We start from the raw sequence: 56,684 nt of genomic DNA on the forward strand, positions 1-56,684 counted from the left end.
CCTCGCCCCGCAAGTACGCGAGGAAGCCCCGGGCAGCGAGGGTCTCGGAGTGGTCGGGGCCCAGCACCCGCTCGCAGTCCGGAAGGAGCTGCTCGTAGGCCGTGAGGGCGCCGTCCACATCCCCCGCCTCGCCCCGCAAGTACGCGAGGAAGCCCCGGGCAGCGAGGGTCTCGGAGTGGTCGGGGCCCAGCACCCGCTCGTAGTCCGGAAGGAGCTGCTCGCCGGCAGTGACGGCGCCGTCCACATCCCCCGCCTGGGTACGCAAGCGCGCGAGGTTGTTCCGGGCAGTGAGGGTGCCGGGGTGGTCGGGGCCCAGCACCCGCTCGTAGTCCGGGAGGAGCTGCTCGTAGGCCGTGAGGGCGCCGTCCACATCCCCCGCCTCGCCCCGCAAGTACGCGAGGTTGTTCCGGGCAGTGAGGGTGCCGGGGTGGTCGGGGCCCAGCACCCGCTCGTAGTCCGGAAGGAGCTGCTCGCCGGCAGTGACGGCGCCGTCCACATCCCCCGCCTGGGTACGCCAGTACGCGAGGTTGTTCCGGGCAGCGAGGGTGTCGAGGTGGTCGGGGCCCAGATGGTGCTGGGTGGTGCTGGACAGGTGCTGGAAGTGGCGGAGGGCGGCCGCGGTCTGGCCGGCCTCGCCGAGGCTCAGGCCGGTGTGGAAGAGCAGGAGGTGGGCGTCGGGTAGGTGCAGGGCATCCTCGGAGTGGAGGGTGAGTGCTTCGCTGTTGGCTCGCAGGGCCTGGGCGAGGGCGGTGTCACGTTCGATCTCGGGCCAGGCGGCGATCAGGGCGTCGGCGGCCGTGCGGACGATTTCGTCGTGCCGGTCGGCGGGGAGGGGGTCGCGGATGGCGCGTTGGAGGAGCTGGTGGACGCGGACCGTGTGGTGCGGGCTGCTGAGGGTGTGGTCGACCAGGCTCAGGCGGTGCAGCGCACGCAGGGCCCGTGTGGCGTCTGTGGCCGTGATCTCTGCGGCATGTGTCTGCCCTGGGGTGGCGGTGCGGTGCTGGGCGAGGTGGTTGAGGGCCGGCGGGCTGGTTAGGACGCTGGCGGGGATGCCGTTGGGGTCGAGCATCGCGGCGAGCTGCAGCATGGGGCGGGCCAGGCCCGTCGGCGGGAGCCGGTCGGCGCACTCCAGGGACAGGGACCACGCGGCGGCGACGGTGGTGGCCTGGTCGTCGGGCAGTCCGGAGGGGTCGGGCAGCACGTCGGTGAGGGTGCGTGTGCGGTCGGCCAGCTGGTGTCGGTAGGTGGCGCTGTCCAGGCCGACGTCGAGGAGGTAGGCGGCGGCCTGGGAGAGTGCCAGCGGCAGGTATCCGAGGTCGTAGGCGAGGCCTGCGAGCTGATCGGCGGGCTCGTGGCGGTCGTGCGTGGTCAGAGCGGTGGTGAGGTAGGCGGTGGCCTCGTCCTTCGTGAACAGGCCCACGGGCACGAGGTGGCGGCCGTGTCCGGTGAGGGCGGCGTCGCGGCGGCGGGTGGTGACCAGGGTGCGGCCGTGAGCGCTGGCGGGGGGCCACAGGCTACGCAGGTCGGCAGGGTCGACGAGGTCGTCGAGCACGACCAGCCAGCGGCGTGCGGTGCCGGGTTTGGGCTCCAGCCAAGCCAGGAACGCGCGCGCGGCGGGCTCGGGGTGGGCGGGGTCGGCGCCGAGCACCTCGACCGCGGCCTGGGCGTAGCCGGTGACGACCGCGTCGCGTGAGGTGGCGGTGACCCATACCAGCAGGTCCAGCTGCCCGCTCTGCCACAGGGTGCGGGCGTGGTGGGCGGCGAGCTGGGTCTTGCCGACTCCGCCCAGGCCGGCCAACACCTGACACAGCACCGTGGTGCCGCCGCTGTCCACCGCGTGCTCCAGATGCTGGGCGGTGGCGCGGTCCTGGAAGCCGTCGGCCTGCCGGGGCAGCACGCCGACCTGGTGCGGCCAGGTCACCGGGGGACGCGGGGCGGCGTGATAGTCGACCTTGTCGGCCCGGCCGACGGCGAAGCTGTGATCGAGGGCCGTGACACTTCCCGGCCTGCCGATGGGCCCAGGTGTCGAGGTGGGGCTGGCCGGTCCGCTCAGTCCTGGGGCGGATCCGGCGTCGGAGGGGGGGCGACGTGTGCACCCCCATGGAGAACCCCGGTCGCGATTGAGCTGTCCTGCGCGTGGATGTTCACGTCGTGGCCTGCGCCCAGTCCGCCCTGCCCCACCGTGACAACGTTCTGCGGGACGTGCTCGGCCAGCAGGTCGCGCAGCTGGTCGGCGGCGTGGTCGCGTTCTGCATCGTCCAGGTTCTCCAGCATGGCCTCGATGCGGGCCTGCCAGGAGGCCTCCTGGCTGATCCGCGCCCGTTCCGCCTGGGCCGGGTCGGTGGTCTGCAGGGCGGCTGCGGTCTGGTCGAGGCGCTCAAGTTCCGCCTGTTCCCGCTGGGTGTCGCCCCGCCCGAACCAGCCCGCTACCGCCTGGCGGAACCCGTTCCACACGTCCGTCCCCGCGGCCTGCACCACCGCGGTGCCACCAGCCGCAGCCAGTGCTACTAGCGCTTCCACCAGCATCTTCCGCCCTCCTCACTAGAGCGGTCTCTCCTGAAAACCGTAACGCCGCACGAGATGCCCCGCACGCAACGCCCTGCGGGAGCACCCCCGTGCACCATGCCGAGGGTGAGCTGCGCTGAGCCGCAGCCATACGGTCTTGGGCCCACCCGCAGGGTTGACGCCCCGCGAGATCACCGCCGTTTGCGGCTGGTGACACAGTTCTTACCAGCGCCCCGTCTGACACGGCGGCACGGTCAGCGGACCGAACGGCTGCGGTCAACCCTGGCCGCGGTCGGCCTGGCCCTCGCGGGCCGGGCCGGGGCCCGCATCGCCCGCGTTCTCGGGGTGTCCGTCAGCGGCAGCACGGTACTCCGGCTCACGGACACGCCGAGGACCCAGCCAGCCGGGCGCCGGCCCGGCCGGCCAGGGCGAGACCGACCGAGGCCAGCGTCGAGCGCAGCCGCTCGGTGCGCTGACCGTGCCGACGGGTCAGGCCGGGTATCTGCTCCACAAAAGTCCGGCGCGAGCACAAGGTGTTCCGGCACCGGAACCGCCGAACCCGGAGCTGGAGTACGACGCTTCGTCCGGCGCTCGCTACGTCGGTGGGAAACCGCAGGTAGGAGCTGTGCACCCGGGTCGACCAGGCCCCGCACCCCGGACAGACGGCGCCGGCCGTGGTGCAGTGCGCGTCGACGCGCACCATCTCGATATTCACGTCCACCGACAGCACCGCGACGTCCGCGATCGACGGGAACAACAGCTCCTTCAGCCGAAGCACGACCTCTTCCACGGCCCAAACTTTGAGCCCAGCCGCCTCGATGACGGCTCATTTTCGGGCGACTTCGATGCCGCCCTGGCTATGTACACGAGTAGCGACGTCGTTTTGACACGACATTGGGAGTCGCACGCTCGCGCGAATAGGCGGTGTTCACGAAAACGGGAGGCAGTCGTCCTGGGCTTCGATCCACGGCCACTTGAAGTCCACGTATGGCGAGAAGGCTCGCACTGGCCTGCCTGAGTGTGGCGCAGCTCCGACTCCTCGGCGGACAGCTGTGCCGCCAGATCAACGACAAGCTCGGCACCGACGCCGTAGCGCGATCCGCGTCCTGCCCGTCGCGAACCTCGGGGCTGAACCGACCGCTGTCCGGCCGTCCGAACCTATGCGGCCATCGGCACACGTTGCCTATCGCGCTGTTTGAGGACCGTCGGATGCCCCTTGCCGATCCGTAACATCCGTTGGCAGCCCGTCGACTACAACCAGGTTTGCCAGGGTGCGCACTGTGGTCCACTATCCGAACACTACTGTCCGATATTCGGTCACTATTCGCCAGGCTTCGCCAGGGCACGACCAATGGTTCGCCACCTGCTGTCGGGTGTCAGGTAGAGGTGAGGCGTCCCAGTCTGAAGGTGGGGCGTGTCTGCTAACTGGACTCGTCGGGAGGGAGGTGAACATGCGGAAGCGGATCGGCCCAGACATCCGAGCGCAGGTGATCATTGCTGTGCTTGGCGCGGTCACATCGATCGCGGGGTGTGTGACGCAGTTCGCGCGCTAGCAGCGCTGTGGGCATGCGAGGTACCGGACGGCAAGTCGCGGCCTGTGTGAAGCGGGCCCGACCGGCACATGATCGGCCGGACCCACCTCAACGCCCCGCACACCTCGGCCGGGGTTCTGGTGGCACCCAGAACCCCGGCCGCACTCGCGTACAGCCTCCGGCAGGACCGGAGAGGCGCTTCATGTCCCAATTATTGCGTTCCTCCGACGAATAGCCCCCTGGCGGAGGCTGGCTGAGACTGGCGAATGAAGTGCCCATCACCGGTCAGGGGCTGCCTCGGGGAACCTGGGGCGCTAAGGACCAGCCCGAGCCTCGGCCCCTGGGGGCCGCTAGGCGGTCGGCACCTGAGGCGTCATCTCCCGCTCGCCTTAGCTACTGGCCGGTCAGCTGCCCGATGGTGTTCGAGCTGGAATTTCGGGGCCTGATCGCCAGGAGTGACTCCCGAACTCATCGACATGGATCATGGCCGCCGCTCTGAGGCGACCCCCGAAGTCGCGAACAAGCGACTCCCGTTCTCGCGTCCAAAGCCACCGCCCTGAAGGGCTCTGTCGACACTCAGAGTGGTCGTTGCACGGAAGCTGTGCCAGAACCTTCTCGGGCTCTGGCTCAACTTCTGTGGTGACGCCTCGACGCTCGGTGCATCGGGTCCCGCGCACTGGCGAACCGGCAGGTCACCAGGTTCGCCGGCCGCTGGCGCGAGTACATACAGCCCAGCTCCACAGAAGTTGAGCCAGAGCCCGTTCTCGTGAACATCGGAGGCGGGTGGGTGCCTCCCGAACTGCTGTCGACACGCTGCTCTACGACGTGAACAGAGCCACTGAGGCGAGTCAGAACGATCTGGGCTTGGCCGTGGCCAGCGCGATCCACTGTCGTAGGGCTTCTGCTCCGGCCTGGTCTCGGGTGGCGTGTACGGGCAGGGTGGAGGTGCGGATTGAGTCCGCGGCCCAGCCGTTCCAGCCGGAGCGGCGTCCCATCTTGTAGGCGGGCTCGACGTGGCCGAGGACCACGCCGGCTTCGGTGACGACCTCGTAGTGGCGGGTCTCGCGGTCCCGGAGTACGAGGTGCGCGTCGGCGATGAATTCGCGCGCCTGCTTCTGGGACATCGGCCGCTTCGGCTCGGTGGGTTCTGTCATCGGGCGCTCTCCTCGGCGCGAGAGGTGGGTACCGCTTGGCTGGCGGCATCCCAGGGGATTCCGCGGCCAGATGTGGCGCGCAGGGCGGCGGCGCGGGCCTTGTCCTTGGCGATCCACTGGTGGATGTCGGCGGGGACGGGGCCGCCCTCGCGGATGAGCCGCTCGTACAGGGCCACCCGGCGGTCGCACAGGTCAGCCTGTGCCTGCGGGTCGGGCACCAGTTGGTCGTGGAGCAGGCGGCTGCCCACACGGTCGGCCAGCACCATCATGGAGATGGTGGAGTGCCGGGTCAGGCCGCCACTGACCGGGTGCACCTGGTCGCGCCAGTGGTCAAGCGGGCTGCTGTGCTGACGCAGAAACGTGTCCAGGTTCCGGGCGGTTTCCTCGGCGGTGCCGTACGCGGGGTCGATGTCCTGGGCGGGGGCGTAGCGGGCGCCGTAGGGGATGCGCTCGTCGTCGGCGGTGCCGTCGGGGAGGAGCTTCGCCGGCTCGTCGAGCGGCGCCCGCCATTTCTTGACGTGCTCGGCGAAGCGGGTGTGGGCGGACTGGCGGGTGATGTTCAAGGCCTCGCCGATCTCCTCCCAGCTGGTGCCGCGCTCGCGCTCGTAGACGGCGGCCCAGCGCTGGACGTCCTCCGCGAGGCGGATCAGGCGGGCCGCTTCACGAACGTAGTCGCCGGGTCCGACAGAACTGGAGGCGTCGTCACCGGTGGCCATGCCGCCGAGGGCGCACTCGGCGGTCTCGCGCAGGGCGTAAGACAGCATCAGGCGCGCGAGCGCCGTCTCGGTGAACGGATGCGGGGGCGGTTCGGGCGTCACGTCGCCCGTCGGGCTGGTCTCGGTCATGGCGTCACCATAGGGCTGCCGAACCCTCTTTGTCAGACGTTCTCTGACGCTTCGTAGGCGTCAGATTGAAACTGACCGAATCTGTCTGTCTGATGAAAGTTGACGATCGGGAGACGTCGCGGATGATCTGACATGCCTGTGTCGTCATGTGCGGACTGACGCACTGAGGCGTCACGCGAACGTACAGGATAATTACGGTTATCCTGTCAGGATGCTGACACCGGATCAGGATGTACTGGAATCAGGTGAATCGCCCGACACACCGGATTCGGAGGTGGCCCGTTCGCCCCGGTCGACGCTCGCGACCGTCCGGCGCGATCCGCGCGACCTGTGGCCCGAGCACGCGAGGAAGCTGTACGACCATCTGCTCGCGCTGTACAGCGAGGGCGATCCGCTGCCGACGCTCGCCGCGTCCTGGATCGCGCACCAGCGGTCGGTGAACACGCAGAAGTCGTACGCCCGCGGGTTCAAGGTGTTCGAGGAGTTCGCCCGGGAGCACGGCACCCACCCCATGGCCGTGAAGTTCACGCTCGCCGACGGGTTCCGGCTCTGGCTGGAGACGACCCCGACGTGGGTGCGGGTCAAGGGCGGCCGACGGGGCGAGATGGCCCGTACCGGCAAGCCGTACTCGGACGCCTCTCGGGCCAACTCCCTCTCCGCGGCCTCCTCGTTCTTCGCCTTCCTGGACAAGGTCAGCGATGACGGCGTGAAGAACCCGTTCGACGCCGTCCAACGCCCGTACCTCGATCCGGACTTCTCCTCGACGCCCGGCTACACCGAGCAGGAGTGGGCAAAGCTGCTGGTCACGGCCCGCGACGAGCATCGCATCGCGGCGTACCGCAAGCGGACCTACGCCATGCTCCTGGTGCTCTACACCTGCTGTCTGCGCATCGACGCGCTGCTCAACGCCCGCGCGGAGGACCTCTCCTACGACAAGGGGCACCGGGTGCTGCTGCTGGAGAAGGTCAAGGGCGGCGGTCGGGCGAAGAAGCCGGTCCCGCCGGCGGCGTGGGACGCCCTTCAGGACTACCTCGGCGGCCGGGAGACGGGGTGGCTGTTCTGCACTGCCAGCGGCGGCCAGCTCGACGAACCAGCGGTGTGGCGCACCCTCCAGTCCATCGCCGCGCGTGCCGATCTGCCGAAGCGCGGCCCACACGGCACCAAGGTCGACGCCATCACCCACGCCCTGGCCAGGCCCGACGCCCGCCCGGACAAGGTGCAGCGCTGGGCAGACCACAAGGACTCGCGGACCACGCAGCGCTACAACGCGCGGAAGGAACTCCTGGACGACAGCCCGGGCTACGGGCTCGCGGCCGATGTCGCCGGGGCGCTGGCCCACGAGGACGGTTGAGTACGACGCGGTGCCCCCAGGGGCTCTGAGCTGGGTACTCCCCAGCTCAGAGCCCTCTTAGGCTGGGCGGACGTCCCTCAGCCCTGCTTGCGGGTACACCGCATCGCCGAGCCTGGTTACCGCGTGCCCTTCAAAAGTGCGGACATCATAGAGATGGGGCCGATGGGCGCCTCGCTGGAGAGTGCAGGCAGTGGCGTACGAGGTACCGGCTAGGTCGCGGTAGTCGATTAGCAGCTGCGCATGTACGGCGAACACAGCATTGTCAAAGACCAGACTCTGAACCTCGCCGGATGCCAGAGCACCGAGTGACCAGGAGCGGGGGCTGATGCCACCCTCGGCTCCAGGCTGCTCTAACTGGGCTCGCACATGGAGGGCCGGGCCGCGCCCAGCGTTATGGAGCCGCACAGTCAGCGTCCGCTCCGTCGAGTTGAATTCGAGACCAGCGACGCTGTATAACCCACCCCCCAACCAACCCAGCACCTGGCCTTCAAACAAGGGGCCTTCGGACTGACTGACGAACCTGTCGCCGGCGGGCAGCAGGACCGGGCGCCACTGTGCCCGCCGGTCAGCCTCGCCCTCTTGGGCCAGATCCCGAGTCTTGGCAGCCACGCGCCAGGTGAAGAACGCCAGGCAACCAGTGACGATGGCGAGCAGCACCGTGGAAAGTGCGACCAGAGCCTCCCAGTTCAGGTCCCACGTGTGAGCTTCGGTTGCCGCCTCAGCAAGCCTGATCACGGGCACCTCCTTCCGACCTGTGCACGGTATTCCCGGCTTGGCGCGCCGACACGCTGGCGCACGACATGGACTGAGGCGGAAGAGGTACCACTGGAAACCCTGGACTGCAGAAAACCGCAGCTCAGAGGCCTTCTCGCGCCGGATATGGCACATTATCCGAGCCGATCGACGCCCGGCTACCGAGTCACCCGAACGAGTGCAGAATTCTCGCCAGATTCTCCCCGACTCTAGACGGAGCGGGCTCGGCCCGGCATGCTCGTCCCATGCAGAACCAAAGCAAGAACCGGGCAAGAATTCACCGGAGGCCTTCGTGAGGATCACCATCGAAGGCGCCTCCCCGGAGTTCGAGCGGAAACTGCTCGACCTGTGGGCGGAGCACCGCCACGAGCTCACCCTGACGGTCGACACCGAGTGGAACGTCGAGCGCGCCGTGCAGTATCTCGCGTCGCTGCCGGCCAACGCGCTCACCTTCGCCCGGCTCGTCGTGGAGGCCGACGGCGACAAGAGCGCCGAGGAACTGCGCGAGGCCTTCGCCGGTGACCTGCGCGGTCCGACCATCGCCCTGTCCCGGGCCGTCACCCGAGGCGAGCGGCGGAAGTGGTGGCCCTCCGGCCTCGACGCCCCGGTCTTCCCTCACTACGACCCCGACCACGTCAGCTGGCAGAAGGCCATCGCGTACCGGATGACCTCGGAGAACGTGGCCGTCTTCCGCGACGCCTTCCACAGCATCTTCAACCCCAAGTAGAGGAGAAACGCCCATGTCACACCCGCAGTTACTCACCCCCGAGCGTCACCTCGTCTCCGCGAAGCGGGGGCTCGGCCTGCCGGTCATCGTCGCCATCTGCGGCTCCACCCGCTTCATGGACGCGATGACCGAGGCGGATCTCCAGGAGACCGCCGCCGGCCGTATCGTCGTCCGCCCGGGCTGCGACATGAAGCAGCCCCACGCGCTGTGGGGCGACCCGGCGGACGCGGAGGACCTGAAGCACCGCCTCGACGAACTGCACCGCGCGAAGATCCGCCTCGCCGACGAGGTGTTGATCGTCGGCAACTACATCGGGGACTCCACCCGCTCGGAGATCGACTACGCCCGTGCCAAGGGCAAGCCGATCCGCTACACGCACCCCGAGGTCGACCCGTACGGCGACGCGCTGCCGCCGGTCCCCTGCCCGATCCCCGTGGTCGGCTCCAGCGGCAACTACGCCGTGGTGGGCGTCGAGCCGGTGCCCGGGCTGCGCGTCTTCGAGCTGCCGGGAGACCTCCAGGAGGAGGGCGACGGCGCCGCCAACCCCTGGCGACTGACCCACCACTCCGGCCTGGGCCTCGTCGCCTTCCCAACCCGGGAGGACGCGCTCCGCGGCGCCCGTGAGGTGGCCGACTTGGCCGACTGGACCCGCACGCCGGAGGAACTCCGCGCTGACGCCGAGTTCGACCGCGAGGAGTACGTCGACCGCGTCCTGCACCGCACGAACGGCCTGCTCATCCCCAGCAAGGGGGCGGCGCTGTGAGCCTCGACGACCCCGTGCTGGCCGCCGAGAACCTGTGGCGTCGGCTGGTCGAGCACCAGCCCGCCGTCGCGGCCGCCCTCGGCCTGCGCGTACGAGAGCTGCCGCAGGACTGGCCGCAGCGCGAGCTCGGCGTCTTCCGCCCCGAGGCCGCGTTCCGCCTGGAGCCGTCCGAGCAGCACCAGCGGGTGGAGATCGAGCTGTACGACACCGACTGGGAGAACTGCGGCGCCTGCTCCGAGGCCTCGGATCCGTGCCGGTTCCACACGGGCTTCGAGACCGGCTACAAGGCGCTGCACCAGCCGCTGCTCGACGCCATGGCGCTCGACCAGGCGGTCACGGTGGCCGCCGTGCTCCAGCGGCTGGCCGAGGATAACGACCCCGACCACGACACGGACGGCGACCCGCAGGTCGCGCCGGAGAACACCGGAAAGGCACAAGGATGAACGACACCACGGAGAACAACCAGCCGCATCTGGAACCCCGCCCGCTCTTCGTCGCCGTCGGGCCCGCCGGTTCGGGCAAGTCCACCGCCGCCGCCTGGTTCCCGGCAGATGCCGTGGTGTGCCTGGACGAGCTGCGCCGCGAGATCAGCGGGGTCGGCGCGGGCGACCAGTCGGTGACCCCGGCCGCCGTCGCCCGGCAGAACAGCCTGCTGGAAGAGCACCTGGCCGCCGGCCGCACGGTGTTCGTCGACTCCACGAACGTGGAACCGCAGGTCCGCGCGGGCCTTCTGGAACTGGCTCGTCGCCACGGACGCCCGGCCTTCGCTCTGCGCTTCCCGGCGGACCTCGACACCTGCCTGACCCGCAACGCGCTGCGGTCGGCCGACCGTCGTGTCCCCGAGGCCACGCTGCGCTGGCAGCACGACCTCGCCCGAGAGGCCACTCCGGATGCCCTGCTTCGGGAGGGCTTCACCGCCGTGCACGACATCGAGCACACGCCGACAGGAGTCACCAGGTCCACCGACGACGTCCTTGCCCCCGAGCGGATCGCGGATGCCGTCGCCGTACTGCGCAAGGCGCAGGAGGGCGACCAGGAGGCACAGGAGGACCTCGGCAACTACTTCCCGGAGTACGAGGGCCTGGTGATGCAGACCGATCACCTCCGCTACCTCGAACTCGCCGCCCGGGCCGGTCTGGTGGCCACGCACCTCCTGATCATGCACATCGACTCCGACACGTGGGGGGCGTCGGTGGACACCTACACCTCCGACCTGGGGAGGCCGCTCGCGTCCGTGAGCCTCGGGGACTACCCCAGCAGGACCGAGGCGGTCCGGGAGACGGTGCGGGCCGCGACGGACAACGGGTGGATGCTCGCCCCCGAGCACGAGTGGGCCGACTTCGACTGCGGCGGCGGGGAGATCCACATCCCGATCTACCCGCGGCCGGTCTCCGGGTGAGTCCGGTGACCGACGCACCGCGCCTGGACCGGGCGGAGAGCTACGCGGAGACCGTGCACCGGATCTACAGCGACCGGCGGGCCGCCCCGCCGACGCGGGAGCTCCTGCTCGCCGTGGGGTACGGATCACACCCGGTGGCTCCGGCAAGACCTCCTCCAGCGGAGGCATCGCCATCCCCTCGGGCTACACCCCTATCGACCTGGATGGCGGCCCCATCGCGGCCGACGAGGACCAGCAGCCGTGAGTACTCGCATCCCGCGCAACGTTGTGCACCACATCGAATCCATTTCGAGCTGAGTACGTGTAGGACCACCTCACCGCGACACCAGCCCATCCCGGAAGGATGAACCCCATGGCCAACACCACCGACCCGTACGAGAACACCCCGACCGCCATGGTCTACGACGTCTTCGCCGAGACCGCCAACGAGCTGATCGGCCTGTGCACCCACCGCTCGGACGCCGCGACGGACGAGGAAGAGCGCGAGCGTTGGTGGCAGCGCGTCCTCGCCGTACGCGACGAGCGCCGCGCAGTGCAGGCTCAGGACCGGCAGGCCCTCCTGGAGCACATCTCCTCCTGGAAGGCAGACATTGAGACCCTGAAGGCCGCCCGGTGACCAACCCCAGCTCCTACTACCTGACCGAGAAACAGTTACGCTCCCGCTTCGACGAACGGGTACGGGAGTTCGTCTTCGGCGGCTTCCAACCGCAGGCCGACCCGCCCCTGGTCCTGCTGGGCGGCCAGCCTGCCGCCGGGAAGAGCCAGGCCATGGCCGCCACCGCACAGCGACACAGAGGCACGATCGTCACCCTCACCGGCGACGAACTGCGCCCCCTGCACCCCCGCTACGCCGAACTCCTCGCCGAGGACGCGCAGACCCGAGAGACCGCGTCAGCACAGGCCTCGGGGGCCTGGGTCCGGATGAGTATCGAGTACGCCCTTGAGCACGGCTACGCCCTTCTGCTGGAAGGGGTCTTCCGCGACCCCGCCATGACGATCGGCACCGCCGAGAGGTTCGCCCAGGCCGGACGTCCTGTCGAGCTCGTTGCGCTCGCGGTCCGCGAGGAACGCAGTCGCCTTGACGCTCTTGACCGGTTCCTGGAAGGCGGCCGGTGGACGCCGCCGGAGCTCCAGGACCTCGCGTACCGGATGGTGCCCGAGACCGTGGCCGCCGCCGTGCAGAGCCCCGCCGTCAAGCGGATCGTCATTACCAACCGATCGGCCGCTTTCCTCTACCTCGGCGAACGCGGTCCGGACGGCCGATGGCCGGAGCCGCCGGCCGCTGTCCAGTCGTTTGAGAACGAGCGCGCGAAGCCGTTCCCCGCTCAGGAAGCCCTCCAGTGGCTCGCGAAGCGCCAGTCGGTCCTCATCGAGATGGCTGCCCGTGGTGAGACGAACGAGAAGAGCCGCCCCGTCCTCCAGCGGCTCGCCCAGGACGCCGCGGCGGTCGCGGCCATGGCATCCCCCGACCCTACGAGCCCGGCCCGCCAGGCATTCATGGCTGCCGAACCGCTGCTGGCTCTCCTCACCGAGACATCCCTGGCCGATGCCCCGGCGCCTCTCCCGCTTGTTGTCGACCTTCCGCTCACCATCCAGGGCCGCGAAGAGTCCGCGCGCCGGAACCACCTCCCGGCCGCAGCGCGGGAGGCAGAGGACAAGGTCCGGAAGCATCTCGCCGACGCCTGTGCGCGGCTCGCGGAAACGCGGGACACGGCCCAGGGAAAGCCGGAGGCACGCAGACCCAGCCCGAGCGCGGCCCGGTCCCGCTCGACCACAACCCGAGGCCGCCCCTCGCCGCCGGCCCGCACGGAGACGCCTCCGGGTACTGGCCCGCAACCGCCCACTCCCGAGCACCGCAAGGGCAGAGGCAGATAGATCAGCGTTCGACGCCGACTTCCGGAAACCGGTCGATAAGAGGCCCGCGGAACCCTGAATTTCAGTGATCCACCGTTCGGGCGGGAAATCGTGGATATGCTCTAACTCTTGCGCCGATCCAGCACGTTTAGGCGTGTCAGGTGCTGCCCCTCGGTGGGTGGTCCGGGGGCTATACCGCCGGGCCGCCACTACGAGAGGCCGCACCCGGGTGGCTTCTCCTGAGGGGGAAGGGGACACACCGCATGTGTTCCGCGCAGGATGGCAGTACACGAGGTCGCGGCCGATGGAAGCGGGTATCTGCCCAGTTCCTGAGGGTCCTTGCCGCGGTTAACCCGCTCGTGTCGCTGCTGGCGGTCAGCGTCGAGGTGCTGACCCGGTAGCCGCCCAGGCCTGCTAGAGACAGGCCCGGGCGGCAGTCTGAGGGGCCCGTCGTGACGAATGTTGCGGCGGGCCTCCGGTCATTTGGCGACCCGGGCCACATGCAAACTATTTCGTCGCGCGGAGCCATTCAATTCGCGGCGCGTAATCAAAGTACACACTGGAATGCCAATAGGCATCATTCGCGGGTACATCGGAGGGTGAAATGTTGTCCACTTCACCCCGGTCTGTTGCGTGACGTCCGCCCTTCTCAGGTACATCTGAGATTAGGCGAGGGGGACGGCGAGCGGGCGATGAGGTCCGGAGACAGTGCGGCGGCGTCATCAGCGAGGAAGCGATGGGTGGCGGCGACGGCCCTGATGAGCTTGGGGAAGGTGACGCGGTCGAGGCCTCGCCCGAGCCGGGAGACGAGCACGGGACCGGTGGTCTCGGTGGAGTCGGGCGGTCTCCAACTCCGTACGGGGAGGTAGTCGTCGAGGGCCCAGACGACGGGGAGGGGGATCGGTGTGGGGGCGGCGACGGCGGAGGCGGAGTTGTTCTTCGCCGGCAGGCGCCAGGTGGGCGTGTTCTGGTCGTCGCGCTGGATCTGCAGGAGGGAAAGGCCGATCGCCTGCCCGGGGCGGAGGCCAGCGAGGCTGAGGTAGACGGCGAGGCGGGCGCGCTCGGGCATGGGGCCGCGGTAGCCGTCGGCGGCTGAGCGCAGGGCCTCCATCTGGTCGCGGGAGAGCAGTTCCTGCTCCTTGGCAGCGATGGGGCCGACGAGCTGAGAACGTCGCGGGAGACGCCAGGAGGACGCGCCGAGGGCGTCCTCACAGTGGGCGTAGTACGAGCGGACGGCGCTCGCGGCGCGGGCCCGTGCGGCCTCGCTCATGGTGGTGCCGTCCTGGTTGGTGAGGTGGTCCACCCAGGCGCGGATGTCATCGGGGGTGAATTCCCAGATCCGGGCGCCGATGTACGCGAACCAGGACTGATCGTGTGGCGGCTGTCCGGGCGGATAGACCGGCCACTCGGCGAGCGCGGCCTTGTACCGGTAGACGGTGTCGTCGTCCCATGCCTTGCCGGCCACGGGCTGGCCGTCGGCGCGGACGTAGCTACCAGCGAGCCAGGCGTCGAGGATCGCGCGGGGGTCAGGGCTGATGCTCACCTCGCTGAGCGTAGCTGTGACGCTGGCTCGCGCTAGAACGGTCACCACTCCGTCCGGTGTGCGGGCTAGGTGTGCGACTCGATGCCAGCCGTGGTGATCTCAGCAGGGTTGCTGAGAGACAGGCCGCAGAAGGGGCAGGAGAATGACTCGACGGCTCCGACGCCGATGATTCCCCCGGGGTGTTCGCAGACGTCTTCCCATTCCTCGCACTGGCAAGGGGCGGCGACGAGGTCCCCGTACACGTTGCCGGCGTAGCCACACGCTGGGCAGTCCCGCCACCATGCGTGCTCGTCTTTCGCCTGGCCGCTTCTGAGCCAGCCGGCGGCGTCGAGCTTGACCAGGCTGTGAACGATGGTCTGATCAAGGTCGAGGTACTGGGCGTCCACGCATCCGGCAATGACGCCCGAGGCGATCATGACCTTGACTGTTACAGCGGTGTGGGCGTGCTGTGTGCCCCCTGGGGCGGCGGGCGAAGTGTCGAGCGGGTGGGTGAGAGCTGGGATCACTTCGTACTCTGTGAGGAGTTGGGCGGCGGCGTGGCGGGCTGCGGTCCCGGACGTCCGAAGCGCGGTGATCAGTGCCGCGTTCAGGGCGGTTCGGGCGACATCTTCTTGGTGTTCGCGTGGTCTTGGCGTGGACGTCCAGGAGGCGGCCTCGGTGGCCGCGGTGACGGCGGCGGAGACCATGGTGCGAGTTCTGGCCCGTTCGGCGAGCGCCAGCGCCTCGGCGGCGGCTTCAATGGAGGGCCGGTCGACTGGTCCTGTAGCGGCGGGCATCGCAGCGACCTGCGGCAAGTCCGTGCAGACCGTTTCGTATTCGCCCCAGAAGTCACCGGGGTCAAGGCCGAGCTCGGCGCGCACGGACTCGGCGACCTGGAGTCCTGTCTCAAGGGTCTTCCTGGCGGTCTGGCGGTCGAGGTAGGCGGTGTGGGCGACGCCGTTGCGGGAGTCGGCGAACGGTTTGAAGGCCTGTTCGGTGATGGGCATCCGGCCGTCCATGAGGATCGCTGCGGTCCTGAAGGCGTCGAGGAGGCCGATGGTCCTCGCATGGGACAGCGGTTTGACGTCCTTCGCTGCGCCGCGTCCGACGGCGTGGAAGCGGAAGGACGGATCGCCCTTCTCGGAAATCAGGAGGGGGTTGTGGTGGCATAGCAGCGCCTTGAGGATCTGCTCGCATCCGATACCGGCGTGAAGTGCGGAGAAGGCCTGGTTCCCTGCACGCCATGAATCAAGGCTGGCGCGAAGGAACTGGCCGGCCATGTCGGCGAACTGCTCTTCGTTCAACTCTCTTCCCCCTCCTCTCAATCCTGTCTTAGAGGGCGGACGGGCGTCCACGGAATGGGAGGTCGGGTTAGAGCTCGCGCTTCGAACTTCACGGAGCAGACAAGAGGGCAGCGCTCCGCGCTCGTCGCTCAGTTGGTGGCGATCAGGGGCCGTGCCGCGGTCTTCAGGTGTGCGGCTCCGAGCGCTGTGTCTGTCCGGGCACGGAGCCGTTCCACGACCTGGAGGTGTATCAAGGCTTCCTCACCGGCCTGCGGCCTTCCGCGTACGACAAGGGCGACTGTGCAGTGGTAGAGGCAGAGCAGGGCGAGGCTGGCCGGCTCTGGGATTCCGTCGACACCGGGGCCTGCTCGCAGTACGTCTCCTCGGCGTGTGGCGGCGGTGTTCATCGCGATGCCCTGAGCCCCGGCGTGTGTCTCTGCGGACGCCCATTCGAAGTACGGGTGGAGGTGGGCGATGCCCGCGAGTCTGGCTAGGTCCTGAGTGGTCTTCTGCTTCGGTTCGCCGGGCAGGGGGTCTGCCCAGCCGAACTGCCTCCCGATGCTCTTGCCGTGGGTCGTCTTGGCCTCGTCGGAGACCAGTCTGGCCAACGCCATCTCTTCGTCGGTGAAGGGGTGCTGCCCGAGCGCCTCGGCGTGGTTCTGGTAGGTCTCCATCGACTTGTACGCGGCGACATCGTGGTGAGCCTGGTATCGGTCGACGAGGTCGTCGTGCTCTGGGCGGCGGCCGTACGCGCCCAGCGTGTAGGCAACTACGGCAAGCTCGTAGAGGAGTCGAGCTGGCTTGAGGGCTCCATGGGCGTGTCCGGCCTCCAGGAGGCAGTGCACTTCGTCGGCTGCTCGACAGGCTCGGGCGTGGATCTGGGTGAGGACACCGGTGAGAGGATCGCGCGGCTGGGGAGCGCTTCGGTTGATCGTGGCGCCCAGCTCGCGGGCGTACTCCATGGTGAGGTGGTAGAGGTCGAGGCCCCGGCCCCAGTGCCGGCGGAGGCCGCTTCGGAACTGGGCGCGGCGTCGCCAGCGGCGGGCGAGTGTGTGGGGAGCTTTGCGGATCTCGCGCGCGACAAGCTCTTCCAGGAGTCGCCCGAACTCTTCGTCGTTCATGACGATATGAGATGCCTGGCTGTGTCCACCCGTCAATGAGGTTCCTTGACCGGAGATTGAACTTTACGGAACAGACAAGCTGCCTTCCCGGATGCCAGGGGTGGGCAAGGTCCGGAGGGGAAGTGCGGGAGCGTGGCGCGGGCCCCGCGACTGCGGCCCGGAGGGGGCTGAGGACGGCTTGTCTGTTCCGTAAAGTTCAACAGCTGGACCGTGGTCACGCCGATAGGGTGCCTGCACCCCGGCACCCCGCCGGAAGCCACGTTGCACGGCACTCTCGAAGAGGTCTCCTTGAACGCGCTCCGCGAGGCGAAACTCACCGACGCCCAGCTGTCCCTCCTCCGCTTCCTGGCCGACAGCTGGACCGAAACCGGCGACTGGCCCCAGTGGGGGCACGTCCAGCACCACTTCGACCTCATCCGGGCCGACGCCGAAGCAATCCTCCACTCCCTCCCCCGAATCGGCGCAGACTCCCCCTTCGCCGCTGGCTACGGCTACACCACCGCGGTCACCGATCACCGCCACATAGGCGAAACCGACATCATCCGGCTCACCCTCGCCTCCTGCTACGCCCTGCCCGAGATGCAGGGACGGGCAGGCACACCGTTCGTCCGCGTCCTCAACCACATGATCGACACCTGGTACAACAAGCCCTCCTCCCCCACCAAACCCGGCAAGGCCTACCTCGATTCCAGGAAGCTCGCCTCGAACCTGGACCTACGCCCGCCGTTCGTCAAAGCCCTCCCCGACCTGCTCTCCTACGAACCCGCCATCTCCGTCGGCAACGGCACCCTCGAAGGCTTCTCCGAAAGAGATCTCAGGAACGGCCACTGGAGCCGCGAGGTCACCCGCAGCGTCCTCCAGTACCTCGACGTAGCAGACATCAACGACTACCTCGACCGCACCTGCGACATCGTCACCGCCAACGCCACCCACTACGCCAGCACACCACCCAGCAGCATGGCGGTCTCCGGGGACGTGATCATCGCCTCCCCCGCCCCCGCCCCACCCGGGCGCCCGCCCTACCTCGACGACGACCTCCTCGCCGACCTGGAGGACGCCGCTCACACCACGAAGTGGAAGATCCACAAGCTCCTCGCCCTGTGCCACGAACTCAACAGCAGCTACGCCGCGGACAACCCCTACGCATGCGCCGCCCTCATCCGCGCCGTCCTCGACCACATCCCACCAGTCTTCGGCCACAAGGACTTCAAGCAGGTAGCCGCCCAACACACCTTCACCATGAAGACCACTGATAAGCGGCATGCCCAGAACCTCGCCAGCTTCAAAGACATCGCCGACGACGCACTACACCGTCCCATCAGCGCCAACATCCCGCTCATCACCATGAACGATCTCCCCGAGCCCACCCGACTCAGAGCGGTACTCCACGAACTCGCGACAGCCCTGCGGAAGCAGGAACAGACCAGCTGACCTCACCTCGGCACCGCCCCGGAAAGCTTCCGCGGTCACGAGCATCCCGTGGCGGAGACGTCGCCCTCGCCGTCCCATTGCTGCAGGCCCGGGACGCGGGGTGCGCTCTCCGTTCTCACTTACGAAGCCAGCGACTCGAAGGTGACAGCCCTTAGACACCGCTCGGTGTCGCAGGTGATCGCCGGAATCAAGCTCATGAACGGGTCTCCTCGGTCGTGGTCGTGGTCTGCTCGGGGACGGCGGCCGACGCGGCGACAGTGCCCAGTGCCACCCGGGTGCCGTCGATCACCGCCCGCCGCGCCCGCTCATGGGTGTTACGGGCGCGCTCCAGGCGGGCGTAACGCTCCCCCGGGTCGCGCCGGAGTGCTGTGCTCAGAGTCGATCGCTGGCGCGGCGTAAGCGCGGTCACGGCCTCCACCGCGGCGATGACCGGGCCGGGTTCGTAAGGCCCCTCACTCCGAACGATGACCGGCTGGTCTGGTCGACTGCTCCACTCCCGGGTGGGCACCATCCGCACCGCTCGGCCGGCGGCCGCGTCCCCGGCGACCGCCAGTTCCCGCAGCGCGTACCAGGCGCGCATACTCCGCCCCCACTGGCGTTCGACGTGCCGGAATCCGTTCATGGATCCCCGCAGGTTGACCAGGGCGTCCCGCATCTCCTCGGGTACGGCCAGCTCGGCCTCGGCGTGGGCCAGCTCGAACGCCCGATAGGCCGCCCGGACATCCGCCCCGGCGTCCTCGGTCTGCAACTGGCGCTCCATGGCGTCCACGTACGCACTTGCGGCCCGCAGGTACAGGGGCACTACCCTCCACACCCGTTCCCGTACCGCCTGGTCGTGCGCGGCCCGGGCCGCGGTGGCGGCGGCGTCCCGGGCGGCAGCGGCCTGGGCCCGCCCGCCCCGGGCCTGGAGCCACGATCCGATTACCGTCCCCCCGATCGTTCCGCCGACCGCCACGGCGCCTATCAGCGCGGTCGTGATCTGTGTATCCACGTCTCCCCCTACTCGGTCGCGGCCGCGCCCTGGCCGTGGTCGTCGCAACCTGTCAGGCAACCACGATGGCGACGACCACCGAGATCACTGCGACCAAGAGCCCCAGCCCGCCAGCGACCGCACCGATAGCTCCGGAGGCTCCAGGGTTGGCCACGAGGCTCTGCCACCACCCCTGCGGCGCAGGCACGACAGACACCCGCGTCTTGACCAGCGTGTCCACAAAAAGTTGCCAGCCAGCTATGGTCATGATGGCCAGGCATATCCCTCCGATGAAGTACTTATCGGACTCAAGTTGCGCATAGGCGACGAAGAACCAAAGAAGGAAGGTCTGCACCGCGGCATGAACCGCCCGTGGCCAACCCCTGAGCATCCGCCGCGGCCCCTGAGCACGCTTCAGAACGGCCACCAGGCGGTCCATCCGGTCCCGGGCTGCGCCTGCATCAGCGTCCGTCACGTGAACCGTCGTAGCCCACGCCGAGTCCGTGACGTCGAAGAGCCCGAGGAAGAGCATCCTGAACTGCCCTTGGGGACGCACGAAATCACCCACGACGACCTTCGCCAACGGCTCCGACGCCGCCCCTGCTGCTGTCACTGTGAGCATCAAGGCCCTCAACGTCCGGTGCCCAAGTTCGGCCTCAAGTTCCGGCAAAGTCTCCGCCACAACCCGGAAGTAGTCGTCCTTGTTGTTCCAGGACCCCGGGCTACTCCACCCCACCCCCTCCCAGCGGACAACCGCGCCTGACAAGCCTTCGACAGCTGCATCGTGCAGGTCGTTCAAATGCTGCCGTTTGAAGCGACAGCCGAAGAATTGAGCCTTCCGGAACAACGTCAGCATGGCCGCACCGTACCGACCCCTCACCCCCCGAGGGGAAAAGATCGTCAAGAACGACGAGCGCTTGATCGCCCCCGAAGGGCCCGCAGGCCCTCGCCCAGGTCAGCGCAGGACCGGAGCGGCAGCAGCCGCGGAGCTTCGCGCTCTGGGCAGAGCGATGCCCTGATCCTGTGCGGCCAGCCCCGGCCGCAGCGTCCATGGCACCGTTCCGGTGCTGGCCAGCCATCCATTCGCCAGCAAACGCTGCACGATGAAGGCGCGCACCTGGTGAATCTGACCCCACCCAAGGCCCTCGGCCAGTTGCCTGAACGAAGGGCCGTGTCCGTGTTCAGCCCGGAAGACCACGGTGAACCTGGCGGCCTGAGGGCCGCGGTCCGGGTGGGCGTCCTTCCACTCACCGTAAACGGTCTTGACATTCCTGGAGACGAAATAGGGTCGGGCGGGACACAGGAACGCCTCCGCGACCCGCTCGGGGGACAGTTCACACAGGGGGCAGCACTCAACGCTGTCCACGTGCCGACGCAGGGCGAGTGTGACCGTGTCCTTCCACTGCGCCCATGTGCCGGCGCTGAACTCGAACCCTGAAGTCACCGCGCCGGTGGGCCTGGCTCGGGCCTGCGGGGGCTCCGCCGCCTTCTCCTCGTCGGTTGGCGGGCGCATACCTGACAAGTGCCGTAGCTGCGAGTCCAAGCGCCACCGGTCGCCGGAAAGCCCCGCCAGGAAGCCCTTGTGCAAGAGGTCCGGCAGAGCCGCCCAGCAGGCTTCGGGGAGGTCAGCCGGGATCCGCCCGAGGAGGCCGGACGTACTGTGCGCGGCGGCGAACAGCCCGGCCAGTCTTGCGGCGGGTGAGAGCTTCCTGACCGGCTTGGCCGACAGCGTGCGTGTTACCCATCCGGACACGCGCGATCGCATGTTCTTCCCGAAGGGCAGAGGATGCGCCCTCTCGCGGCTCAGATCGGGGACGGTGACAGGCACCGGAGGCGCGGCAGGGTCGCTGTCGAAGAGCGCGTCGTCCAGCTTCCAGCCCAGACCGCGAAGAGCCTCGACGGCTTCGCGCGGATCTCCCAGCCGCAGCGAGCAAAGGTCCGCCCCGGTGACGTTGCCAAGGCCACCGCGGGCAGCCCTGACGGCCACCACGACGGCCAGAAGCTGCGGGTCGGGCCCCGGCAGCGTCAGTGAGGCCACATAGCTCAGCAGCGCCCGAGCCGCCTCGCCTTGCTGGACGGTCAGCAGGAAGGGAAGCGGCTGGGCCTTGCCGGCCGGAGCGGCAGTGGTCTTGGTGGGGGTCGACGCAGGCTGTGGCACGGCATCCCCAACGCACCGCGCGGCTCGGAGTTACTGCCCGAGGCCCTGCCTGGAGTAGCAGATCACGCACTCAACGTCGTTCAACTCTGCCGTCGGCGTCGCCGCTGAACGCGTTCCAAAGCGCGGGAAAAACCGGGCACCATGCCGAAGGGGATGTTGTTCGCCTTCAGGCGGTCAGGGTGGACACCACCGATTGAAATGGGCGGGGCTGTACACTTTTCGCCCTGCCCGGCCCCGCAGGAGGGGCAGCGGCCGATGCACCGCGGATCGTCGTCCAGAGTCCGCGTGCCGGGCACGTTGCGCGGCAGCCCTCGATACACCCCCTGGTAACTGCGGCTGCCCTGCCCCCACTGGCTTGCCTCGGGGTCCGGCTGCGTGAGGCTGCGGTAGACGATCTGCGTGTTGCTGACCGGGCCGCGAGCCTGTCCGGCGGCACGGTCAGCTGCCGCGTTCAGCGCATCCCCGTCCGCCTGGTGCGCTTTCACTTTGAGGAAGACGACATCTCGCCCCGCCATCAGCACCACGGCGGTCTCGATCAATTTGCGGTTGGCGACCGGCTTTCCCTGCTGGTTGCGCCAGCCGTTGGCTCGCCACTTCACCAGCCACCTCCCGAGGCATCCGATCACGTAGGCGGAGTCCGTACGGATCTCAATGGGCCCGTCGGTCTCCTCCAGCGCCTTGACGACCGCGGCCAGTTCCCCGATCTGGTTTGTGCCCTCGCCCATGCTGCCGGAGGCGGTCCGCAGGACGTGGCCCTCAACGTTCCCCACCACGTAAGCCCAGCCGCACGGGCCGGGATTCGGGTCACACGAGCCGTCGGTTGCCACGATGAGTCGGTCAGACATAGCTGCCATGTATATCGGACTGACTGGCGGCCATTTCGTACCCGACCGTTTCTGAGTGGAGGCGCGGGCAGGACAGTGGCTCCGCGTACGTGCGAAGGAACGCGGAGCCACCTGGGCAACCACACCAGTCCGTCCTGTCGGAGGTGTCACAGCGACCGTACGATCAGCGCACTGAGATGACCTGTCAGGCGCCGCACACGGGTGACCTGGCCCGCTCGGTCACGTAACCATCTCCCTGCGTCGGCGTGGACGGATCCGTGTCTCGGCCACGTGGGGCGCGCTGAGGGTACTTCGGGCGGGGGTGGTGCGGGCGGCGAGAGTGATGCCGCTATCGAGACGGCTGTGGCGGCCGATGGCGATGCCGGGGCCGAGGGCGATGTTGTGGCCGGTCTGGGTGCCGTCGCCGATCAGGCCGCCGAAGCGGGGAGTTCCGCAGCGGTAGAGGCCGTCAGGGCCGCGCATGAGGACTTCGCGGTCGGGTTTGGTCATGTCGTCGCAGAGGTGGATGGCGGCAACGGTGACGGACGAGGAAAGGTGGACGTCGGCGCCGACGAGGGTTCGGTTGATGCCGATGCGGTGGCCCAGGACTGTGTCCTCACCGACGTAAGCGTGGGTGACCTCGCAGTTGAAGCCGACCGAGACGCCGGCGGCGAGGACGGCCCGGTTCCGGACGGTCGTGAACTCGTGAACCTTCACGTGGGGTCCGATGATGACGTCGTCGCCGATGATCGCGCTGGGGTGGATCTGGGCGGTGGGATGAATGCGCTCGCCCTCCAGTGTGGCCACCGCTGCTGCGTGCAGGTCGGGCCACTGGGCGAGGAAGTCGGCGAGCTCGTGTCCGGCGAGATCCCCGTACGCGGTGTTGGCCAGCTGACCGTGTGTGGCGCTGCGGATGTAGTCGCCGAGGTGGACGGAAGCCATGGCGCGCGTTCCTTTCGTGTGAACGGCAGGGAGCACGATGCGGCTAGCATCGCGGGCTCCGGGTGTTGCCGAGCGGATGGACGGAGCGGGTTGTGGCGCGACCGCGTGTGGGTGTGGCTGTGCTGACGATGGGCACGCGGCCGGCTGAGCTGAGGGCGCTGCTCGATGCGGTGGCCAAGCAGGACGAGCCCGCCACCCGGGTCGTCGTGGTCGGCAACGGGACCAGGTCGCTTCCCGAGCTGCCGGCGGGCGTGACCGGGGTCGAGCTGCCGGAGAACCGCGGTGTGTCCGGCGGGCGGAATGTGGCGATCGAGCAACTCCGCGAGTTCGGTGATGTCGATGTCCTGGTGGACCTGGACGACGACGGACTGCTCGTGGACGCGGACGTGTTCCGCAAGCTGGTCGACCTGTACGAGGCGGACCCGAAGCTGGGCATCGTCTCGTTCCGGATCGCCGACGAGAGTGGCGAGACGCAGCGCCGCCACGTCCCGCGGCTGCGGTCGAAGGACCCGATGCGCCGGGGCGAAGTGACGACGTTCCTCGGCGGCGGCCACGGTCTGTCGATGCGGATGCTGGAGGAGATCGGCTGCTGGCCGGAGGGCTTCTTCTTCACCCACGAGGAGACCGATCTCGCCTGGCGGGCCCTCGATGCCGGCTGGCGGGTGCTCTACGAGCCGGAGCTGCTGCTGCAGCACCCGAAGACCAGCCCGGCCCGGCACGCGGTGTATTACCGGATGACCGCCCGCAACCGGGTCTGGATGGCCAAGCGGAACCTGCCTGCCCCGCTCGTCCCCGTCTACCTGGGCGTGTGGACCCTCCTCACGGTGGCACGCGCCCGGTCCCTTTCGGGGCTGAAAGCGTGGCTCGGCGGGTTCGTTGAGGGGGTGCGCCGGCCGTGCGGGGCGAGGCGGCCCATGCGCTGGGCCACTGTCTGGCGCATGACCCGCCTCGGACGCCCGCCGGTCATCTAGGCAGCCGCGCCCTCCTCCATCCACTCCGGCAGGGCAGCGGGGTTCTTGCGCAGCCAGGTGACGTACCGGGCGACCCCGTCGGCCAGCGACACGGCCGGACTCCAGCCGAGCGTGTTCTGCATCCGGCGGGTGCAGGCGTAGCCGCCGAGGGGGTCGCCGGGCGGTAGCGGGGTCTCCATGAACTGGGCGTTGGGGTAGTGCTCGCGGACCAGTTCGGCGACCTGGCGGACGCTCGTTGCCTGTCCGGTGCCGATGTTGAGGGTCTCGGTGTGGGTCTGCGGCGAGACGAGTGCCCGCAGGGTCGCCTCGGCGACGTCGTCGACGTGGACCAGGTCGCGAATCTGGTGGCCGCCGCCGTTGAGGTGCAGCGGCAGACCGAGCGCGGCCCGCGCGGCGAACCATGCCACCATCCACGAGTGGGAGCCCTGCTTGATCGTCTGCGGTTCTCCGTAGACGCTGAAATACCGCACGACGGTGTACGAGGCGCCAACCGCGCCGAGCGTCAGGGCGGTCTGCGTCTCGCCCCACGCCTTGGTGTTCGCGTAGACGGACACCGGCCTCACGGGGCTGTTCAGTTCGTGGAACTGCGGCGCGATCCGCCCGTACACCGACTCCAGGAGCTGCCGCATGGTACGCAGCTCGGAGCCCTGTGCCTCGTCAGGGTTGCCGTCGCCGTAGACGCTGGCCGAGGAGACGTACACCAGGCGTCGGACGCGTTCGGTGGCGGCGACGGCGTCCAGGAGGACCTGGGTGCCGGTGATGTTGGTGTCGATCGCGGCCCGTGGGTTGCGGGTGCAGGCGGCGACGTCGGCGAGAGCGGCGGCGTGGATGACGTAGTCGCACTCGCCGACGACGTGGCTGATGAGCTTGTCGTTGCGGACGTCTCCGGCGATCACGTCGGGGTCCGTGGTGTCGATGCCGAACAGGTCCCGGTAGACGTGCGGCGGGTAGGCGTTCAGCGTGCACAGCGCGATCGGGCGGGCGCCGAGCTCCCGTAGGCGGGAGATCATGCGGGAGCCGATGAGCCCGGCTCCTCCCGTGACCAGGACGGTACGGCCCTGAAGCTGGGTGAGGGGTGAACGGGTGTCGTGCACGGTGCCTCCAGACAGATCAGAAGGGTGTGCTCGTGATCGCGGTGTCGTGTCGTGCGTGGCACGGGTGGTCGCAGCGGACCGTCACGACGGGGAGCGCGGTAGGCAGGTCGCCGGGCAGCCGGATCTCCGCCGGCGCCGTGCACAGAGTGCACTCGCCGAGCTGGCATTCCGGCGTCAGGACGCGCTGGGCCGTGGACAGGGTCACCGGGCGTCCTTGTGGCAACGGGGGCAGCCGCAGGGCGGAAACCGCAGCGTCTGGGGGACCTCGGTGGCGGGCTGGACTTCCCGCTCTTCCTGGACGGTGCGGCGAGCGCCGTCAGGCTCCACCCGGTACACCTTGATCGTCATCACGAGGCATCCCCGCCCGTCGTTGGAGGGGCAGATCCGCCAACTGCTCCACGCCCCTTCGGCTACGGGTCGATGATGTGTGAGCACGGCAACGAGCAACCAGGCCATCGAGTGGCCATCCACGGCCATGTCGCGGCCACGGCCGAAACGACGCGCGATGACACTCCACACTGGCGGCATGAGCCGTAACGACGCCCTGCGAGCAGCCCGGCTCCGCGCCGGTTGGCGGACGGTAGAACAGGCCGCGGCCGGGCTCACGGCCCACGGGCAACAGCTCCTCGACGACGCGCACTTCACTGTCTCGCCACGCACCTGGCGCCGGTGGGAGGGTGACCGCCCGGGCTGGCCGCTGGAGGAGACCGCGCTCGTCATCCACGACGCGCTCGGCCGATGGCCCGAGGACCTCGGATTCGCCACACCGCCGGGCTGGATCCGGCCGGAGCACCACGAAGAGGCCGATGTGAAACGCCGCGCATTCGTCAGCGTGACCGCTGCCGCGCTGGTCCCGGGACCGACATCCACGCAGCATGTCGACCCCGCACTGATCACGTACTTCCAGGAACAGCTTGAAGGGCACTACCGGGCCGACATGTTCCTCGGGCCCCACGACCTGATCGGCACCGTATCCGCGCAGTACCAGCTGATCGACAAGCTCGTCCGGTCGGCGAAGGGAGAGACCCGGCGCGGTCTTCTGCGTGTCGGGGCGGCCTACGCCGCCCTCGTCGGGTGGCTCTACCAAGACGCCGGCGACCTGGAGGCCGCCTCGTTCTGGCGTGGAGTGACCCAGGAGATCGCCATACGTTCCCGCGACGCGCACCTCATCGGCTACTCCCTCGTGAACCAGGCTCAGGTACGCACCGATCTGGGCGACGGCTGGGCTGTCATCGACCTTTGCGAGGCAGCGCTCGACGATGCCGCTCGGCTCGCCCCGAAGGTACGGGTCATGGCGCTTCAGCAGCAGGCGCACGGCGCTAGCCTCACCTGCGACCGCATGGCCGTCGACCAGCTCATCGACACCGCCGCTGGACTGCTCGCCCGCGTCGACGACGACCTTCCGTGGGGCAACGCGTGCCGGCGGACGCCCGGCTACCTGGAGGTGCAGCGGGCCACTTGCTACGGGCGCCTCGGCCTCGGCACAGAGGCTGGTGCCCTGTGGGAGCAGGTCCTCGACATCGTCCCGCAGACAGCCCGGCGGGACCGGGGCGTCTACATGGCGCGATACGCCACGGCGGCAGCAACCATGGGCGCCCCGGAGCAGGCCCTGGAGATCGCACGGACGGCGGCGGAGATCGCGGTGGAGACGCGGTCAGCGCGGATGCGGCGGGAGATAGTCACCCTGGAGCGGGCCATGCGGCCGTGGCAGGATGCCCCGGTCGGGCGCGACCTCGCCGAGGTCCTCGCGCCTGTGACCGAGGGGAGCTGACGATGGGTGCGCCACAGCCGCTGAGTGAGGCGGAGATCGCCACCGAGCTGGCCAAGGTTCCAGGGTGGTCACGCCAGGACGACACGATCAGCCGCACCTACGACCTGCGGTACCACGCAGGCGTGGCCGTCATCGTGCACGTCGCCGACCGGGAGCGGAGGGTCGGCCACCATGCGGACATCGACCTTCGCATGGACCACATCCGCTTCTCGATCACGACACACGACGCCGGCCACCAGCTGACCCAGGCCGACTTCGACCTCGCCACACGCATCGACGCGATCGTCGCCGCACACCAGGCCATCCCGCTCAACTGAATCCCACGGACAGGAGAGCCGCCCGCGACCCAGCGGAAGGCTCACTCGACGGCGTGTTGGGGTCAGGTTCGTCAGCGTTTGATGCGTCCGCGGATGGCGAGGACGGCGAGCGCGAGGAGGGCGGGCTCCAGGAGGCGAGAGGTCATTTCAATGTAGGTACCGGCCGTGGTCAGGTCTTGGCCGCTGGAGCGAAACACCACCGAGTTGAGCGTGACGCTCAGGGCCTTGTCGAATCGTTTGCCGGTGAATCTGTCGCCGCTCGGGTTCTTCGGGTCGTCCTTGTCGATCGTCAGTGTCACCTTGCCCTCGCCGGCCGGAACGGTGCCGGTCGCCTGCTGCTTGGGCGAGCTCTGCGGGAGGCCGAAGCCCATAAGCAGGACGATCGTCGCCAGCATCGCGGCCACGAGCCAGCCGAACGCACGGGATGCGCGAAGGCCGTAGCCGGACAGCAGCCAGTACGCCCACAGAAGGCCCCGCTCACTCCGCGTGGTGCCGGTCCGGTCGTGGCGGCGCATCTCGCACTCGCCGTAGTAGAAGTCCGCCGCCCCCGGCTCGTTCTTGCCGTCCTCGAACGCCTTGCGCAGCTGCCGGTACAGCGCGGCAACATCCTCTGGATCCGGAGTGAGCTCGGGGTCCGGGTGGTGCGGTCCAGGTCGCCACCTTCGATCTGATGGGGTCTGTCCGGCTGGCGTTGGGGGCTGACCGGCGCTTTGGGCACGCCAATGATGTTCTTCGGCCAACGCGCGCCGTCGGGTCCAGTGCACCGGACGAATGCCTCGGCGGTGCCAGCCCGTCGGGGTAGACGCGAAGGTAGTACGGCCCTCCAGCCGAAGCTGATCGATGTGAAAGGCCCCGGAGAATTGGCAGTCAGTGAGGTCTAGGTCCGTCAGAACGAGGTGTGCGGCATCCACGCCTTGGATCGACGTCACCCGCACCGCAGAGGGTCGGCCGGCCAGCAGTTCCTCGTTGCGGCGTGCGCTCGTGGCTGCGAACGCGACGGGATGGGCCGTGACGGCCATGGGTGCCGACAGCACTGCATCGGCGAGGTCTACGGTGGCATAGCGCAGACGTATGTTGGCTGTGGAGTCCCATCGCGTCCGCCTGCAGATCAGCTTTTTTGCTGAAATCTCCATCGTCACCGGCATTTCAAATGCAGCACCGGACAGGTTTAGCACCCGCGTACATACCACCGGTCCCCATCGCCCAGCCGCTCCGAACAGAGCCCTGACGAAGTGGGCTTCCGCGTTGAACCTCGCTCCGCTGAACCGAGCAGGCCCGAAGAAGCTGGCTTCGGTGAACTCTGCCCGACCTTCGAAACGCGTCCAGTCGAAATCAGCTTCGTCTTGAAATTGTGCCTCGACGAACCATGCGTCCTTGGCGAACCCCGCGTGCTCGAAAGTGCCTCTGCCAGAAAATTTCGATCCTCTTAGAGTGAGCTCACCAAAGAACTGCGCCTGGTCGAACCAGGTGGTGCCGGAGAACTGCACGCGGAGGAAGCTCGTTGACCCGGAGAAGTGGGAGCCCATAAACAAGGCATCCCGGGAAAACTGGGCATCGTCGAAGTTTGCGTTCCCCGAGAACCGTGCGTGAGCGAACCCGCCGTGGCCCGCGAACTGGGCCTTGTCAAACCGTGCGGAGGCATGGAACCGCGTTCCGTCGAGCATCGCATAGTCATCGAACTTGACTGCGGTGAAAACTGTCACCCCGGAGAACCGAGCCCTGGAGAAAACAGCCAGCCGGATGAACTGGGCCTCGAAGAATATGGCGTCCTGAGAGAACTCCGCATCGGTGAAATCGGCGTACCTGACGAACCGCGCCTGACTGAACGAGCCAATTTCGGAGAACTGCGCGTTCTGAAACTGGGCATCCAGGCCGAACTCTGCCCCCTCAAAACGTGCCCGCCCGAAGAAGCGTGCATGCTTGAACCGGGCATCCGCACCGAACTCCGCCCCTTCAAACCGTGCCCGCCCGGAAAACTGCGCGTGATCGAACTCGGCCCGCCCTGAGAACCGGACCCCATCGAAACGCGCGACATCAAAGAACTGGGCGTCGGAAAACTTCGCTGTGCCAAGTACGGGCTTGCCCGTCGAATCCTGTAGCGCTTGGAGGAGAGATGACAGGAGCGCTGGTGTGAACGGGGTGCCGCGGTGGTCGATGCTGCTTCCGGCAGCAAGACTGCTCAGATACGTGTCACGGTCCGTGTCGACAAGATGCGCGAGGCACTCTGCGTAGCCGGGTGCCTGGATACCGCGGCAGCCGACGGGATCAACGGACATCGCACCGTGCCCGCAATGCGGCCACGAAGGGGCAGCAGGTACAGGGGTCGGGGACGTGGTCATTCTGTTTTCGACTCCACAGGTGTGGGATTGGTGCCGTTAGGAACAGGACGCGGATGGAGACGCGACAAGTCCGTGCGGTCAGCCGTCGGTTTGCCGCCACGCGCTCGGTACAAGGCCCGGCAGGCGGTGGGCGACCTGGTGCTCGCCTTTGGTGCAGCCCGCGAACGGGCCCGAGGATGGACGGAGCTCGCGCATACAGGGGTCGAGGTGGTCGCGGTGCCACACCGAGGGTCCTGTGTAGCCGCAGGTGGCCGGGTCGGTGAGTTCCTGCCAGGCGAGCCACAGCGCGTGCAGGCGGGCGATGGCGACGGGGTGCTCGAACCACAGGTGACACCAGCGGGCGTCGGCGGACGGCTCGGCCAGGTAGCCGGGGACGAGCACGCCCTCGACCCACTCGATCAGAGCGCGCAGCTCTTCGTCGTACTGGGGTGAGTCGAGCAGCAGGATGAACGGCGGGAACTTCCACGCCTCTTCCTCGCCGCCCTCATCGCTGTCCTCGTCGCCGGCCGCACCGTCGTCGGTGGAGGCCTCGGCCGGGTCGGCGTCGGCGGCCTCGGTCAGAGCCTTGACCTGGGAGGTCAGGGCTGCGACGTGGGCCTTGAGGTCTTCGAGGTCCTGGAACAGGCCGACGGGGACTTCGAAGTCGGGCAGGCCTTCATCGCTCACGGCGGGTGGCCTGCCTTTCCTCGTGTGCTGCGACGGCTCGCTTGGTGATGGCCTGCTCCTCGGCCTGCATCTGCGGCCCGATGTGGGCCATGGCCTTCTCCGCGTACCAGGGGCGCAGGGCGATCTGGGCGACGGGCATGCCGGTGGACATCAGCAGCGCGGTGCCCTTGCGCATGGAGCGGATCTGACCAGGGTCGAGGACCTGCTCGCGCTGCTCGGAGACGCTGTGGCTGTAGCCCTCTTTGCTCTTGGAGTACGAGCCGCGCTCGACGGAGTGCGCGCCGATGAGGGTGCTGACGCCCTGGGCGAAGTTCCAGTCGTCGATGCCGACACCGATGATCTTCTTGGTGGCGGCCGACCACATGGCGTCCATGCCGACCTCGCCCCACGCGTTCACGCCCTGGCGGTAGGACTGGAGGATCACGAACGGCGTGATGCCGCGGGAGCCGAGGTGGCTGTAGAGGTCGGGCAGGTCGGCGATCCTGCAGATGTTGGCGGCCTCGTCCAGGACGGCGCGCATCGGCTCGGGCAGGCGGCCGCCGTGCCGCTCCCCCGCCTCCGCGCCGGCGGTGAACACCGCGTCGGCCAGGGCGGCGACGACCGCGGCGGCCGGGCCGCCCTTCTTCGACAGGAGGTAGAGGGTGTCCTTGCTCGTGGCGAAGTGCTCGGGGTCGAAGCGGGGCAGGTTCTTGTCGGGCGTGACCCACGCGAGGACCTTCTCGTCGCGCAGCGCGGAGACGGCGGTTCGGGCGTTCTGGTAGATGCCCGACTGGGTCTCCTCGGCAATGTTCACGGAGGATTCGACCTGCTCGGCGAGTACGGGCTCGTGCTCGTAGAGCGTCCTGAGCGGGGCCTTCTCCTTGGGATCGGACAGCCACTTCATGACGTCGCGGACGGTGCCGCCGTCCCACCAGGCGGCCCGGAAGAGACCGACGAGAAGGTCGCCTGCGGCCTGGCTCCAGAAGGGGTCGGCCTGGTCGCTGGTGATCTGGGTGACGAAGTGGGAGGCGAGGCGTTCGGCGCCCTCCAGCGTCTCGGCCTGCGCGACCATGTCCCACCACATGCGCCGTTCGGCCTGGGCCACGCCCTGAGTGTCGAAAATCCAGGCCTGACCCACCCGTGAGCGGGAGTTCAGCGTCGCGGCGTAGACGTCCGCCTTGTTCGACGTCATCAGCAGGCTGCCTGGGGCCTCTTCGGCCACCGGGATGGCCAGCGAGGTCGACTTGCCCGCGCGGGGCGCCATGATGGCAACGTAGGTGTCCTCGTCCGAGCCGCGCAGCTCCACTCCGGACGGCAGGTGGTCGCCCAGGAGCACGCCCCGGTCGCGGGCCGGGAGCTCCTTGGGCTTGGCGTCCTTCAGCGAGGCCCGCAGCCGGATCGCGGTGCGTGCCGCCGGCTTCGGGGTGAGCTCGCGCACCTGGTACAGCGTGGCGAGGCTGGAGGGGTTACGGAACCAGCGGAAGGCGAGCCTGAGCCCCCAGACCACGAGGGCCACGACGGCGACGTCGACGAGCCCCGCGCCGATCGCTGAGGCGGTCGAGGACTGCGGCCACACCGACGACCAGTCGGTGGCCATGCGGTAGATGGTCAGCGGGGAGGCGGGGGCGGCCTGCTCGCCGGTCAGGGCGGCGCCGGCGGCCGCTCCGGCCCAGGTGGAGGCGGACAGAGTCACCGCTCCCCCGAACAGGATGCCGCCGAAGGCCCACGCCTTGTCATTCTCCGTCATCATCGGCCGCCACCCCCTGTGGTCGTCGCCCGGCGCCGGTTGGTGTCCGTGCGGTACAGCCGCTGTTCGGTCGCGGTCAGCTCCAGCGAGGCCGCGATCCCCGGCCTCGTGCCGAGCTTGATGAGGTACTTTCCGCGGCCGGGGTGGCGGGCGCCTTCTTCTTCCACCGGGCGGATGTTGTCGTCCTTGTCGCCGTAGCTGGTGGGGTCGATGTCGAGGCCGGTGGAGGTCGCCGAGGACCACGAGCCGATCATCATGCGCTCCTGCTCGGTCAGCATCCGCTTGCCGGTGACGCGCCGCAGTTCCTCCTCGGACGACGCGCCGATCACCCAGGTGTCGCAGCGGTCCATCAGGCCGCGGGCCTTGGCCCTGTCCTGCTCGGTCGGCAGCGCCTCGACGTCGAGCAGCGAGTGGGTGACATAGATCGTGACGTCGTCGGTGGTTCTGTTGAGGCGGCTGATCGCGTCCATCGCGTCGACCAGGCCGGGGCCGGACCTGAGTGCGCGCCACATCTCGTCCATGGGCAGCACCAGCTTGCGGTCCATCAGTCCGATGGAGCGGGCGGAGTCGATCGAGCTGTAGGTGTACGCCCAGGTGGCGATCATGCCCGCGCTGAGGACGTCGTTTCCGCGTGCCCGCAGCGCGCTGATGTCGACGCTGACGGCCGGGGCGTTGATGTCGAGCGGGGTGGTGGTCGGCCCGTCGAAGAGTCCGCGCAAGGGGCCGCCGATGAGGTTGTCGAGTCCGGCGACGACCGAGCGGGTCAGGTCCTGGTACCGCTCGCCGTCGGCGGCCAGCTTGACCCGTAGCTCCTCCGGCGCTGACCGCAGTACTTTCACGACGTCCGCAACGATGGGGTCGCTGCCCTCGGCCTGGCCGGCAGCGGCGACCTGAACGGCGGTGTCCAGCGCGCTGCGCTCGATCTCGTCCGGGGTCCGCCCGAGTCCGTGCTTGGTGGACAGCAGGGCGACCAGCGTCTCGAGCCTTCGGCCGTTGAGGACGTCGAGCAGGGCTTGGCGCCGGTCGGCGGGCATCGATTGGACGCGGCCCTTGAGCGGTCCGGAGTCCAGCGGGTTGATGCGGCCGATGCCGTCGCCGATCCGGACCACGGATCCGCCGAGTTCGCTGATCAGCGTGCTGTACTCGCCCTTGACGTCGCCGGGGACGCACACCATATGCCCGTACGCCGAGTACACCAGGCACACCCGCTTGACCAGCGCGCTCTTGCCCGCGCCGGGCTGGGACATCACCCACACACCCGGGTTGGTGGTGAGCTTGCCGGTCCAGCCGGACGGGTCGATGCACACCAGCTCGCCGGTCAGCACGTCCCGCCCGACCGGCACGCCGCGCGGCGGCAGGCCGGAGCCGAGGAGGAACGGGTAGATGCCGCCCGCCTGGTTGGTGGGGCCGGTGTAGACGGTGCCCGCGTCCTCGACCGGGGCGCGGCCGCCGAACCGGCCACCCCACCCGAGCCGGGGCGCGTACCGGGCCTTCAGCCTCGCTGCGGCCTTGCGCTCCTCGCGGGTCGGAGCCTGCTCGACGGCCTGGATCACGCGCTTGGGCGTGGTCACCGGCGGCGGCTTCGGCTTTCGCGCCATCGATTCAGTCCTTCACGAGAGGGTTGTAGCCGAGCGGGAGCCCGGCCGCGAACACGGCGGCCTGCGCGCCGTACGCGGGACGCATACGGATCCCCCTCGTCGCCTTCACTGCGCGCTCCAGCTCCTGGCGCGCGGCGGGCAGATCGGCGGTGCTGCGGGCGGTGACGGTCACCATGAGGGTCCAGTCGACGACCTGCGAGCCGCCGGCCACCTGGGCCGCCGCCTGCTCCGCCCGCTGGGCGTCCGCCCGCTGCGACCACTTCGCACGGCCCTTGACCTCGGCAGTCGCCTGCTCCCGGTTCCGGGCGTGGCTGATCTCCCGCTCCATCACCGCCTCGCCCTCATACGGGTCGAGCACCCGGTAGGCCAGGGTGATACGCCGCTGGAAACGGCCCGGGGCCAGCAGCGGCAGCAGCACGCTGTACGCGATCGGGCGGCGCGGCATCTCCCGCAGAACCCACGAGATGGACACGCCGCCATCGTGCGCGTACTCCTCCCAGCCGTCGTCGGCGGCCTGCGGCCCGCACTCCGCCCAGCTCAGATCGGCGAACTCACTGTCCCGGGCGTTGAAAACATCCGGGTCATACGCGCTGCGCACCAGGCGGCGCAGGTCGATGTCGGTGGCACGGCGCTCGATGTCGGTACCCGTGCCGGACAGGTCCAGGCTGTCGACGACCTTCAGAGCTTCCGCGACCTGCTCGGCAAGGTCGGTCGGTGGATTCGCCGACGCATTGGGGTCGACCGTGACGGACATCCACGGCGCGACACTGGCGGTGGCGTGCGGAGTGGTGCGGACCAGCTCGTCGATGATCTGCTTGGCGAGCTGCGGGGCGCCCGGGTCCTGACGGGCCTTCACGTCGTCACCGAGGGCCTCCCCCGCTCCCGGGGTGATCTGAATGGTCACCGACGCGCCCTTGACCTGGTCGTCCGTGCTCATCGCGTCCAGCACCGACGTCCAGCTGCGCAAGGAGCTCTGCACGGCGCCGGTCGGGGCCATCAGGCTGCCGCCGGGGGCGAGCAGCGTGCTGATGCTCATGTATCCGGTCGCCCGGTCGTGGACGAGGCCGACGGACCTGCCCGTGGTCGGGTCGTGGGCCTTGATCAGGGTGGAGGAGGCCCCGACGCCCGGCAGGTCGAGCGCGTAGGGGTGGGGCAGCAGCAGCCGCCGGTAGGAGGTGCCGTCGATCCTCGCAGCCCGCCGCCAGGACAGCTTCGCCCAGTAGTACGCGAGCGCGGACATGCCGTGGCGGCGGGCTGCGGCGAGCCCGAGCACGGCGAGGGTCACCGGCAGGGTGACCAGCAGGGTGGCGGGCGCCTGAGTGGCGATCAGACCGTCAGCGACCAGGACCGCGGCCGCCATCATCGTCGCGCCCTTGGACAGTGACCCGATCCCGAAGGACCGGCGGGCGCGGAACCCTTCGACCATCAGCATCTTGGGTACCTCATGTGTGCTGCTCACTGCTCGCCACCTCCTCCGATCTGTCCGGCCGCGCCTTTGACGGTGCCGTCCAAGATCTGAATGCCTGCCGCGGCCGCGCCCACGGGACCACCGGCAACCTTCGCCATGCCAGTGCCCGCGCCGGCGGCCTGGCCCAGACCGGCGCCTACGGCTTCGGCTTCCGCTCCGGCCTGTGCAGGAATCTTGGCGCCTTCGTTCCGGGCGGCCTGGGCCTGGGCATCACTGCCCGCCCCGCCGTCTTCCCCTCCGCCACCGCCCTGGCTGCCCATGCTCTTCTGGACCGTCTGGGCGTGCGAAACGGGGCTGGCCGGAGCATCGCCGCCACCGCCACCGCCTTCGTCGCCGCCGCCCATCTTGGCGCCCATGAAGGACGCTGCCGCGCCGAGCGCACCGCTGGCACCACCGGAGGCCATACCGCCGCCGACCGCCGCACCGAACGGGGCGAAGATCTTGGCGAGCGGGGCGGGCGCGAGGACGCCGAGGACCAGGGTGGCGCAGCCGCGCAGCCACTCCGCAAGCGTCGCGGACTTTCCGAACTCTGCGAAGCCGGTGCAGATGATGATGGCGAGGATGGGCTTGTAGGTCACGATGACGAGCCCGCTCGTGATGAGCTTGGGCGCCCACTGGCGGGTGGCGTCTCCGCCGACCCGGCCCGCGCCGGCCACGGGAAGCAGCAGGCAGATGATGGGGATGGCGCTCTGCCGCAGGAAGACGGTGATGAGCTGGATGAAGCCGATCACTATCAGGACCGTGACGACTCCGAGCACCATGATCGGGTTCGCGATCAGGGCGGGGATCATGACCTTGACGACGCGTTCGTAGGCCTGGTCGTCCTTGAAGACGGTGTCGACCAGTCCCGTGGTCATGGCGTCGCCGATCTTCAGCAGGAGCGCGAACAGGGCCACGCCGATGGCGGAGAGGATGACGTTCTCCACCCAGCCCTGCATCGCCCGCCCGGCGTGCTTGATCTGTCCTGTGATCGCCATCTTGCCGAGCTGCCACATCATTCCGCCGGCAGCGACCACCAGGCCGAGCCAGGTCAGCATCCCCGCGAGCGTGGCGTTCTCGCCGAACAGTCCGGTGGCCTTCAGGTCAAGACTGGGCCCTTGCAGGGCCACGGTGAGGACCTTCTGGACCATCCACTTGCCGACGTCCTCGGAGGACCTGATGATGTCGCCGAGAGCGCTGTCCCAGACCGCCTTCCACTCCTCATCGACCTGCTGCTGGACAACGTCCCCGACTTGGTCGCACAAGTCGTAGCCGATGGGGAGCAGGATGCCTGTCAACGGACTACCGCTGGCGTCGCAGAGAACCTCGACGCCGCCCCCGATAGGGCCGTCTGCGGCTGCCGGCTGCGCCATGGACGCCGACAGGCCCAACACGACGACCAGGGCGAGCAGCAGCGCGGTCAGCCGGTCCTTCACGAGGCCTCCCGGATGGCCGTCCATCCGGCAGAGTTGAACGCGGCGTCGCCCGGCGCGACCATCGCCGGCTTCGTCTCGCCGCTCGCCTGCTGCGCAGCGTGCAGTGCTGCGTCCCCGGTAAGCTTCCAGTCGCCGTCCTGCCACTGTGCGCCCATCACGCTGCGCGCGTAGGAGCCGGACTCCTTCTCCATCTCCCCGTTCTTCTGGGTGCCGCGGGTCAGCAGCCACACGGTGACCTCGTCGGCCGACTTCTTGATGATCTTGAAGCCGACCACATGGCTGCGGACGTAAGCCCCCGACGGCAGCGCGTTCCCCGGGGTCACGGACATGCTCTTGGCGATCTTCTTGTCGGTCTCGATCGCCTTCAGCTCAAGCCGCTCGGCCTTCTCCGGCGTCTGGTCGGCCGCAGCGACGTACGAGTAGTAGAGCCGCAGCTGCTCATCCACATTCGTCTGCTGCCCCTCGATGGCCGTCGTGTTGGCGGCCGCGAGCATCGCCACCGCACCCTCGGCGGTGTGCGGGAAGCCGACCGTGCTGCCCCGGCTGTCGGTGCGCTCCCCCCGCGGAAGCGCCGCCCACTGCTTCGGCTCGGTCCAGTCGTCCGGCACCGCATACGACGGAGCCGGGCTGGCAGAGCCGGACGCGCTCACACTCGGCCCGCCCTTCGCCGGCGCCTCCGAACCGTCGTCGCCGTCCCCGGTGAGCATGGCGTAGCCCGTCAGGATCACCACGGCCCCAGCCACGACGCCCGCCGCCCACATGGGCTTGGTGTTCCAGGTACCCCTCGCGCGTGACATGTCAGCCGCCCTATCCCGCGATGCCGTTGAGGATGGTGATCAGGGACCCGGCCAGGAGGATGGCCGCGATGCCGCCGCCCATCCACTTGAACGGCTCACTGCCCCCGCCATTGCGGCTCTTGTCCGCGACCGCCAGCTTGTAGACACCGAAGCCCGCTCCCCCGACTCCCGCGAGGATCAGCAGCCACAGGCCGTAGCCGAAGATCTCGCCGACGAGCGGGTCCAGGCCCGGAATCTTCGTCGGCTTGGCGCCCGGAATGATGTCCGCCGCCAGCGTGACCAGCTCAGTCGTCATGGTCAGTTCCCTTCCATCGTGCGCCGCAGCTTCTCCGCCGCGGCCCGGACGTCCTTGTGCTCCAAGGCCTCATCAGGCCCCTTCACGGCCCGCAGAACCGGCAGGTACGGAACCCTCGCCACCCCCGCAAGCCGCCCCTCCAGGGCCCGCACCACATACCGCGCGTCCGCCACCGGCCGGGCCGGAGCATCCGCGACCAGCACCAGCCACGGCCTCGGCAACGGACCCCAGCGCAGCAGCAGCTCCTCCACACACGCCGCGCCATACACCGTCGTCTCGGCCACCAGAACCGGCTGCGCCCCGTAGGGGATGGCCTCGCCCGGCGCCAGCACACGCGCCCGCGTACCGCCGCCATCGCCGTCGAGCATTCGCGCGGCCGTCGCCACTGCAATGCCGAAACCGTGGACGGGAATCAGCGCGTATCGGAGCCCAACTCCAGCACCACCGGGCGCGGTTAACGCCACTGAATGGGTCATCACGCCGCAACTCCCCCTGTACGACTTTGTTTCAGCCACGATCTTGGGCTCGTGGGAACACAGAGGCTAGCGTGGATCACTGACACATCAGAGCCATGTTTTCGCAGTCAGTAACGTCAGGTCTCGGCTGAAAGCGATCCATTGGCCGAACGGGCGGGCCCAGGCCACAAGCCGTGCGACCAGCGTGCGCCCGGCCCGCTGCACGGCTCGACAGCAACGCAATAGGGACGCGAGCGCGAATCGCCCCGTGATCTAGTTCGTCAGATCACCGGACCGGCACAGACGCGACAGCAAAGAGAAGCAAGTACGGGGGGCCACACACGTGAAGGCATTGGGAGCTGCCGTCGCGATGCTCGGGATCGCCTTGGTGACGGTATTAAGCCTGATCGCCGTGGTGCTCATCGAGGGCGACGCAGAGGCAGACGAAGCGACCGACGGCGGCGGCGGACTCAAGGCAGTCCCCAGCGAATTCCGGCCCTGGATCCTCAGAGCCGACGAGGCCTGCGATCAGCCCGCCATGACGCCAGCCCTGCTGGCCGCCCAGCTCTACCAGGAGTCCAAATTCGAGACCAGCCGCGACAAGGCCACGAGCCCCGCCGGCGCCCAAGGACCCGCCCAGTTCATGCCCGGCACCTGGGCCACCTGGGGCCGCGACTACGACGGCAACGGCCAGACCTCCCCCTGGGACATCGGCGACGCCGTCATGGCCCAAGGCGCCCTGATGTGCTCCCTGCTCGTACAGGCCAAGAACTCGGGATACAGCGGCGACGTGCGGGCGCTCGCGCTCGCCGGATACAACGCCGGCTGGGGCAACGTCCAGCGATACCGCGGGGTGCCGCCGCCCTGGTTCGCCGACGGCGAGACCTACAACTACGTACAGCTGATCCTCGCCTCCATCCCCCGCTTCCAAGGCCCGGGCCAACTCGAGGTATCCGGCTCCGGCACAGGGCCAGACGCACTCCGCAAAGCCTCCACCCGCCTCGGCACCCCCTACTCCTGGGGCGGCGGCGGCCCCGCCGGCCCCTCCACCGGCTTCTGCGACGGCCGCAACGGCTACCTCAACGGCAAGTGCAGCGCGAGCTCCACCGTCGGCTTCGACTGCTCCTCACTCGTGCAGTACTCGTACTGGCCCGCCATAAAGCTGCCACGCGTCGCCGCCGCCCAGTACGGCGCCACCGCCCACCACCCGGTCTCCCGCGACAACCTCCAGCCGGGCGACCTTCTCTTCTGGTCGAAGGGCGGATCGAGCGTCATCTACCACATCGCCATCTACGCGGGCGACGGCAAAGTGCTGCACGCACCACGCACCGGCCGCGTCGTGGAAGTCCAGCCGCTCAATGCAGCCATGCCCATGGCGGACTACTTCGGCGCCACCCGCCCCTGACACTCAAAAACCGCGAGCCGCAGCCCCGACCGGGACTGCGGCACGCGTGCGTATTGGCCCTGACTACCGGGTCTTGCGCTTCGCTGCGGGACCCGCTTCCCGGTGTGCGGCCGCCACCGCCACCTCAGGCGACACCATCCTCGTCGCCTGCAACTTAGTAGGGTCCACAGTCGCCGACTTCGACCGGGCCGCCGTCGTGTTCACCTTCGCCCTGGCAGCCCCCAGAGGCTTGCGCAGAGCCTCGACCGCCGCCTCCGCCAGCCGCGAGCCGAGCTCGTGTCCCGGCCCCTCCTCCCACGACGTGTCCTTCAGCAGCCGGGCAAGGTGCGCCTTCACCTTTCCCTCGGTCTCCAGCTTGGCCATGTGAGCCGCCACCAACGGCCAGTGCCTCGCCGTCACCAAGAGCTCGGCCTCACGCTCGCGCCCAGGCATCGCCTCCCTCACCAGGCGTACGAACTTCTCGTTCTCCTGCGGGCCGATCGCCAACTGCTCCCGCAGTGCCCGCTCCCGGTCGGACAGGTCGAGATTGGTGGGTGCATCCAGCCCGATCGTCAGCGGACCGTACGAGCCCATCGCATCCCGGCTCGTCGTCGGCACCGAGCCCGCCGCAAGCACCTTGGCCACGGCCTGGTCGACACCGAGACCCTCGTCGTGACCGGCCACCAGGATCTTCCGGACGTCGACACCGCGCTCGTCCAGCCGCGCCATCGTCGCCGCAATGTCCGGCCACGTCGGCGAGGCCAAAATCGCCTCCCGAACCGGACCCGCCGGCAGCGTCTCGCGCAGCAGCTTCTCCCACTCCCCCGTGCCCTCCCGGGCCACCCGCTCCGCGTTCTCCGCGACCGCGTCCCGCACCGACACCGCGATCTCAACGACGCGCGGCAGCAGCCCCTCCAGGTCCACGCCCGCCTGCTTAAGCGCCATCAGCTGCTGCGCCACCAACGGCCAGTCCGCACCCGCCATCAGCGCCGCGGAAATGTCCGGCGGCATCAGATCCTTCAACGCCGTGGACGCCTCGGCGACCGCCTGCCCGACGGGCGGCAGCCCCGCCTCGGCCCCGTTCCGCTGCTTCAGCTGATGCCGCCTGACAGCATCCGCGATGGCCATGACCAGACGCACCGACATGACCGCGGTCTGCACCGCCTCGCCCGCCGCCTCGGCGAACGGCTCCCCCTCTGCCGGCGTTGGTGTCGCCATGCTGCTCTCCCCTCGTTAGCGGGCCCGCTTCGGGCCCTTTCCCTGCTCGTCGCCGGGCGGCCGACGCCTGGGCGCCGGTGCCGCCTTACGAGCCGGTGTGACGCTTCTCCCCGTACCGCCCGCACCCGTCGACGACGGGCTCTTGCCTCTGGCATCCACAGCCGAGCCGCGCTGCTTCCGCCATCCGTCCAGCCGCCATGTAAGCACTTCGGCAACCGACTCCGCTGATGACAACTCCCGACGTCGGGCCACCGTTGCGAGGACATCAGCCGGGTCTTCGCCCGCCCGCTCAACCTCGACCAGACATGCCCGGAGCAACGGCCATGCAGGGTCGGCGAGTACCACCCGGGCGTGCTCGGGAACGGCCTCCTGGACCACTCCGGCCATTGGGCGCTCGCCGGGGACGGCCGCCTTCCTCTGCCCGGTCGCGGATCGCGCGGCGGTGCGCTTCGGGCGAGGCCTGTACTCCCGGGCCGCTGCCGCGCCAGCGGTAACCTCGACCGCCTCGCGCAACAGCCGACCGGCCCGCCCGGAGGCCTCGGCCTGGGCACGATGCTCCTGCGCGTCGTGCCAGCGCCCAGACGCGTCAACCGCTTGCACCAGGGCCAACAGAAAGCCGAGTGCAGCCGCTGCATCATTGCGGCCGACGGCCGCCGCGGACCGCGCAAGCAGCTGGTTGGACTCGCGGTAGAGCTTGCGCGCCTGCCCCTCCAGTGCCCGGTCCCCGGGAGCTCGGGATGCCCGCTCGAACTCGTACGCCGCATCCTTGATCTGGCTGCGCACGAGCCGAGGTGAGACGACGGCCACGACCACGATCAGGTCGCCGAGGGCGGCCACGTCCCCGGCTCCCTGGTGGAGCCCCTCGGCGCCGAGTTGGGCGGCTGCCGCGCGTACCTTCTCCTCGGCCACCCGCCACATCTCCGCCGGCGCAACGCTGGGGGTAGCGACCGGTGAACTCCATCGCTCGCGCACTCGAGGAAGGGACAGGTCTGGGGCAAGGCGGGTGCCGGGGAACCAGACCGGTGTCTGCTCGCCATCGCGGTCGCCCGGCATCGCCACCGAGTAGCCCGTCACGTTCCCGTCGGGAGCGATCCGCTGCTTCACGCGGACACCGGACGTGCTGAGCCGGGCGAAGAAGTCAGCGTCGCTGCTAGCGGCGGCCGCGGCCTCGCGCACTGCTCGTTGCAGCGTCTCCCGTACCGGCTCACTCAGGCCTCGACGCTCCGCCTTCTCCTTCTCTCCAGTCTTCGCCCACTTCCTCGCCGTCCCGTCTCCGTGCGTCAGTTGGCGCAGTCCGAACTCGACCTCGAACCCGCGCGCCCGGGCCTGCATCTTCACGACGTCCCAGCTGATGTCCGGCTGTCGTCCGTCCTCGCGGGCCCGGGTCGCGACGATGTGAATGTGATCGTCGGCGTGGCGCACTGCAACCCATCGGCAGGCCTGAGGGTCTCCGTTCTCGGCGATGCCAGCGGCGTGCATCATCTCGGCCGCGACGCGTGCCCATTCCTCGTCCGACAAGAGTCGGTCCTCGGGTGGATTGCGCACCGCCACGTGGTACACGTGCTTGAGCGGCTTCGCCCCGCGCAGCGTGTAGACCGGGGCGTCCAGCATCAGCGCCAGATCCGAGATCGTCATGGCGGGCGAGCGAGCAGGATCGTCCACGAACGGATCCCATGCCGCGACCATGCGAGGGTCGACGTGCTCATCTCGTTTGCCCGGGCCGTAGAGGTACTTCAGCAGTCCGGCCGTGTCGTCCCCGTCCCGGGCCTTCTTCGGCATCATGCGCGCGGCCGCCGTTCCCGCATCACCTGCCGGGTGGCTTCATCCAGGCGCCGGATCGCTCGCTCCGCTGCGGCCGTCAGGGCATCGAGCTGTGCTCCGGTCACCGTGCCGCCGGCGTTCAGGACGCGTGCCACCTGGTTCACGTTGTTACCGATGCGGGCCGCCTGCTGCCGTGCCTGGATGAGCTCGGCGACGACGTCTCTGGAGTCGGCCGAGACCGGCACCACCTTCTCCGTGGCGACGTTCAGGGCGGCCGTGCCGACCCATGCGGCAACGGCCTGATTGTCGCGGTTGGCGGCCATGCGCACGATCGCCAGTTCGCCGTCGTTGTAGGACACCTTGATGCGTGTGCCGCGAGTTCCACCGGTCTCGCGGCCTCGCCGGCGCACGGGGCTCCGGTGCTCGTTGTCACCCGCTCGTGGGTCCGCCACAGCTCCCCCTCCAGCCTCCACCGGTCCGTCCTCGGACCCATGATCACCGGCCGCCACCCTAGTGGACCTTCGGCCAGGGGATCCGGTTACTGGGCCCAGTAACCAATAACTCGCTTTCGGTTTCTACCGCCCCCGGAAGGGTGCGGGCCCGGCGTGACACGAGGTCAAAGCGCGTGCTGCCTGCGCGGATTGGCAGCTGAATGCCAGCACACACGGACGGGCGAGAAGTAGCATCCCCGATCATGGCGAACACACACGAAGTTCTACGGCGTGCGGAAGAGATCCAGGCGGCTCGCACTGCGGCCATCATGCCGCTGGCCGAAGTCCTGGCGGACCGCGAAGAACTACTGAGCAAGTTGGCCGCCCTCGACGAGCCGTACGGTCAGGCGTACGCGGCAGCGGAGGCGGGAGGCTGGACCACGGATGAGCTGACTGCACTCGGCGCCGAGGAGCCGGTGAAGCGTCCGAAGGGCCGTACGCGTACCCGCCGCGCGAACCCAAAGAAGCCTGCTGGGGCGGGAGTGTCGGCGGCCCCGGCGGCGGCCGAGGCCTCCTCGCCGGCGGTGGTGCCCGCGCAGGACAGCACCGGGGCTGCCGCTTCGGTCGGAGCTGACGCCCACTCCAGCTGAGAGAGGCGAACACACGGAAGGGCCCTGCCGGTGAGGCGGGGCCCTTCTGCGTTGGTGGCCGTCCAGTCAGGCGACGCGGTCCGCGCTGGCGGGTGCTGCCTGGGTCCGCGGGGCGAACAGCTTTCGCAGGAGCTGCTTGTCGTCGGTCTCGGCGAACAGAGACATCTGCTCGCCGGGCCGGGGCCGCGACACGGAGACCGGCACGGCGGGCTTGCGGGTGTGCGCGCCGAGCCGGTAGGTCGTCGCCTGGTAGGCGGTGACCGGCTCGTACCAGTCCCGGCCCTGGACTGCGGCGGAGACGGCAGCGCCCATGAACGGGGAGACGGCGTCGGCGATCATCTGGGCGATGTTCCGCGTACCCTTCGCGCCCGCGCGGGCCGGGATGTAGGTCCACGGGTAGTCGCGGGGGAAGCCCACCAGCACGCCGAGGTCCGGCAGGGAGATCGTGGCCGTTCCCTCGCCCTGGGGGACGCTCGCCGGGCGGAACTTGATCCCGTACCACGGGGCGGTGACGCACTGCCCGACCGTGTTGACGCGGAACGATCCGCCGCCGAGCGCCTTGCCGGTGGTGGGGTTCGTCCGGCGCTTGCCGCGGGTGTCGGCCCACCAGTCCTCGGGGAGGTCCAGTGCGGTCGCGACGGTCACCTTCGGGAGGGCCGGGCGGCCCTGGTAGGGCTCGATGCGGCAGTCGAGTTCGGGCGTCCAGTCAGGCAGCTTGCCCGTCTTCTTGAGGACGTGGGCCCACATCTCGCGGGCCGACGCGTCGCCGTTCACGTGCTCGGCGTAGCGGGGCTTCTCGTACCGGGTGGCGACCATCCACGCGCGCTCGCGGCGGGTGGCCGCGCCGTAGTCGGCGGCGTCGGCGATCTGCCACGAGCACCATGCCCAGCCGAAGCCCTCGACGCTGACGATCTCGGACTGGATCGCCTCGGCGAGGGCGGGCACCTGCTTGAGGAGGTTGGCGGACTGCTCCATCGTGATGGACACCAGGGGGGCGCCGGTCTGCACCAGGCACATTGGCCAGATGAGCATCTCGGCCATGAGGGCGGTCCGCTCGTCGGAGACGACCGAGGCGGCCCACTCGCGGAACGCTGCCGGGGTCATGCAGGGGGGCAGGTGACCGCCGCCGCATTCCTCGCCCCAGCGGTGGGCGTCGGGGTGGTCTTCCATGCCGTCGATGACGTCGCCGAAGTAGTGGTGCGGGCCGCCGTAGAGGGAGCACAGGTCGTCGACCTCAAGGAAGCCGAAGGCCTCGCTGGCCTGCCACATGATCGACTGGAGCTCGGAGATTTCGTCGCGGTTCCATCCGGCGCGCTTGCCCGCGTCGCTGAGGGTCTGGCACGGCGGGCTGCCGTGGAAGCGGCGGGTGCAGCGCAGTGCGGGGTGGCGGGGGTCGAGCGTCCGGACGTCGGCCTCGACCACCCAGTGACCGGCCGCGCGGGCCGTCGCGGCGGCGTCCCGGTTCCACTCGATGAGGACCCAGTCGCCGCTGTCGTCGACCAGTCCGCGGCCGGTGGACATGCCGCCGGGTCCGCCGAAGATTTCGACGCCTCGCTCGGGCTCGCCCTCCTGCCAGTCCTTCGCCCAGTGCGGCGGGTAGGGCGCCGCGAAGGCGGTGCAGTCCTGGCAGTCCGCGCAGGCCGAACCGGCGCCGCAGATGGTGCAGTCGGCGCACGTCCAGCCGTCCCATTCGAGCGTCGCCGGCCGGAAGCCGTTCGCGTACGGACGGCCCTCCTCGTCCGTCGCTGCACCGGCGCTCTCGGCGTGTTCCCGGGTGTCCGTCATGCCCTGCCCCTTGGTGTTGAGGTTCTTCGGTGCGGCCCTGGGGCCGTGCGCCGGGCTCGGGATTCCCGCCCCTCGTTCCGACGTAACCAATACTCTCAAGTTTTGGGTTGCTGGTCAAGCCTAAAGGCGCTGGTCAAGAGGTGTTTGAGGCCTCGCCAGACCGCTGCCGACAGACGGTCTCAACCACATCGCGGCAGCTGCCGCCCCCCATCAGCCACGGCGCCAGGGCGCGGTCGCCTCACGCGCAGTCCGCGGCGACGGCGGGGGTACGGTCCGCGCCCCACTCGGCGCCGACGCACGGCCTCCGGCTGGTCACCCGGCACCCCTCCCTTCGCCGCTGGCCGTCTTTTGGACGCCCAGCGCGCCCGCAGTCGCCGTCCCAGGCGGCCACGCGTGCCATGTGACGGTAGGCGCCCCCACAGCGCGCCCGCAGCAGACGACCACGGTGGACGGCGAGGCCTGGAAGTGACCCACAAGCCTCGCCGTCGCCACGCTCAGAACAGGGCGTCCTGGTCCAGCTGCTGGGCTGCGCGCCGCCCGGGCTTACTCGCCGGCGGGGCCTCGTCGGAAGCAGTCTTCGGCTCCGCCGCAGGGGCCCGCTTCCTCTCCGGCGCGGGCCCGTCCTTCGGGCAGGAGCAGCGGCACCACCAGACACACGGCCGCTCGTCGGCGCGCACGATGAGCGGGGCGACGACCATGCCTGTGGGGCCGTACACCCAGTCGGTGTTGTCGTCCACGTCAGGGCCGCCCCTCTGCCGGTGGACGCACAGGTCGCACCGGTTCCCGAGGCAGTTCCAGCAGACTCCGCGCTCGCACATCGCCCACCGGTAGAAGCCCCAGGGGTACTTGTCCTCGATGGTGCGGAAGTGGCGGGGCCACGCGTGCTCGCGCACCCACTCCCCGTCGGCCTCGGGCATCGGCGACGCGTTGGGCACCGGGTCGACCAGGCCCATGATGAGCGCGCCCTGAAGGTTCAGCAGCGGCACGTCCCGGACGACTTCGTGCTCGTCGGGCGTCAGGGTTCGCCGGGGGCGGCGGATGGCGGTCCGGAGCGGGTCCGGGGTCGGCTCGGCACGCTTGCGGGGAGCGAACAGGCGGCGCAGGAGCTCCTGCCCGGCGGGGGCCGCCGGCGCGGCGGGAACGGGGGTGCAGGGCGCGGCCGGTGCGGGCTCGACGGGTTCCGCGGCGGGCGGGCGCGGGGTCTGGACGCCGGGGCAGTAGCCGCCCTCGTCCTCCCACTGCTCCGCGGCCTCGCGCTGCGCCTGGAGCTCCTGCTCGGCGAGCGTCACCGGCCGCCGGTAGAGGCGGAACGCGATGCTGTCGAGAGGGGGCAGTCGGTGCGCGGCGGCCTTCTTGTCGTCGCTGCGCTGGTGGCGCTTCGCGACGCGGTCGTAGCGGGCCTGGTAAGCGTCCTTGTCCGTCGCGTAGAGGCCTTCGGGGTGGAGCCGCGCGAGCTCCAGGGCGACCTGGCCCATGGGGCCGAGGGTGAGGACGCGGGTGCCGTCGTCCTGGCGGGCGCCGATGAGGAAGCGGGCGCCGTACAGCGCGCGCGTCCGCTCGCTGCTGATCTTCCGGCCGCCTTCCCACTGGCCGTGCTGCGCGGCCTGGCGGGCCTGCTTGTCACGCCAGTACAGGCGTCCGGTCTCGGCGGCCTCCAGGACGCGCACGTGCCCGGCCGTCCAGCCGAGCTCGGGAACGGCTTCCTCGGCGTAGTAGGCGTTCCTGCGCGCCTGGTCCCGGTTGCCCTCGTCCATGCCGGTCGCGGCCCGCTCTTCCGCCTCGCGCTGGGCCTCCTCGCGGCGCCGTTGGCTCTCGCGCTCGGCGTGCTCCTGCGCGGTCGGCTCCTGGTCCAGCTGGCCGCGGAGCGCGGCCGCCGTGACCTCGACTCCGGCGGCCGTCTGCGCGCGGACGGCGGCGTCGGCCGCACTGATGACGTAGCGGCGCAGGACGTACTCGGCGGTGCCTTCGGCCCCCCATCCGGCCGCCCACCCCGCGTACTTCTCCGCCTCGCAGGCCTGGGCGTGGGCCGCGTGCATGACCTCCTCCAGGCGAGGGGTACTGCCGGAGCGGCTGCTGCACACGGCCTCGGTGGCATGGTCGGCGGCGGCGACGGCGAGCTCGGCGGCGGCGCGGGCGATCCGGAGGAGCTGCTCCAGCCCCGGCAGCGCGGGAGGGTCCGGGAGGGGAGTTCCCTGGGTCTGGTTCATCGGCTTCCCTGCGGGTTGAGGGTTCTCGGTGTGGTGGGCCATGGCCCTGTGCCGGTCCGGGATTCCCGCCCCATTCCGACGTAACCAATACTCTCAAGTTTTCAGGTAGGGGTCAAGGCCAACCTGCGCAGATCAGTGCGCCTGTCGCCCCTCCCCCGGCCGCGCGGCAGGGTCGCCTCAAGCCGTCTTGCGCGCCTCGGTGACGATGCGCTTCCACGTGTGGACGGATCCGCCGTGCCGCTCGGCGAGGGCGGCAGCCACTTCGCCCGGCTTCGCCTCGGGTGCGACCTTCAGCGCGAGGGCGGCCTGCCGGACACGGGGGTCGGGGGCCTTGGCGGTGGCGCCGGACGGGCGGCCGCCGGCGGTGCCGAAGCTGGGGTTGCCGTCGGCGAAGTCCCACAACTGGCGTCGGGTTCGGTACTCGCGGGTGCGGGTGGCCAGCTGCTCGACGTGCGCGGGCTCCGGCCAGCCCGTGGGCGGCTTCTTGCCGTACTGGGTGATCCGGCTGGGGTCGACGCCGAGCACGCGGGCCTGCGCGGCCGGCGGAAGGAGTTCGTCCGGGTCGCCGCTGCGGTCGACCCTCGACGCCGGGGTCGGCCTCGACGCCGGGGCGGTGGCCTGCTGGCGCTGCCGCTCGAACCACTCGGTCCACTCCGTCAGGTCCCAGTGCATGACGCGGCCGATGACGCGGGGCTGCGGGTGGCCGTTGGTCTCGCGGTCACGCCACAGGTCGGCGATGGTGGTCCGGCTGTAGCCGCTGGACTCGATCAGGTCCTCGCGGGTCGCCCACTGGCGGCCGTCGATGCTCTGCACGGGCTGTTCTCCTGATGGTGTCGGTCGTGGATACGATGGTGTCGGTTCGGTTATGGGTTCGTTGAGGGCCCTCGGTGGCCGGACCGCACGGCCCGACGGGATTCCCACGCTTTTGCGCCCCGTCGGGCCTTTTCGCTGCCCGCGGAGATCCCTGCTCGATGATCCCCCGCAGACTTCCGGCCCCGTCGCCGGCGGGCCGGTGGGCGAAAGAGGCCGGGGCGGCTCAGCCGCCCCGGCGGGATCAGGTGGTGCAGGTCGGATCAGGCGGCGGCGCCGACGGGCCGGGTGCTGCGGTGCCACTCAGCGAGGTGCGCGGCGACCGCAGCCGTCTCCAGGACCGGGAAGGAGCGGCCCTGCACCCACTGCTCGGTCCCGTCGTTCAGCTCGACGATCCAGCAGTCGTTCTCACGGGTCGGGCGGTGGACGTTAACCTCGTCGCCATCCTCGGGGTCGCCGAGGTAGACGTTCAGGTGGGGCTGGTCCCAATCAGGGTCGTCCGTGGTGTCGCCGGAGCCGAGCGTGAGCCAGCTCAGCACGCACCCGCCGATCAGAACGTCCTCGATGTCGTGAACGGTCAGGCCGTACGGGGCGAGGGCGGCGCGGAGCTCCTGCGCGGCGGTAGCCTGCTCGACCTTCACTTCGAGCCACGGCCAGAGTCCGCCGATCAGGTACCGGCCGTCAGCGTCGGGGGCGACGCGCTCGTCCTCCATGCCGACGAAGGGCTCCCCCCAGGTGAAGAGGAGGTCCTCGCCGGTCCACTCGGCGGTGAGGCCGCATCCGGCATCACGCACGTTCAGGTCCTCCACGATCTGCTCGGCGGTGGCCCGAGTGACGCTGATCGGGCCGTAGGCCCACCAGTCGTCGGAGACGGGAAGAGCCTCGTAGGGGCCGTACTCGGTGCCTTCGACGGTGAACAGCTGCTTGATGGTCACACGTTCTCCAGGTGTTGAGGTGGTTCGGTGTGGCCCGCGAAGGGGCAGGGGCACCGGCGGGATTCCCGCCCCATCCGGCGTAACCAATACTCTCAATTTCTAGGGTGGGGGTCAACTGTGCAGCGTGCGGTGACCCGCAGTTCGGACGCTCCCGGCCCACCCTCGAAGGGCGGGCCGGGGCGGCCGGCGTCAGCCTCGGGCGAGCTGGGCGAGGGCAGCGCGCTTGTCGTGCAGGGCGAACACGGCCTCCAGGAGGGCGTGGGCGACTTCCTCGGTCGCGGCCGCGGTGAAGTGGCCGTGCAGGGTGGCGAGTGCGGAGGTGAGCCGGGCGTCCTCGTCGCCGAGGTCGCAGCCGGTACCTGCGGCGGCGGCCGGGATCGTCAGCGGGCGGGGGGCCAGAGCGTGGGTGACGTACTGGCCGAACTGCCGGGGGAAGCCGGTGCCCGGGGTCTCGGCGGCGGTGTCCTCGGCGTCGGCGAGGGCGAGCCGCGCGTCGGCCGGGATGCCGTCTGCGCCGGTCGGTGCCTCCTCGAAGAAGGACACGGCGACGATGTCGAGCAGGTCGGCGATCACGAGGAGCGCCCGGCCGTTCCAGGCGGGAGCGAACAGGGTGCGTCGGCGGGCGATCTCCGCGAGCGCGATGGCGCGGGCGGCGGCGGCGCGGGCCTGCACAGTGGGCTCGAACTCGGTCATGGTGGATCCTCCAGGGGAGTTGAGGTGCTTCGGTGTGGCCCGGGCGGCGGGATTCCCGCCCCGCCGGCCGGGCCGGTTCGTGGAGCGCGCCGGGCGGCGCGCAGACCCGGGGCGGCACGGCGGCCGCCCCGGGCGGGTCATCAGGTGTTGCTGGGCGCCGCGGCGTTGAGCGCGGCCAGGGCCGCGTCGCGGACGGCGTAGGGGTTGCGGCGCCACTGGGCGATGTAGGCGGCCACGGCGGCCGCGTCCGCGCCCGGGAAGGACCGCCCCGGGATCTCGGCCTGCGCCCCCGTAGACGGGTTGCCGGTGCCGATGACGATGGACCACTCGTCAGCGGCCCTCGCCGCCCGCTCGACGGTCACCTCGTCACCGTCGGCGGGGTCGTGCAGGCAGGCCAGGACGTACGGCTGCTCCTGCATGTGCGGGAACTCGCCGTCGCTGAGCCCGACGACCAGCCAGGTGTTGCGGTGCCCGCCGATGAAGGTGTCCTCGTCCAGGCGCGGGGTCACCCCGTGTGCGGCGAGCTCCGTGCGCAGGGCCTGCTCGGCGGTGACGGTCCGCCCGGCGGCCAGGTCGGCGACCTCGACCAGCCGCGCGGCGGCGGCCTCGGCCCCGTCGCACTCGACGGGCGCGTCGCTGCCGTAGGCACGGGCATACCAGACCCCGTCCTCCAGGTAGATCCGGCCGACCCGCTCGCCCTCGACGAGGACGGCCCACTGCCCGTGATGGGCACGGGCGTTGAGCAGGAAGCGGGCGGCCGGGAAGTCGTCCTGGTCCTGCTCCTCGTGCTCGCCGAGGTGGTCCTGGATGAACTGGCGGACGTCCTCGACGGGGACGTCCAGGTACAGGCGGCCGCCGCCCTCGTGGTGGGTCAGGAACAGCTCGTTGCTGTCCTCGCGCCACCACGCCTCGGTGTCGGGGGCGGTGAGGCCGGGCGAGAGGAAGACCTCGTCCAGGACCTCGGAGTCGGGCCGGGCGGTGACGGTGATGAAGTGGCCGTCCCCGAGGCGGATCCGGCTGTGGGCGTGCTCGGCGGTGCCGGCGGCGGCGATGCGGTTCAGGCGTGCGGCGATCACGGGTGCTCCCGGTGGTGTCGGTTGGGGCCGGGCCCGGCGTGTGCCGGGCCCGGCGGTGCTGCCGGAGAGGGGCGGGGCCTACTTCCGGTAGGCGGCGATCAGGGCGCGGACCTTGTCCTCGCCGATGCACCCCGGGTGCCGGTGGGCAGACGGCGGCTGGCCATTGCGGCCGCGCAGGTGACTCCAGTACCGGGGCCCGAACCAGTCGCACTCCGGCATCTCACAGGCCAGGAGCCACGGGTTGTCCGCGCCCGGGAACCCGCCGAGCGGCGTCCACAGGTGCTCGGAGAGACCGGCCCACGCCTTGCGGGCACCGGCCAGGTTGCGCGGCGTCTCGGGCATCCGCGGGTGCAGGAGCGGGGCGGGACCGTAGGCCCGGGCCTCCTTCTCGGCGCTGCGCTCGACGAGCCTGGTCGCCGTGATGAGACCGGCGGCGTACTGCTTGACGAGGTTGGCGGCGGCCATGTCCTCGCCCTTCTCCCCCTTCGCCGGACGGCCGAGGGTGTGCTCACCGGTGGAGTCCTGGACCATCCAGTTGCGGTGCCAGCGGAAGGCGAATCCGATGACCATGTCCTCGCCGATGATGACCGGGTAGCGGCACTCGGCGTCGGGCTCGCCGAGGCGGTAGGCCAGAGCGGTGGAACTCATGACGTTCTCCTTGCTGAGGTGCTTCGGTGATGGGGCTCGCCGCGTGGACGGGGATTCCCGCCCCCGTCCACGTGGGAGTGAAAGCTGGTCAGACGGTGTCGTCGAGGACGATCCGGGAGACGGCCCGACTGAAGTTCTCCCAGTCCGCGCCACCCTTGGCGTGCACGAGACCGGCGTACAGCAGGACCGCCTCCTCGCCCGTGAGCTCGCGCACGCCGATCTCGGCGAGCTCCGCGTCGATCACCCCTAGAACCTCGTCGGCGGCCGTGAAGGCGCCGCCCAGGCCGAGCGGGAAGATCGCTTCGCCCCGGTGGATCTGGACGGAGTAGGAGTGCAGCGCCGGGTCGAAGACGGGGCGGAGGGTGACGTCCGTGCCCTCGACGGAAATGCGCGTCAGCTGCGTGAAGTCCACGACGGGAACCTTTCATTGAGAGTGCTCGGTGTGGGCCGCGGCCCGTGCCGGTCGGAGGATTCCCGCCCCCTTTCGACGTAACCAATACTCTCAAGTTTTGAGGTGGAGGTCAAGCCGAACCGGGCAGGTCAGAGCACATTTCTTGGCGATTTCGGGAGCCGCTTCGCCACCTGCGGCCGGGCGGGTGTCCGCGACGATGCCCGCAGCGCTGGAGAGCGACGCCAGGCCCGGCCACAGCGCGGCAGCAGCCCGCCCCCCATCGGCCACGGCCGGGCGGCGCGGTCCCCTCTCGCTCGGTCATGCGCGACGGCGGGGGCACAGCCCGCGCCACCCTCGGCCGGAAAGTCCGACAATCCGGACAGAACCCGGGCACCCCTCCCCCGCCGCTGGCCGCCTTTACACAGACCCGAAGCACCCGCAGCCGCCGACGCGGCCGGCCACGGAGACTTACGAACAGTGGGCACTCCACGGCCGCGAGTTCATCCCTCGGCCGGAGATCGGACGGAGGGTGCACGAGGCGCGTCGGCCGCCCACCCGCCGGGCCCGACGCTCCTCGAGCACCCGGCGCCTGACGGGCCGCCCATGCGTCACCTCTTATGAGGTGACTTCCTTCGATCCGCCGACGCCCAGCCTGAGCACGGCAAGGGCCCGGCAAGAAGGTTCAGGTTCTCGCCGGGCCCCGGTGTTCGGTCGCTCAGTAGAGCTGGACGCGGGTGAGGACGATCTGCGGCGGGTCGGCGTGGGCGACGATGACGTACTCGGCAATGCCGAGCGATCCGTCCGACCCGAGCGGGATGCGCCGCTGCTCGGGCCACTTCGCCGACGCGCTGCTGCCCGGAACCTGCCCACGAGTCTCGTTGATCAGGACCGTGGCGGCCACGATCGCGCCGAAGACCTCGGCGGGCAGGGTCGGGTCCATGAGGAGGTCGGTGACCTCCTCGGACAGCACGCACGGCCAGCCATCGGGCTCGTCGTTCGGGTCACTCAACGGGGAGGCCCGACTCGCGGCGCAGCTCGATCAGGTCGGCGATCGTCGTCGTCGGCAGCGTGCCGTCGAGCGCGGCCGCTGTGAGCTGGTCACCGGCCGGGTCGGTGTCGAGCATCGCCTCGCACCACCAGCGACGCAGAACGCCCTCGGCCTCCTCGGGCGCTGCGGCCAGGAGCTCGCGGTAGAACTCCACCCGTCGCGGGCCGTCGAGCGCCTCGGCGATGCCGTTGGCGTTGCGGGGCACCCGCTCGGGCTCATGCTGGTGGATCGGCTGTGCGGTCATCGCGCAATGCCCCTCTCGGTCTCCTTCGAGTCTGCCCTGTCTCCCCAGCCGCCGTCGACCGGCTGCGCGGGCACCACCGCCTCCCGCTTCGCCTGCCAGTACGCGGTGGCGCCCTCGTTGACGGCGATGTCCAGGTCGGCAAGCTCGGCGGCCAGCCAGTACATCGGGCCTTTGGCCGGGTCGCCAAGGGCCGTCACGGTGAGCACCTCGTGCATGTGACTGAGGGCGTTGTTGACGCTGAACGCGCCCGGGCTGCGGGTGCAGTGCCTTGAAGCTGCCCCAGTCGAGCTGCACGAACTCGCGCCGGACGTTTCGAGCTTAACGACGTCGCCGCCGGGCGGCCCGCCTCTCGCCCGGCCTTGATGGCAACGTCCAGGATCCTGCGCATCTCGGGGTAGACCGGGTTCCAGCTCGACGATGCGCTGGGCCTCGTCCTCGTCGATGAAGCGGGTTCGCGCGCTGTCGATGCCGAGCATGGAGTTCTCCGTCCTCTCGTTCTCGGATGTCCTGGTCAGGCGGCAGCCATGCTGTCGATGCGCATGTAGTGCTTACGGACGGCGAGAGAGATGGCACGCCCGGCCGCGCCCTGTCGGTTCTTGGCGATAAGGAGCTCGATCTCCCCCGGATTGACCGGCTGGTCGTTCTCGTCTCGCTCCTCATGAAGCAGCAGGACTGCGTTGGAGTCCTGCTCGATCGCGCTGGACTCCTTGAAATCCGAGAGCAGCGGCCGGCGGCCCGTCGCGCCCCGGTTGAACTGGGCAAGCGCAACAACGGGAGTCTCGAATTCCATGGCCATGAGCTTGAGGCCCCGGCTCAGGGCGGCGACCTCTTGGGCGCGGACACTGCTCGGGGTGTCCGGGGTGAGGAGCTGGAGGTAGTCCACGAGGATGATCGCGGGCGCATTCCCCTTCGCAATCATCGTGCGCACGCGAGCGCGGAGGCGGGAAAGGGTCAGACCCGGGGTGTCGTCCACCACGAAGTTGTGGGCGTTCGCGAGGCGGCCGGAGACCTTCGCAATCTTGTCCCAGTCGCTGTCCTCGAGCTTGCGCTTCGAGAGACGGTCCATGGGGACCAAGGCCTCGGCCGCGGTGAGCCGGGCGAGGATCTCGTTGCCCCCCATCTCCATGCTCGCAACGAGCGCCGGCCGGTTGAGGCGCAGAGCGACATGCGCGGCCCAGTTGAGCATCATGAGCGTCTTGCCGCCGCCGGTGGTGGCACCGATGGTGATGAACATCGGACCGGAGACGGTGAGGACCTCGTCGAGGTCGTGCCACGGCGAGGAGATCGCGTTGGGGTCGGCCCCGGCTTCGAGCTGATCGAGGAACCCGGCCCAGCGATCGGCGACGGAGAGACTCTCCGCCTGGGGGATGCCAGTGGCGATGCTCTGGAGCGAGGCCGTGGTCGCCTCGACGGCCTGGGCGGTGGTGACTGCGCCGGAGTGGCCCATCTGCATCAGGCGCATCCCCTCCTCGATGAGGAGCCTGGACTCGGCCTTCTCCTTGACGATCCCCGCGTAGTGCGACGCCATGGCGGCGGTGGGAACGGACTGCACCAGGACGTGCAGGTAGCTCGCGCCTCCGGTCTTGCTGATCTCCTCGCGCTTGGCGAGTTCGTCGGCGAGGAGGATCGGGTCGACGATCCGGCCCTGGCCGTACAGGTCGTGAATGGCACGGAACACGGTCTCGTGGGCGGGGTTGTAGAACTCGCGGCCGGTCAGGATCTCGATGGCATCGGCGATGGCGTCCTTCGAAAGGATCATGCCGCCAAGAAGGGCCCGTTCGGCGTCGAGGTCGTGGGGAGGCACCAGGCCGGGACGGAACGTGTCGGGGACTTCGTCGTACGGGTCGTTGTCGTCCGGTGCGCCGTGGGGTGCAACGATGGTCATCAGGATCTCCTTCACGATGGTTGGGGCTCCGGAGCGGCGACCAGTTCTTGACGGGAGTGGTCGCCGCTCGCGTTTCGTGGGAACGTTGTCAGCTCGCGGCCGGCTGCGACGAGGTGCAGGGGCAACGGCTGCTGAGGTCATCGGTCCACCCGGAACCGAAGCAGTCCGGGCAGTTCGCTGCGGGGTGTCCGGCGGAGGAGTCTTCGCGCTGGACGGGAACAGCCGCCAGCCGGATGCGACGGCGCGGAAGGTCTTCGATCCGGCTCTTGAGCACCGATGCGTACCGGTGGACGGGTCCGCCCCGGGAGTGTGTCAGCTCAGCAACGAGGTCCTGGTCAAGCTGCCAGCCTTGGGCATCAACCACCTCAGCGAGCAGAGCGGCCAGGTTCCTCGCCGTACGGCGTCCGGCCGTCCACGGGTTCGGAAGCTCCTGTAGGAAGTTCTCGGCTGCTGCGACGGCCTCTGCAGTGGGCTTGTCCTGAGCGGAGCTCTCCCCCCCCACCCCCTCCTCCTGCGCCGCAGGCGCACCGTGAGCCGCATGTGACGTGAGGGGGTAGGGGGAGGAGGTTTCCACCTCCTCCGGGGGGTGTGGGGGGGGAGGCGCCGACTTCCCGGGACCAGGGAAGTGGCGTTGACCTGCGGAAACGCGGGCTCGACCACGTCCCGGAACGCCAGATCCCGGAACGCCAGATCCCTGCTTCCGGGAAGTGGTCTGACCTGCGGAAATGCTGTTCGCATCATCCACTTCCCTGGTTCCGGGAAGTGGTGAGGAAGCCGCTTCCCCAGTTCCGGGAAGTGGTGCGTCGGTCGGGGGCAGCTCGCGATGGTCAGGGTTGTCGCTGACGAACTCGAAGACCTCGTAGACAACCGGGCCCTTGCGCCCCCCGCCATCGGGGTGCGGGAGTCGACCGCGGCGGATGAACCCGGCGGCGATGATCCGGTTGAAGGACTCGTAAACGGCGTTCTTGCCGACCAGCTTGTCGTGGTCCTTCGCCGACCGGATGCCGAGGTCCTGGAGGCGCTTCCAGATGCCGGGAACGGTGATCTTCTCGTTCGCCGCGATGGCGAAGAGGACGTGCGTCAGAACCACGTAGTCAAGGGCGTGCACGAGCTGACCGCCGAACGCCATCTCTCGATAGAAGGTGACCGAGCGCGGGACGGTGCCCCGTACGAGGGTGGCGCTCACGTCGACGCCGAACTCCTCCGTGCCGTCGGTCACGTCGGCCGTCTGTCCGGAGCGGGTCATCGGGCCACCTTCACGGAGGCCCGGGTTACACCGCCGCCGGCTGTCGCGACCGACCGAGTCGGCGCAGCGACGCTGCGTGTCGTGAAATGCGATTGGAGCATCGTGCGAGGTCTCCCTTTTGAGGGGAGTCGCGCGTTCGGAGGTGATCACCCAGTGGCCGGAGACGAGAGGCCTGCTGCACATCTCTGCCGAAGTTGTCTATCCTGGGTGGTGGTAGCCGGGCCTT

Annotated in this window: 54 protein-coding genes and 1 pseudogene; 13 read left to right on the forward strand and 42 right to left on the reverse strand. The window is 69.5% G+C overall.

All coding sequences use genetic code 11. The annotated features are described in order from the left end of the window. From ACZ561_RS38035 to ACZ561_RS38055, 5 genes are all read right to left on the reverse strand, one after another. A partial coding sequence (locus tag ACZ561_RS38035) for a tetratricopeptide repeat protein (protein WP_471004379.1) occupies nt 1-1,921 on the reverse strand: 1,921 nt, incomplete at its 3' end. 128 nt (nt 1,922-2,049) lie between these two features. Next, nucleotides 2,050-2,526 (reverse strand): hypothetical protein, encoded by a 477-nt coding sequence (locus ACZ561_RS38040; protein WP_471004381.1) that lies wholly within the window; start codon nt 2,524-2,526, stop codon nt 2,050-2,052. 355 nt (nt 2,527-2,881) lie between these two features. Next, entirely contained in the window at nt 2,882-3,295 is a 414-nt protein-coding gene (locus ACZ561_RS38045) for a transposase family protein (protein ID WP_471004383.1), read from the reverse strand. A 1,590-nt stretch (nt 3,296-4,885) separates the two neighbouring features. Beyond that, nucleotides 4,886-5,191, reverse strand: coding sequence for a hypothetical protein (locus ACZ561_RS38050; RefSeq protein ID WP_471004385.1), 306 nt, complete (start codon nt 5,189-5,191; stop codon nt 4,886-4,888). After that, nucleotides 5,188-6,036 carry a hypothetical protein gene (locus ACZ561_RS38055; protein ID WP_471004387.1) on the reverse strand — a complete coding sequence of 283 codons (849 nt, stop codon included), beginning with the start codon at nt 6,034-6,036 and terminating at the stop codon, nt 5,188-5,190. Before ACZ561_RS38055 ends, ACZ561_RS38050 begins: the two co-directional genes overlap by 4 nt. A 211-nt stretch (nt 6,037-6,247) precedes the next feature. On the opposite strand from ACZ561_RS38055, the gene ACZ561_RS38060 reads away from it, so the two are divergent. Next, nucleotides 6,248-7,387 carry a tyrosine-type recombinase/integrase gene (locus tag ACZ561_RS38060; protein WP_471004389.1) on the forward strand — a complete coding sequence of 380 codons (1,140 nt, stop codon included), beginning with the start codon at nt 6,248-6,250 and terminating at the stop codon, nt 7,385-7,387. Between the two features lie 57 nt (nt 7,388-7,444). Here ACZ561_RS38060 and ACZ561_RS38065 read toward each other — a convergent pair whose 3' ends face one another. Further along, a complete protein-coding gene (locus ACZ561_RS38065; protein WP_471004391.1) occupies nt 7,445-8,122 on the reverse strand; it encodes a hypothetical protein in 678 nt (225 codons plus the stop codon). Between the two features lie 310 nt (nt 8,123-8,432). On the opposite strand from ACZ561_RS38065, the gene ACZ561_RS38070 reads away from it, so the two are divergent. The 6 genes and pseudogenes from ACZ561_RS38070 to ACZ561_RS38095 all read left to right on the forward strand — a co-directional run bounded on the left by ACZ561_RS38070 (nt 8,433) and on the right by ACZ561_RS38095 (nt 12,904). Further along, nucleotides 8,433-8,867, forward strand: coding sequence for a hypothetical protein (locus tag ACZ561_RS38070; protein ID WP_471004393.1), 435 nt, complete (start codon nt 8,433-8,435; stop codon nt 8,865-8,867). Between the two features lie 13 nt (nt 8,868-8,880). Then, nucleotides 8,881-9,261, forward strand: a pseudogene (locus tag ACZ561_RS38075) (hypothetical protein); the annotation flags it as partial. A 365-nt stretch (nt 9,262-9,626) separates the two neighbouring features. Continuing rightward, nucleotides 9,627-10,073: a hypothetical protein gene (locus ACZ561_RS38080; protein WP_471004395.1), complete on the forward strand. Its 447-nt coding sequence runs from the start codon at nt 9,627-9,629 to the stop codon at nt 10,071-10,073. Continuing rightward, nucleotides 10,070-11,029, forward strand: coding sequence for an AAA family ATPase (locus ACZ561_RS38085; RefSeq protein WP_471004397.1), 960 nt, complete (start codon nt 10,070-10,072; stop codon nt 11,027-11,029). The genes ACZ561_RS38080 and ACZ561_RS38085 overlap by 4 nt, the downstream gene beginning before the upstream one ends. Before the next feature lie 352 nt (nt 11,030-11,381). Further along, entirely contained in the window at nt 11,382-11,645 is a 264-nt protein-coding gene (locus tag ACZ561_RS38090) for a hypothetical protein (RefSeq protein ID WP_471004399.1), read from the forward strand. Continuing rightward, the gene (locus ACZ561_RS38095) at nt 11,642-12,904 is read left to right on the forward strand and encodes a zeta toxin family protein (RefSeq protein WP_471004401.1); all 1,263 of its coding nucleotides are present in this window, start codon (nt 11,642-11,644) and stop codon (nt 12,902-12,904) included. Before ACZ561_RS38090 ends, ACZ561_RS38095 begins: the two co-directional genes overlap by 4 nt. A gap of 628 nt (nt 12,905-13,532) precedes the next feature. Here the strand turns inward: ACZ561_RS38095 and ACZ561_RS38100 are convergent. From ACZ561_RS38100 to ACZ561_RS38110, 3 genes are all read right to left on the reverse strand, one after another. Further along, complete coding sequence (locus tag ACZ561_RS38100) at nt 13,533-14,426, reverse strand: hypothetical protein (protein WP_471004403.1); 894 nt, start codon at nt 14,424-14,426, stop codon at nt 13,533-13,535. 65 nt (nt 14,427-14,491) lie between these two features. Then, on the reverse strand, nt 14,492-15,709 hold the full coding sequence (locus tag ACZ561_RS38105) for a hypothetical protein (RefSeq protein WP_471004405.1): 1,218 nt from the start codon (nt 15,707-15,709) through the stop codon (nt 14,492-14,494). Between the two features lie 128 nt (nt 15,710-15,837). Beyond that, complete coding sequence (locus ACZ561_RS38110) at nt 15,838-16,809, reverse strand: DUF5677 domain-containing protein (protein ID WP_471004407.1); 972 nt, start codon at nt 16,807-16,809, stop codon at nt 15,838-15,840. 210 nt (nt 16,810-17,019) lie between these two features. On the opposite strand from ACZ561_RS38110, the gene ACZ561_RS38115 reads away from it, so the two are divergent. Further along, on the forward strand, nt 17,020-18,240 hold the full coding sequence (locus ACZ561_RS38115; protein WP_471004409.1) for a hypothetical protein: 1,221 nt from the start codon (nt 17,020-17,022) through the stop codon (nt 18,238-18,240). A 193-nt stretch (nt 18,241-18,433) separates the two neighbouring features. Here ACZ561_RS38115 and ACZ561_RS38120 read toward each other — a convergent pair whose 3' ends face one another. The 5 genes from ACZ561_RS38120 to ACZ561_RS38140 form a co-directional block, all read right to left on the reverse strand. After that, nucleotides 18,434-19,231: a hypothetical protein gene (locus tag ACZ561_RS38120; RefSeq protein WP_471004411.1), complete on the reverse strand. Its 798-nt coding sequence runs from the start codon at nt 19,229-19,231 to the stop codon at nt 18,434-18,436. 52 nt (nt 19,232-19,283) lie between these two features. Next, nucleotides 19,284-20,066: a hypothetical protein gene (locus ACZ561_RS38125; RefSeq protein WP_471004413.1), complete on the reverse strand. Its 783-nt coding sequence runs from the start codon at nt 20,064-20,066 to the stop codon at nt 19,284-19,286. Between the two features lie 99 nt (nt 20,067-20,165). After that, complete coding sequence (locus ACZ561_RS38130) at nt 20,166-21,368, reverse strand: hypothetical protein (RefSeq protein ID WP_471004415.1); 1,203 nt, start codon at nt 21,366-21,368, stop codon at nt 20,166-20,168. Between the two features lie 80 nt (nt 21,369-21,448). After that, nucleotides 21,449-22,213, reverse strand: a complete 765-nt coding sequence (locus tag ACZ561_RS38135; RefSeq protein ID WP_471004417.1) for a ribonuclease H family protein — start codon at nt 22,211-22,213, stop codon at nt 21,449-21,451. 219 nt (nt 22,214-22,432) lie between these two features. After that, the gene (locus ACZ561_RS38140) at nt 22,433-23,134 is read right to left on the reverse strand and encodes an LbetaH domain-containing protein (RefSeq protein WP_471004419.1); all 702 of its coding nucleotides are present in this window, start codon (nt 23,132-23,134) and stop codon (nt 22,433-22,435) included. A 92-nt stretch (nt 23,135-23,226) separates the two neighbouring features. Between ACZ561_RS38140 and ACZ561_RS38145 the strand changes: the two genes are divergently transcribed. Beyond that, on the forward strand, nt 23,227-24,105 hold the full coding sequence (locus ACZ561_RS38145; RefSeq protein ID WP_471004421.1) for a glycosyltransferase family 2 protein: 879 nt from the start codon (nt 23,227-23,229) through the stop codon (nt 24,103-24,105). Here ACZ561_RS38145 and ACZ561_RS38150 read toward each other — a convergent pair. The 3 genes from ACZ561_RS38150 to ACZ561_RS38160 are packed head-to-tail and all read right to left on the reverse strand — an operon-like array spanning nt 24,102 to nt 25,547. Then, the gene (locus tag ACZ561_RS38150) at nt 24,102-25,199 is read right to left on the reverse strand and encodes an NAD-dependent epimerase/dehydratase family protein (RefSeq protein WP_471004423.1); all 1,098 of its coding nucleotides are present in this window, start codon (nt 25,197-25,199) and stop codon (nt 24,102-24,104) included. The two genes, ACZ561_RS38145 and ACZ561_RS38150, sit on opposite strands and share 4 nt — an antisense overlap. A gap of 16 nt (nt 25,200-25,215) precedes the next feature. Next, entirely contained in the window at nt 25,216-25,404 is a 189-nt protein-coding gene (locus tag ACZ561_RS38155; protein WP_471004425.1) for a hypothetical protein, read from the reverse strand. Next, nucleotides 25,401-25,547 (reverse strand): hypothetical protein, encoded by a 147-nt coding sequence (locus tag ACZ561_RS38160; protein ID WP_471004427.1) that lies wholly within the window; start codon nt 25,545-25,547, stop codon nt 25,401-25,403. The genes ACZ561_RS38155 and ACZ561_RS38160 overlap by 4 nt, the downstream gene beginning before the upstream one ends. A gap of 178 nt (nt 25,548-25,725) precedes the next feature. Between ACZ561_RS38160 and ACZ561_RS38165 the strand changes: the two genes are divergently transcribed. Further along, nucleotides 25,726-26,970, forward strand: a complete 1,245-nt coding sequence (locus ACZ561_RS38165; protein WP_471004429.1) for a Twin-arginine translocation pathway signal — start codon at nt 25,726-25,728, stop codon at nt 26,968-26,970. A 2-nt stretch (nt 26,971-26,972) separates the two neighbouring features. Then, complete coding sequence (locus ACZ561_RS38170; protein ID WP_471004431.1) at nt 26,973-27,287, forward strand: 4a-hydroxytetrahydrobiopterin dehydratase; 315 nt, start codon at nt 26,973-26,975, stop codon at nt 27,285-27,287. A gap of 71 nt (nt 27,288-27,358) precedes the next feature. On the opposite strand, the gene ACZ561_RS38175 is transcribed toward ACZ561_RS38170, so the two are convergent. The 9 genes from ACZ561_RS38175 to ACZ561_RS38215 form a co-directional block, all read right to left on the reverse strand. After that, on the reverse strand, nt 27,359-29,563 hold the full coding sequence (locus ACZ561_RS38175; RefSeq protein ID WP_471004433.1) for a pentapeptide repeat-containing protein: 2,205 nt from the start codon (nt 29,561-29,563) through the stop codon (nt 27,359-27,361). Nucleotides 29,564-29,704: 141 nt separating this feature from the next. After that, nucleotides 29,705-30,292 carry a DUF4913 domain-containing protein gene (locus ACZ561_RS38180; RefSeq protein WP_471004435.1) on the reverse strand — a complete coding sequence of 196 codons (588 nt, stop codon included), beginning with the start codon at nt 30,290-30,292 and terminating at the stop codon, nt 29,705-29,707. Continuing rightward, nucleotides 30,282-32,021 (reverse strand): type IV secretory system conjugative DNA transfer family protein, encoded by a 1,740-nt coding sequence (locus ACZ561_RS38185; protein ID WP_471004437.1) that lies wholly within the window; start codon nt 32,019-32,021, stop codon nt 30,282-30,284. The genes ACZ561_RS38180 and ACZ561_RS38185 overlap by 11 nt, the downstream gene beginning before the upstream one ends. Next, a complete protein-coding gene (locus tag ACZ561_RS38190) occupies nt 32,018-33,616 on the reverse strand; it encodes an ATP-binding protein (RefSeq protein WP_471004439.1) in 1,599 nt (532 codons plus the stop codon). Before ACZ561_RS38190 ends, ACZ561_RS38185 begins: the two co-directional genes overlap by 4 nt. A gap of 4 nt (nt 33,617-33,620) precedes the next feature. Beyond that, nucleotides 33,621-35,075 carry an SCO6880 family protein gene (locus ACZ561_RS38195; protein ID WP_471004441.1) on the reverse strand — a complete coding sequence of 485 codons (1,455 nt, stop codon included), beginning with the start codon at nt 35,073-35,075 and terminating at the stop codon, nt 33,621-33,623. Then, nucleotides 35,072-36,523, reverse strand: coding sequence for a hypothetical protein (locus ACZ561_RS38200; protein ID WP_471004443.1), 1,452 nt, complete (start codon nt 36,521-36,523; stop codon nt 35,072-35,074). The genes ACZ561_RS38195 and ACZ561_RS38200 overlap by 4 nt, the downstream gene beginning before the upstream one ends. Further along, nucleotides 36,496-37,296 carry a DUF8175 domain-containg protein gene (locus ACZ561_RS38205; RefSeq protein ID WP_471004445.1) on the reverse strand — a complete coding sequence of 267 codons (801 nt, stop codon included), beginning with the start codon at nt 37,294-37,296 and terminating at the stop codon, nt 36,496-36,498. The genes ACZ561_RS38200 and ACZ561_RS38205 overlap by 28 nt, the downstream gene beginning before the upstream one ends. Before the next feature lie 10 nt (nt 37,297-37,306). Beyond that, nucleotides 37,307-37,591: a hypothetical protein gene (locus tag ACZ561_RS38210; RefSeq protein ID WP_471004447.1), complete on the reverse strand. Its 285-nt coding sequence runs from the start codon at nt 37,589-37,591 to the stop codon at nt 37,307-37,309. A gap of 2 nt (nt 37,592-37,593) precedes the next feature. Continuing rightward, nucleotides 37,594-38,067: a hypothetical protein gene (locus ACZ561_RS38215; protein ID WP_471004449.1), complete on the reverse strand. Its 474-nt coding sequence runs from the start codon at nt 38,065-38,067 to the stop codon at nt 37,594-37,596. Nucleotides 38,068-38,389: 322 nt separating this feature from the next. Between ACZ561_RS38215 and ACZ561_RS38220 the strand changes: the two genes are divergently transcribed. Then, complete coding sequence (locus tag ACZ561_RS38220; RefSeq protein WP_471004451.1) at nt 38,390-39,451, forward strand: C40 family peptidase; 1,062 nt, start codon at nt 38,390-38,392, stop codon at nt 39,449-39,451. 63 nt (nt 39,452-39,514) lie between these two features. On the opposite strand, the gene ACZ561_RS38225 is transcribed toward ACZ561_RS38220, so the two are convergent. Genes ACZ561_RS38225 through mobC form a run of 3 tightly spaced genes read right to left on the reverse strand, consistent with a single transcriptional unit; the run spans nt 39,515 to nt 42,768 of the window. After that, nucleotides 39,515-40,648 (reverse strand): hypothetical protein, encoded by a 1,134-nt coding sequence (locus ACZ561_RS38225; RefSeq protein ID WP_471004453.1) that lies wholly within the window; start codon nt 40,646-40,648, stop codon nt 39,515-39,517. A gap of 15 nt (nt 40,649-40,663) precedes the next feature. Beyond that, nucleotides 40,664-42,430, reverse strand: a complete 1,767-nt coding sequence (locus ACZ561_RS38230; RefSeq protein ID WP_471004455.1) for a relaxase/mobilization nuclease domain-containing protein — start codon at nt 42,428-42,430, stop codon at nt 40,664-40,666. Further along, nucleotides 42,427-42,768, reverse strand: a complete 342-nt coding sequence (gene mobC / locus ACZ561_RS38235) for a plasmid mobilization relaxosome protein MobC (RefSeq protein ID WP_471004457.1) — start codon at nt 42,766-42,768, stop codon at nt 42,427-42,429. The genes ACZ561_RS38230 and mobC overlap by 4 nt, the downstream gene beginning before the upstream one ends. A 335-nt stretch (nt 42,769-43,103) precedes the next feature. Here mobC and ACZ561_RS38240 point away from each other — a divergent pair, with 335 nt between their 5' ends. Next, nucleotides 43,104-43,490, forward strand: a complete 387-nt coding sequence (locus tag ACZ561_RS38240) for a hypothetical protein (protein ID WP_471004459.1) — start codon at nt 43,104-43,106, stop codon at nt 43,488-43,490. Nucleotides 43,491-43,556: 66 nt separating this feature from the next. On the opposite strand, the gene ACZ561_RS38245 is transcribed toward ACZ561_RS38240, so the two are convergent. The 13 genes from ACZ561_RS38245 to ACZ561_RS38305 form a co-directional block, all read right to left on the reverse strand. Next, a complete protein-coding gene (locus tag ACZ561_RS38245) occupies nt 43,557-45,275 on the reverse strand; it encodes a hypothetical protein (protein ID WP_471004461.1) in 1,719 nt (572 codons plus the stop codon). 494 nt (nt 45,276-45,769) lie between these two features. Beyond that, nucleotides 45,770-47,482, reverse strand: coding sequence for a DUF6248 family natural product biosynthesis protein (locus ACZ561_RS38250; protein WP_471004463.1), 1,713 nt, complete (start codon nt 47,480-47,482; stop codon nt 45,770-45,772). Between the two features lie 177 nt (nt 47,483-47,659). After that, nucleotides 47,660-48,295, reverse strand: a complete 636-nt coding sequence (locus ACZ561_RS38255) for a hypothetical protein (protein ID WP_471004465.1) — start codon at nt 48,293-48,295, stop codon at nt 47,660-47,662. A 260-nt stretch (nt 48,296-48,555) separates the two neighbouring features. Next, on the reverse strand, nt 48,556-49,227 hold the full coding sequence (locus ACZ561_RS38260) for a hypothetical protein (RefSeq protein WP_471004467.1): 672 nt from the start codon (nt 49,225-49,227) through the stop codon (nt 48,556-48,558). A gap of 189 nt (nt 49,228-49,416) precedes the next feature. Next, nucleotides 49,417-49,920 (reverse strand): hypothetical protein, encoded by a 504-nt coding sequence (locus ACZ561_RS38265; protein WP_471004469.1) that lies wholly within the window; start codon nt 49,918-49,920, stop codon nt 49,417-49,419. Nucleotides 49,921-50,060: 140 nt separating this feature from the next. Beyond that, nucleotides 50,061-50,996 (reverse strand): hypothetical protein, encoded by a 936-nt coding sequence (locus ACZ561_RS38270; RefSeq protein WP_471004471.1) that lies wholly within the window; start codon nt 50,994-50,996, stop codon nt 50,061-50,063. Nucleotides 50,997-51,074: 78 nt separating this feature from the next. Further along, on the reverse strand, nt 51,075-51,644 hold the full coding sequence (locus ACZ561_RS38275; protein ID WP_471004473.1) for a hypothetical protein: 570 nt from the start codon (nt 51,642-51,644) through the stop codon (nt 51,075-51,077). 88 nt (nt 51,645-51,732) lie between these two features. Further along, nucleotides 51,733-52,056 carry a hypothetical protein gene (locus tag ACZ561_RS38280; protein ID WP_471004475.1) on the reverse strand — a complete coding sequence of 108 codons (324 nt, stop codon included), beginning with the start codon at nt 52,054-52,056 and terminating at the stop codon, nt 51,733-51,735. A gap of 694 nt (nt 52,057-52,750) precedes the next feature. Then, the gene (locus ACZ561_RS38285) at nt 52,751-53,044 is read right to left on the reverse strand and encodes a hypothetical protein (protein WP_471004477.1); all 294 of its coding nucleotides are present in this window, start codon (nt 53,042-53,044) and stop codon (nt 52,751-52,753) included. Continuing rightward, a complete protein-coding gene (locus ACZ561_RS38290; RefSeq protein WP_471004479.1) occupies nt 53,037-53,327 on the reverse strand; it encodes a hypothetical protein in 291 nt (96 codons plus the stop codon). Before ACZ561_RS38290 ends, ACZ561_RS38285 begins: the two co-directional genes overlap by 8 nt. Beyond that, a complete protein-coding gene (locus tag ACZ561_RS38295) occupies nt 53,324-53,803 on the reverse strand; it encodes a hypothetical protein (protein ID WP_471004481.1) in 480 nt (159 codons plus the stop codon). The genes ACZ561_RS38290 and ACZ561_RS38295 overlap by 4 nt, the downstream gene beginning before the upstream one ends. Nucleotides 53,804-53,838: 35 nt before the next feature. Beyond that, complete coding sequence (locus tag ACZ561_RS38300; protein WP_471004483.1) at nt 53,839-55,212, reverse strand: replicative DNA helicase; 1,374 nt, start codon at nt 55,210-55,212, stop codon at nt 53,839-53,841. Nucleotides 55,213-55,300: 88 nt separating this feature from the next. Further along, a complete protein-coding gene (locus ACZ561_RS38305; protein WP_471004485.1) occupies nt 55,301-56,458 on the reverse strand; it encodes a hypothetical protein in 1,158 nt (385 codons plus the stop codon). Nucleotides 56,459-56,684 lie beyond the last annotated feature (226 nt).

The sequence above is a fragment of the Streptomyces sp. NPDC039609 genome (assembly GCF_055596705.1).

Coding starts and splice junctions, on each gene's coding strand:
- ACZ561_RS38040 (WP_471004381.1), bottom strand. CDS start 2,526: ATGCTGGTGGAAGCGCTAGTAGCACTGGCTGCGGCTGGTGGCACCGCG.
- ACZ561_RS38050 (WP_471004385.1), bottom strand. CDS start 5,191: ATGACAGAACCCACCGAGCCGAAGCGGCCGATGTCCCAGAAGCAGGCG.
- ACZ561_RS38055 (WP_471004387.1), bottom strand. CDS start 6,036: ATGACCGAGACCAGCCCGACGGGCGACGTGACGCCCGAACCGCCCCCG.
- ACZ561_RS38060 (WP_471004389.1), top strand. CDS start 6,248: ATGCTGACACCGGATCAGGATGTACTGGAATCAGGTGAATCGCCCGAC.
- ACZ561_RS38085 (WP_471004397.1), top strand. CDS start 10,070: ATGAACGACACCACGGAGAACAACCAGCCGCATCTGGAACCCCGCCCG.
- ACZ561_RS38090 (WP_471004399.1), top strand. CDS start 11,382: ATGGCCAACACCACCGACCCGTACGAGAACACCCCGACCGCCATGGTC.
- ACZ561_RS38110 (WP_471004407.1), bottom strand. CDS start 16,809: ATGAACGACGAAGAGTTCGGGCGACTCCTGGAAGAGCTTGTCGCGCGC.
- ACZ561_RS38125 (WP_471004413.1), bottom strand. CDS start 20,066: ATGCTGACGTTGTTCCGGAAGGCTCAATTCTTCGGCTGTCGCTTCAAA.
- ACZ561_RS38135 (WP_471004417.1), bottom strand. CDS start 22,213: ATGTCTGACCGACTCATCGTGGCAACCGACGGCTCGTGTGACCCGAAT.
- ACZ561_RS38140 (WP_471004419.1), bottom strand. CDS start 23,134: ATGGCTTCCGTCCACCTCGGCGACTACATCCGCAGCGCCACACACGGT.
- ACZ561_RS38160 (WP_471004427.1), bottom strand. CDS start 25,547: ATGACGATCAAGGTGTACCGGGTGGAGCCTGACGGCGCTCGCCGCACC.
- ACZ561_RS38165 (WP_471004429.1), top strand. CDS start 25,726: ATGAGCCGTAACGACGCCCTGCGAGCAGCCCGGCTCCGCGCCGGTTGG.
- ACZ561_RS38170 (WP_471004431.1), top strand. CDS start 26,973: ATGGGTGCGCCACAGCCGCTGAGTGAGGCGGAGATCGCCACCGAGCTG.
- ACZ561_RS38175 (WP_471004433.1), bottom strand. CDS start 29,563: ATGTCCGTTGATCCCGTCGGCTGCCGCGGTATCCAGGCACCCGGCTAC.
- ACZ561_RS38185 (WP_471004437.1), bottom strand. CDS start 32,021: ATGATGACGGAGAATGACAAGGCGTGGGCCTTCGGCGGCATCCTGTTC.
- ACZ561_RS38190 (WP_471004439.1), bottom strand. CDS start 33,616: ATGGCGCGAAAGCCGAAGCCGCCGCCGGTGACCACGCCCAAGCGCGTG.
- ACZ561_RS38200 (WP_471004443.1), bottom strand. CDS start 36,523: ATGGACGGCCATCCGGGAGGCCTCGTGAAGGACCGGCTGACCGCGCTG.
- ACZ561_RS38205 (WP_471004445.1), bottom strand. CDS start 37,296: ATGTCACGCGCGAGGGGTACCTGGAACACCAAGCCCATGTGGGCGGCG.
- ACZ561_RS38210 (WP_471004447.1), bottom strand. CDS start 37,591: ATGACGACTGAGCTGGTCACGCTGGCGGCGGACATCATTCCGGGCGCC.
- ACZ561_RS38215 (WP_471004449.1), bottom strand. CDS start 38,067: ATGACCCATTCAGTGGCGTTAACCGCGCCCGGTGGTGCTGGAGTTGGG.
- ACZ561_RS38225 (WP_471004453.1), bottom strand. CDS start 40,648: ATGGCGACACCAACGCCGGCAGAGGGGGAGCCGTTCGCCGAGGCGGCG.
- ACZ561_RS38230 (WP_471004455.1), bottom strand. CDS start 42,430: ATGATGCCGAAGAAGGCCCGGGACGGGGACGACACGGCCGGACTGCTG.
- ACZ561_RS38240 (WP_471004459.1), top strand. CDS start 43,104: ATGGCGAACACACACGAAGTTCTACGGCGTGCGGAAGAGATCCAGGCG.
- ACZ561_RS38245 (WP_471004461.1), bottom strand. CDS start 45,275: ATGACGGACACCCGGGAACACGCCGAGAGCGCCGGTGCAGCGACGGAC.
- ACZ561_RS38250 (WP_471004463.1), bottom strand. CDS start 47,482: ATGAACCAGACCCAGGGAACTCCCCTCCCGGACCCTCCCGCGCTGCCG.
- ACZ561_RS38265 (WP_471004469.1), bottom strand. CDS start 49,920: ATGACCGAGTTCGAGCCCACTGTGCAGGCCCGCGCCGCCGCCGCCCGC.
- ACZ561_RS38275 (WP_471004473.1), bottom strand. CDS start 51,644: ATGAGTTCCACCGCTCTGGCCTACCGCCTCGGCGAGCCCGACGCCGAG.
- ACZ561_RS38290 (WP_471004479.1), bottom strand. CDS start 53,327: ATGACCGCACAGCCGATCCACCAGCATGAGCCCGAGCGGGTGCCCCGC.
- ACZ561_RS38295 (WP_471004481.1), bottom strand. CDS start 53,803: ATGCTCGGCATCGACAGCGCGCGAACCCGCTTCATCGACGAGGACGAG.
- ACZ561_RS38300 (WP_471004483.1), bottom strand. CDS start 55,212: ATGACCATCGTTGCACCCCACGGCGCACCGGACGACAACGACCCGTAC.
- ACZ561_RS38305 (WP_471004485.1), bottom strand. CDS start 56,458: ATGACCCGCTCCGGACAGACGGCCGACGTGACCGACGGCACGGAGGAG.